At 68.9% G+C, this 56482-nt stretch carries 49 protein-coding genes (1 of these 49 cut by a window edge); 21 read left to right on the forward strand and 28 right to left on the reverse strand.

Annotated elements, in window-relative coordinates:
- Positions 1–179, reverse strand: the start of a protein-coding gene (locus CDO87_RS10880; protein ID WP_100928799.1) for a Gfo/Idh/MocA family protein. The gene continues 946 nt to the left of window position 1, outside the view; the window shows 179 of its 1125 coding nt (coding positions 1–179); its start codon is at positions 177–179; its stop codon lies off the left edge, out of view.
- A gap of 245 nt (positions 180–424) precedes the next feature.
- Between CDO87_RS10880 and CDO87_RS10885 the strand changes: the two genes are divergently transcribed.
- Positions 425–1189, forward strand: a complete 765-nt coding sequence (locus CDO87_RS10885; protein WP_100928800.1) for a WecB/TagA/CpsF family glycosyltransferase — start codon at positions 425–427, stop codon at positions 1187–1189.
- Between the two features lie 97 nt (positions 1190–1286).
- On the opposite strand, the gene CDO87_RS10890 is transcribed toward CDO87_RS10885, so the two are convergent.
- A complete protein-coding gene (locus CDO87_RS10890; RefSeq protein ID WP_100928801.1) occupies positions 1287–1790 on the reverse strand; it encodes a serine O-acetyltransferase in 504 nt (167 codons plus the stop codon).
- A gap of 177 nt (positions 1791–1967) precedes the next feature.
- On the opposite strand from CDO87_RS10890, the gene CDO87_RS10895 reads away from it, so the two are divergent.
- From CDO87_RS10895 to CDO87_RS10905, 3 genes are read left to right on the forward strand one after another with little or no spacing between them, the layout of a single operon-like run.
- Positions 1968–4019, forward strand: coding sequence for an acyltransferase family protein (locus CDO87_RS10895; protein ID WP_100928802.1), 2052 nt, complete (start codon positions 1968–1970; stop codon positions 4017–4019).
- A complete protein-coding gene (locus CDO87_RS10900) occupies positions 4016–5533 on the forward strand; it encodes a GMC oxidoreductase (RefSeq protein WP_100928803.1) in 1518 nt (505 codons plus the stop codon). Before CDO87_RS10895 ends, CDO87_RS10900 begins: the two co-directional genes overlap by 4 nt.
- Positions 5526–6278, forward strand: a complete 753-nt coding sequence (locus CDO87_RS10905; protein ID WP_100928804.1) for an SDR family oxidoreductase — start codon at positions 5526–5528, stop codon at positions 6276–6278. The genes CDO87_RS10900 and CDO87_RS10905 overlap by 8 nt, the downstream gene beginning before the upstream one ends.
- 3 nt (positions 6279–6281) lie before the next feature.
- Here CDO87_RS10905 and CDO87_RS10910 read toward each other — a convergent pair whose 3' ends face one another.
- The 3 genes from CDO87_RS10910 to CDO87_RS10920 all read right to left on the reverse strand — a co-directional run bounded on the left by CDO87_RS10910 (position 6282) and on the right by CDO87_RS10920 (position 10532).
- Positions 6282–7544, reverse strand: coding sequence for an MFS transporter (locus CDO87_RS10910; RefSeq protein ID WP_100928805.1), 1263 nt, complete (start codon positions 7542–7544; stop codon positions 6282–6284).
- 247 nt (positions 7545–7791) lie between these two features.
- Positions 7792–9078, reverse strand: coding sequence for a glycosyltransferase family 4 protein (locus tag CDO87_RS10915; protein WP_100928806.1), 1287 nt, complete (start codon positions 9076–9078; stop codon positions 7792–7794).
- The gene (locus CDO87_RS10920; protein WP_100928807.1) at positions 9075–10532 is read right to left on the reverse strand and encodes a hypothetical protein; all 1458 of its coding nucleotides are present in this window, start codon (positions 10530–10532) and stop codon (positions 9075–9077) included. Before CDO87_RS10920 ends, CDO87_RS10915 begins: the two co-directional genes overlap by 4 nt.
- 266 nt (positions 10533–10798) lie before the next feature.
- Here CDO87_RS10920 and CDO87_RS10925 point away from each other — a divergent pair, with 266 nt between their 5' ends.
- Together CDO87_RS10925 and CDO87_RS10930 are read left to right on the forward strand one after the other, a co-directional pair.
- Positions 10799–11974, forward strand: coding sequence for a glycosyltransferase family 4 protein (locus CDO87_RS10925; RefSeq protein ID WP_100928808.1), 1176 nt, complete (start codon positions 10799–10801; stop codon positions 11972–11974).
- Positions 11975–12053: 79 nt separating this feature from the next.
- Entirely contained in the window at positions 12054–13142 is a 1089-nt protein-coding gene (locus CDO87_RS10930) for an SHOCT domain-containing protein (protein ID WP_100928809.1), read from the forward strand.
- Between the two features lie 13 nt (positions 13143–13155).
- Here the strand turns inward: CDO87_RS10930 and CDO87_RS10935 are convergent, their stop codons facing one another.
- Positions 13156–14553, reverse strand: a complete 1398-nt coding sequence (locus tag CDO87_RS10935; protein WP_100928810.1) for a hypothetical protein — start codon at positions 14551–14553, stop codon at positions 13156–13158.
- 194 nt (positions 14554–14747) lie between these two features.
- On the opposite strand from CDO87_RS10935, the gene xsc reads away from it, so the two are divergent.
- Positions 14748–16532 carry a sulfoacetaldehyde acetyltransferase gene (gene xsc, locus CDO87_RS10940; RefSeq protein WP_100928811.1) on the forward strand — a complete coding sequence of 595 codons (1785 nt, stop codon included), beginning with the start codon at positions 14748–14750 and terminating at the stop codon, positions 16530–16532.
- A gap of 70 nt (positions 16533–16602) precedes the next feature.
- On the opposite strand, the gene CDO87_RS10945 is transcribed toward xsc, so the two are convergent.
- Positions 16603–17457 carry a phosphate acyltransferase gene (locus CDO87_RS10945; RefSeq protein WP_100928812.1) on the reverse strand — a complete coding sequence of 285 codons (855 nt, stop codon included), beginning with the start codon at positions 17455–17457 and terminating at the stop codon, positions 16603–16605.
- 249 nt (positions 17458–17706) lie between these two features.
- On the opposite strand from CDO87_RS10945, the gene CDO87_RS10950 reads away from it, so the two are divergent.
- From CDO87_RS10950 to CDO87_RS10965, 4 genes are all read left to right on the forward strand, one after another.
- On the forward strand, positions 17707–20523 hold the full coding sequence (locus CDO87_RS10950; RefSeq protein WP_100928813.1) for a molybdopterin oxidoreductase family protein: 2817 nt from the start codon (positions 17707–17709) through the stop codon (positions 20521–20523).
- A gap of 99 nt (positions 20524–20622) precedes the next feature.
- Positions 20623–21372, forward strand: a complete 750-nt coding sequence (locus tag CDO87_RS10955) for a 4Fe-4S dicluster domain-containing protein (RefSeq protein WP_100928814.1) — start codon at positions 20623–20625, stop codon at positions 21370–21372.
- Between the two features lie 60 nt (positions 21373–21432).
- Positions 21433–22311 (forward strand): DmsC/YnfH family molybdoenzyme membrane anchor subunit, encoded by an 879-nt coding sequence (locus CDO87_RS10960; RefSeq protein WP_100928815.1) that lies wholly within the window; start codon positions 21433–21435, stop codon positions 22309–22311.
- A gap of 17 nt (positions 22312–22328) precedes the next feature.
- Positions 22329–23312: an ester cyclase gene (locus CDO87_RS10965; protein WP_100928816.1), complete on the forward strand. Its 984-nt coding sequence runs from the start codon at positions 22329–22331 to the stop codon at positions 23310–23312.
- Positions 23313–23427: 115 nt separating this feature from the next.
- On the opposite strand, the gene CDO87_RS10970 is transcribed toward CDO87_RS10965, so the two are convergent.
- The 3 genes from CDO87_RS10970 to CDO87_RS10985 form a co-directional block, all read right to left on the reverse strand.
- The gene (locus CDO87_RS10970) at positions 23428–24042 is read right to left on the reverse strand and encodes a DUF1523 family protein (protein ID WP_100928817.1); all 615 of its coding nucleotides are present in this window, start codon (positions 24040–24042) and stop codon (positions 23428–23430) included.
- Between the two features lie 15 nt (positions 24043–24057).
- Positions 24058–24324 (reverse strand): hypothetical protein, encoded by a 267-nt coding sequence (locus tag CDO87_RS10975; protein WP_100928818.1) that lies wholly within the window; start codon positions 24322–24324, stop codon positions 24058–24060.
- Positions 24325–24715: 391 nt separating this feature from the next.
- Positions 24716–25042 (reverse strand): hypothetical protein, encoded by a 327-nt coding sequence (locus CDO87_RS10985; RefSeq protein ID WP_157814969.1) that lies wholly within the window; start codon positions 25040–25042, stop codon positions 24716–24718.
- A gap of 108 nt (positions 25043–25150) precedes the next feature.
- Between CDO87_RS10985 and CDO87_RS10990 the strand changes: the two genes are divergently transcribed.
- Positions 25151–25723 (forward strand): hypothetical protein, encoded by a 573-nt coding sequence (locus CDO87_RS10990; RefSeq protein WP_198521864.1) that lies wholly within the window; start codon positions 25151–25153, stop codon positions 25721–25723.
- A gap of 120 nt (positions 25724–25843) precedes the next feature.
- On the opposite strand, the gene CDO87_RS10995 is transcribed toward CDO87_RS10990, so the two are convergent.
- The 4 genes from CDO87_RS10995 to CDO87_RS11010 all read right to left on the reverse strand — a co-directional run bounded on the left by CDO87_RS10995 (position 25844) and on the right by CDO87_RS11010 (position 29990).
- Positions 25844–27076 carry an aminopeptidase P family protein gene (locus CDO87_RS10995; RefSeq protein ID WP_100928821.1) on the reverse strand — a complete coding sequence of 411 codons (1233 nt, stop codon included), beginning with the start codon at positions 27074–27076 and terminating at the stop codon, positions 25844–25846.
- A gap of 160 nt (positions 27077–27236) precedes the next feature.
- Positions 27237–28154 (reverse strand): hypothetical protein, encoded by a 918-nt coding sequence (locus tag CDO87_RS11000; RefSeq protein WP_100928822.1) that lies wholly within the window; start codon positions 28152–28154, stop codon positions 27237–27239.
- On the reverse strand, positions 28147–28530 hold the full coding sequence (locus tag CDO87_RS11005; RefSeq protein WP_100928823.1) for a hypothetical protein: 384 nt from the start codon (positions 28528–28530) through the stop codon (positions 28147–28149). The genes CDO87_RS11000 and CDO87_RS11005 overlap by 8 nt, the downstream gene beginning before the upstream one ends.
- The gene (locus tag CDO87_RS11010) at positions 28515–29990 is read right to left on the reverse strand and encodes an NAD-dependent succinate-semialdehyde dehydrogenase (RefSeq protein WP_100928824.1); all 1476 of its coding nucleotides are present in this window, start codon (positions 29988–29990) and stop codon (positions 28515–28517) included. The genes CDO87_RS11005 and CDO87_RS11010 overlap by 16 nt, the downstream gene beginning before the upstream one ends.
- Before the next feature lie 179 nt (positions 29991–30169).
- Between CDO87_RS11010 and CDO87_RS11015 the strand changes: the two genes are divergently transcribed.
- From CDO87_RS11015 to CDO87_RS11035, 5 genes are all read left to right on the forward strand, one after another.
- Positions 30170–30970 carry an alpha/beta hydrolase gene (locus CDO87_RS11015; protein WP_100928825.1) on the forward strand — a complete coding sequence of 267 codons (801 nt, stop codon included), beginning with the start codon at positions 30170–30172 and terminating at the stop codon, positions 30968–30970.
- Between the two features lie 126 nt (positions 30971–31096).
- The gene (locus CDO87_RS11020; RefSeq protein WP_198521865.1) at positions 31097–31642 is read left to right on the forward strand and encodes an RNA polymerase sigma factor; all 546 of its coding nucleotides are present in this window, start codon (positions 31097–31099) and stop codon (positions 31640–31642) included.
- The gene (locus CDO87_RS11025; RefSeq protein ID WP_100928827.1) at positions 31639–33759 is read left to right on the forward strand and encodes a VWA domain-containing protein; all 2121 of its coding nucleotides are present in this window, start codon (positions 31639–31641) and stop codon (positions 33757–33759) included. The genes CDO87_RS11020 and CDO87_RS11025 overlap by 4 nt, the downstream gene beginning before the upstream one ends.
- A 207-nt stretch (positions 33760–33966) precedes the next feature.
- Positions 33967–36150, forward strand: a complete 2184-nt coding sequence (locus CDO87_RS11030) for an esterase-like activity of phytase family protein (protein ID WP_100928828.1) — start codon at positions 33967–33969, stop codon at positions 36148–36150.
- A 345-nt stretch (positions 36151–36495) separates the two neighbouring features.
- Positions 36496–37044, forward strand: coding sequence for a hypothetical protein (locus CDO87_RS11035; protein ID WP_157814970.1), 549 nt, complete (start codon positions 36496–36498; stop codon positions 37042–37044).
- Here the strand turns inward: CDO87_RS11035 and CDO87_RS11040 are convergent.
- The 9 genes from CDO87_RS11040 to CDO87_RS11080 all read right to left on the reverse strand — a co-directional run bounded on the left by CDO87_RS11040 (position 37041) and on the right by CDO87_RS11080 (position 46595).
- The gene (locus tag CDO87_RS11040; protein ID WP_198521866.1) at positions 37041–37937 is read right to left on the reverse strand and encodes a LysR family transcriptional regulator; all 897 of its coding nucleotides are present in this window, start codon (positions 37935–37937) and stop codon (positions 37041–37043) included. The genes CDO87_RS11035 and CDO87_RS11040 overlap by 4 nt on opposite strands.
- An 88-nt stretch (positions 37938–38025) precedes the next feature.
- Positions 38026–38499 (reverse strand): Hsp20 family protein, encoded by a 474-nt coding sequence (locus CDO87_RS11045; RefSeq protein ID WP_100928830.1) that lies wholly within the window; start codon positions 38497–38499, stop codon positions 38026–38028.
- Positions 38500–38701: 202 nt separating this feature from the next.
- The gene (locus CDO87_RS11050; RefSeq protein WP_100928831.1) at positions 38702–40438 is read right to left on the reverse strand and encodes an autotransporter domain-containing protein; all 1737 of its coding nucleotides are present in this window, start codon (positions 40436–40438) and stop codon (positions 38702–38704) included.
- Between the two features lie 141 nt (positions 40439–40579).
- Entirely contained in the window at positions 40580–41317 is a 738-nt protein-coding gene (locus CDO87_RS11055) for a trypsin-like peptidase domain-containing protein (protein ID WP_157814971.1), read from the reverse strand.
- A gap of 56 nt (positions 41318–41373) precedes the next feature.
- Complete coding sequence (locus CDO87_RS11060; protein WP_100930930.1) at positions 41374–42096, reverse strand: serine protease; 723 nt, start codon at positions 42094–42096, stop codon at positions 41374–41376.
- A 165-nt stretch (positions 42097–42261) separates the two neighbouring features.
- Positions 42262–43620 (reverse strand): glycolate oxidase subunit GlcF, encoded by a 1359-nt coding sequence (gene glcF, locus CDO87_RS11065; RefSeq protein WP_100928832.1) that lies wholly within the window; start codon positions 43618–43620, stop codon positions 42262–42264.
- Positions 43621–43636: 16 nt separating this feature from the next.
- Positions 43637–43975: a hypothetical protein gene (locus CDO87_RS11070; RefSeq protein WP_100928833.1), complete on the reverse strand. Its 339-nt coding sequence runs from the start codon at positions 43973–43975 to the stop codon at positions 43637–43639.
- Complete coding sequence (locus tag CDO87_RS11075) at positions 43975–45087, reverse strand: FAD-binding protein (protein ID WP_100928834.1); 1113 nt, start codon at positions 45085–45087, stop codon at positions 43975–43977. The genes CDO87_RS11070 and CDO87_RS11075 overlap by 1 nt, the downstream gene beginning before the upstream one ends.
- 62 nt (positions 45088–45149) lie before the next feature.
- On the reverse strand, positions 45150–46595 hold the full coding sequence (locus tag CDO87_RS11080) for an FAD-linked oxidase C-terminal domain-containing protein (RefSeq protein WP_100928835.1): 1446 nt from the start codon (positions 46593–46595) through the stop codon (positions 45150–45152).
- 171 nt (positions 46596–46766) lie between these two features.
- Between CDO87_RS11080 and CDO87_RS11085 the strand changes: the two genes are divergently transcribed.
- Together CDO87_RS11085 and CDO87_RS11090 are read left to right on the forward strand one after the other, a co-directional pair.
- Positions 46767–47177 carry a CopD family protein gene (locus CDO87_RS11085; RefSeq protein WP_100928836.1) on the forward strand — a complete coding sequence of 137 codons (411 nt, stop codon included), beginning with the start codon at positions 46767–46769 and terminating at the stop codon, positions 47175–47177.
- A 1-nt stretch (position 47178) separates the two neighbouring features.
- Positions 47179–47889: a DUF599 domain-containing protein gene (locus CDO87_RS11090; RefSeq protein WP_100928837.1), complete on the forward strand. Its 711-nt coding sequence runs from the start codon at positions 47179–47181 to the stop codon at positions 47887–47889.
- A gap of 179 nt (positions 47890–48068) precedes the next feature.
- On the opposite strand, the gene CDO87_RS11095 is transcribed toward CDO87_RS11090, so the two are convergent.
- The 4 genes from CDO87_RS11095 to CDO87_RS11110 are packed head-to-tail and all read right to left on the reverse strand — an operon-like array spanning position 48069 to position 54764.
- On the reverse strand, positions 48069–50111 hold the full coding sequence (locus CDO87_RS11095; protein WP_100928838.1) for a glutamine amidotransferase: 2043 nt from the start codon (positions 50109–50111) through the stop codon (positions 48069–48071).
- Positions 50108–52888, reverse strand: a complete 2781-nt coding sequence (locus tag CDO87_RS11100; protein WP_100928839.1) for a DUF4159 domain-containing protein — start codon at positions 52886–52888, stop codon at positions 50108–50110. Before CDO87_RS11100 ends, CDO87_RS11095 begins: the two co-directional genes overlap by 4 nt.
- Entirely contained in the window at positions 52885–53760 is an 876-nt protein-coding gene (locus CDO87_RS11105) for a DUF58 domain-containing protein (RefSeq protein ID WP_100928840.1), read from the reverse strand. Before CDO87_RS11105 ends, CDO87_RS11100 begins: the two co-directional genes overlap by 4 nt.
- Entirely contained in the window at positions 53757–54764 is a 1008-nt protein-coding gene (locus tag CDO87_RS11110; protein WP_100928841.1) for a MoxR family ATPase, read from the reverse strand. Before CDO87_RS11110 ends, CDO87_RS11105 begins: the two co-directional genes overlap by 4 nt.
- Positions 54765–54833: 69 nt before the next feature.
- Between CDO87_RS11110 and CDO87_RS11115 the strand changes: the two genes are divergently transcribed.
- On the forward strand, positions 54834–55418 hold the full coding sequence (locus tag CDO87_RS11115; protein WP_100928842.1) for a DUF1285 domain-containing protein: 585 nt from the start codon (positions 54834–54836) through the stop codon (positions 55416–55418).
- An 8-nt stretch (positions 55419–55426) separates the two neighbouring features.
- Positions 55427–55651, forward strand: a complete 225-nt coding sequence (locus CDO87_RS11120; protein ID WP_100928843.1) for a DUF2798 domain-containing protein — start codon at positions 55427–55429, stop codon at positions 55649–55651.
- A gap of 11 nt (positions 55652–55662) precedes the next feature.
- Here CDO87_RS11120 and CDO87_RS11125 read toward each other — a convergent pair whose 3' ends face one another.
- Entirely contained in the window at positions 55663–56481 is an 819-nt protein-coding gene (locus tag CDO87_RS11125; protein ID WP_100928844.1) for a sulfotransferase family protein, read from the reverse strand.
- Position 56482 lies beyond the last annotated feature (1 nt).

Here is a 56482-nt window from a genome sequence, read left to right on the forward strand (position 1 = left end):
GCCAGCAGCGCCTCGAAGGACTCAGCGGCAGGCAGGGACCAGTGCGCGCAGAAAGCCCGCAGCCGGCCCGCGTCGATGTCGTAGACCCCGGCGACCTCGATCCCCGGGAACGTGGCGAGCGACCGCGCGTAAAGGTCGGCCACGAACCCGCAGCCGAGCAACAGAACCCTGTCCGTCATGCCGCCACCCTTGCGGCGCCACGCACCCCGATTGTCCAATGTTCCGCAACCACCAGCGGACCCCCTTAACCATTGACCCTTCGCTTGCAGCCAAACATGGCCATAAGACGGCATCCGCACGTCAAACCCGCTGCGCTGCGGCGGCGCAGCATCATTCGCACGTTTTTTGCGGCCCATGTTGCAGTTTCGGCACGGCATGTGCCGCCGATCCGGGCTATGGATCACGCGGGGACAAAGAGGCTGTCATGGAATTCCGGATCGAGGACCTTCCCATCCGCGTCAACGTGCCGACGTGGGCCGTGCTCGAAGCGCGGGTGCGGGAGAGATTCGCACAAAGACGCGGGTTCGCACTCGCCACGATCAACCTGGACCACCTGGTGAAGCTGCGCGCCTCGCCCGAATTCCGCGTGACCTATGCCGCGCAGGACTTCGTGGTGGCCGACGGCAATCCGATCGTCTGGATGTCGAAGCTGGCCGGACGCCCGGTTTCGCTGATCCCGGGGTCCGAGGCGATCCTGCCGCTGGCGCGGATCGCCGCGCAGCAGGGTGTGCAGGTGGCGCTTTTCGGCGCGACCGACGCGGTGCTGAAGGCCGCGAAGGAATACCTCGAACGCGAGGTGCGCGACCTCACCGTGGCCTGCTGCATCGCTCCGCGCATGGGCTTCGACCCAAAGGGCGAGCTGGCGGAGGCCTACCTGGCCGAGATCGCAGACTCCGGCGCGCGGCTGTGCTTCGTGGCGCTGGGCGCGCCGAAGCAGGAGACCTTCGCCGCCTTCGGACGCACCCGGGCGCCGGAGGTGGGCTTCGCCTCCATCGGCGCCGGGCTCGACTTCTTCGCAGGCACCCAGAACCGCGCCCCGGCGCTGGTGCGCCGGTTTTCGATGGAATGGCTCTGGCGGGCGGCTTCGAACCCGCGCCGCCTCGGCCCGCGCTACCTGAAGTGCCTGGCCATCCTGCCCGTCGAGGCGGCCAAGGCCCTGGCCATGCGGCTGCGCGCCCGCAACGGCTGACCCGCCTCCTTCATCTTGGCACAAATACCTTGGAGGGGGTCCGGGGGAGGCAAGGCCTCTCCCGGCGGGTCGGGCCGCCGCAGGCGGGCCGAAACCCCTATGCGTCCGTAGTGCCGCCGGAAATCACCCGCGCCGGGTTGCCGGCCACCGTCGCACCGGCGGGCACGTCGCGGGTCACCACCGCGTTGGCGCCGATCACCGCGTGGTCGCCCACGGTCAGGGGGCCCAGCAGCTTGGCACCGGCGCCCACGTCCACGTGACCGCCCAGAACCACCGGCCCGGCCAGGGTCACCTGGTGGAAGATCATGCAGTTCACGCCGATGCGCGCCCTCGGGTGCACGATGATGCCGGTGGGATGGGTCAGGCGCAGGCCGCCGCCGATCTCGGTCGTCAGGTGCAGTTCGGACTGGGTCATCAGCGACCAGAACCAGTGGTTCGCCACCCAGTATTTCGACACCAGCCGGCCAAAGGCACCGCGTCCGCGCCAGTGCTGATAGCGGCGCACCGCCCGGATCAGCTTCTTGCCCGGCTCCCAGAAGGTGTCGATCCGCTCGCGCGACCAGTCGGGCACGTCGGCTGAAATCCGTGTGTCCTGCTGCATTCCGTCCCGGGGCCTTCGATCTGCCACACTCCTGCCCTGAAATGGGTTATCCTGCTTTCAAACGCAACAGAGGACCGCAGAGGCCCGTCGCATTACAGTGTTTACCATTGTCCCGCAGCGCGGATTCCCGCAGGCGGAGGCAGGATGTTTCGAGCAACCGGAGAAACCGGCAGGACAATGACTTCGCAGACCCGCCATCCGCCCTACCGCGGTGACATCGACGGCTTGCGGGCCATCGCTGTCCTGTCCGTCGTGCTCTACCATTTCGGCGTGCCGCTTGCCGGGGGCTTCACCGGGGTCGACATCTTCTTCGTCATCTCGGGCTTCCTGATCGGCGGCATCCTCTGGCGCGAATACGACGCCACGGGCCGGGTCTGGCTGAGGCACTTCTACCTGCGCCGGTTCCGCCGTCTTGCGCCCGCCTTCTTCACCATGCTGGCGGTCACCGCCGCCGCCGCCTGGGTGCTGATGCTGCCCTTCGAGTTCCGGGAGTTCGGCAAGACCGCCATCGCTTCCACCGTCTACCTGTCGAACGTGCTGTTCTTCCGGCAGACCGGCTATTTCGATGTGGCGGCCCACGACAAGCCCTTGCTGCACACATGGTCGCTGGCGGTGGAGGAGCAGTTCTACATCTTCCTGCCGCTGCTGATCCTCGTGCTGGCGCGCTGGCGCTGGGGCCTTCTGGGCGCGCTGGTGGCGATCTGGGCGGTCTCGCTGGCGGCCTGCGTCCTGCTGACCCCGGCCTATCCGACGGCGACCTTCTTCCTCTTCCCGTTCCGCGCGTGGGAGCTGCTGAGCGGCGTGCTGCTGGCGATCTGGGGCCACCGCAGGCAGTCCGGCTGGCAGGGCTGGACGCCCTTCGCGTGGATCGGCCTGTTGCTGGTGCTGGTCTCGGTGATTTTCATCCCCGCAGGTCCGCTGTTCCCGGGGCTGCTGGCGATCCTGCCGGTTGCGGGCACCCTGATGCTGCTGTCGACGGGCAACGGGACACATGGCGTCAGCGCCATGCTGCGCCTGCCGGTGCTGCGCTTCTTCGGCCTGATCTCCTATTCGCTCTACCTCTGGCACTGGCCGGTCTTCGTGCTGTCGAGCTACCTGCGCGACGGCTATGCACACCCCGCCGAGGCGGTGGTCTGGATGGCCCTGTCGGTGGCGCTGGCCTGGCTGTCGTGGCGGTTCGTCGAACAGCCCGTGCGCCGGGCCGACCGCCTGCCCGGCTGGGCGGTGCTGTTCGGCACGCTGGGCGCCTCTGCAGCCGCGCTGGCGTTCGGCGCCTACGTCTACCTCAGGGACGGGCTGCCGCAGCGCTTCGGGCCAGAGGCGGCGGTGCATATCGCGGCCTCGGGGGACTTCCTGCAGGATTTCAGCCGGTGCTACGTGGCCGACCAGCTGCCGCTCGACGGGCTGGAAGTCTGCCCGATCGGCCCGGACGGCCCGCCGAAGGTGCTGGTCTGGGGCGACAGCCACCTGCGCGCCTTCAAGGAGGGGCTGGACATGGCGGCGCACGAGGCCGGGGTGCCGGGGATCATCCTGTGGCGGGCTGGCTGTCCGCCGCTGATCGACATCCGCAAGGTCGAGACCGCCGCGACCCCGGCGCAGAACACCGCCTGCACGCAGGCCAACACCCAGATCAAGCAGAGCTTCGCGCGGCTGGGCAGCGTCGAGGCGGTGCTGCTGGTCGGGCGCTGGGGGTACTACGCCGAGGGCACGGGCAGCGGGCTGGACGCCGGGAACCGCATCGCCATCTACCCGACCACCGGCCCGGAAGAGGTGGGGGAGGCGCAGGCTTCGGTCGTGTCGCGCGCCGCCGAGGCCACGGTCGCGCATCTGGAGCGTTACTTCGACCGCATCCTTGTCCTGCGGCAGCCGCCGGAGATCCCGCTTTACGACAGCCGCCGCGCAGCGCGGGAGGCGGCCCATGCCGGGCTGCCCTTCGCCGCCCCGCCGAGGACCGAGCCCGAGGTCGACCGTACCGCATTGGCGGATCGCGCGGCGCAGGCGGACCTGCCGTGGCAGGCGCTGGCGGCAGAGGGCCGGGTCGCGCTGATCGACCCCTGGCCGCGGTTTTGCGACGGCACGCGCTGTTCGGCGGTGGTGGACGGCGTGGGCCAGTTCTTCGACAACAACCATGTGACCAACGCGGCCGCGCTGCGGGTGCGCGATCTTTTCGCCCCGCTGTTCGAGGGCCTCGCGACGGAGGCGGCGCAGACCGGCGCCACCGAAGGATGACCCACTGGGAGGCTGAGTGGGACGCCGTGGTGATCGGCGCCGGCATCGGCGGCGGCACCATCGGCCGCGCGCTGGCGGAGGCCGGGCAGAAGGTGCTGTTCCTCGAAAAGGGGTTGGCCGACGTGCGCAGCGCCGAAAACGGCCTGTCGGAGATCTTCGTGCCGGAGGCGCGCGCCACCCGTGGCCTCTGGCCGGAGCCTCTGTCGGTCACGGTGGACGGCGTCGCGCAGGCGTTCTACGCGCCGCGGGGTGCGGGGCCGGGCGGGTCGTCGGTCTTTTACGCGGCGACGCTGGAACGGCCCGAACGCCATGACCTCGAGGACGTGCCGGGACGTCCGCATCCCACCGGCGGCTGGCCGCTGGGTTTCGACGCGCTGGCGCCGTTCTACGCGAAGGCGGCCCAGATGTACCGCGTCTACGGCACGCCCGATCCGCTGTCGTCCGAGGCCCCCCTGCCGCTGCGCGCGGCGCCGGACCTCACGGGGGTGGAGGCGGCGATGATGGCGCGGTTCCGCAAGGCGGGGCTGCATCCCTACCACGCGCACACCGGGGTGGAGCGGCTGGAGGGCTGCGCCATGTGCCTTGGCCGCAAATGCCCGCGCGCCTGCAAGATGGACGGACGCTCTGCCGGGGTGGAACCGGCCCTGGCCGCCGGGGCGCAGCTTCTGACCGGGGCGGAGGTCACGCGGCTGGTGATGGACGGCGCCCGGGTTGCGGGGGTGGAGGCACGGGTGGACGGCGAAACACGGCGCTTCACCGCGCGGCGCTACGTGCTGGCGGCGGGGGCGCTCGGGTCGCCGGCTGTGCTGCTGCGCTCGGCCTGCGAGGGCTGGGCGGAGGGGGTCGCCAACCGCTCCGGCCTTGTGGGGCGCAACCTGATGTTCCACCTCAACGAGATGTTCGCGCTGTGGCCCGGGGTGGAAGGTGCTGCGACGAAGGCGATTTCGCTCCGCGATCTCTATCACCTCGAAGGGCAGCGGCTGGGCACGGTGCAGGCCATGGGCATCCGCGCGTCCTATGGCGAGACGGTGTTCTACCTGAACCGCATGCTGGCGGCGCGGGGCCTGTCCCGGCTGGCGCCGCTGTCCCGCCTGCCCGCTGCGGTGGCGCAGAAGCTGATGGGTTCGGCGCAGATCTTCGTCGGGCTGATGGAGGACCTGCCCTACCGGGAGAACCGGGTCGGCGCGGACGGGGCGGTGCATTACACCCTGCACGACGAGCTGAAGGCGCGGCGGCAGGCGTTCCGCAAGGCGATCCGGCATGCCTTCCGCGGGCAGAGGCGGATGTTCCTCGGCTTTGCACCGGACCTGAACTGGGGGCATCCCTGCGGGACCTTGCGGTTCGGGACCGATCCGGCATCCTCCGTCCTGCGGCCCGACGGGCGGGCGCACGATGTCGACAACCTTTGGGTGGCGGATGCGTCCTTCATGCCGACGTCGATGGGGGTGAACCCCAGCCTGACAATCGCGGCCTTCGCGCTGCACGTGGCCGGGGGGATGGGTGCGGATGACTGACTTCACGCCAAAGGACGGATGCGTCGTGGTGACCGGCGCGGGCTCCGGCCTTGGCCGGGCGATGGCGGCAGCCTTCGCGGGCCGGGGCTTCCGCGTAGCCGGCACCGGGCGGCGGGCGGAGGCGCTGGAAGAGACGGCGGGCCTGTGCGGCCCGGAGTTCACCGCCCTGCCGATGGACGTGGCCGACTGGGGCGCCGTGCAGGCGGGATTTGCCACGCTCGGGCCGGTGGCGGTGCTGGTCAACAACGCCGCCGTCTATCCGCACCGGGACATCCTTGCCGAAAGCGGCGAGAGCTTTGCCGCGACCATGGGCGTGAACCTCGGCGGGGTGGTGAACTGCACCCGCGCGGTGCTGGAGGACATGGCGCCGCGCGGGCGGGGCCGCATCCTGAACGTGGCGACCTTTGCCGACCTGAATCCGTTGCCCGCGTCCTCTGCCTATTCGGTGTCGAAGGGCGCGGCGCGGATCTTCACCCGCGCTTTGCTGGCCGATCTGGGCGACCGGCTGCCGGGGATCGTGGTGTCGGACTGGATGCCGGGGATGCTGGCGACGACCATGGGCATACCGGATGGCGTGGCGCCCGAGGTTTCGGCCGAGTGGGGCGTGCGGCTGGCGCTGAAGGGGGATGTCTCCTACAGCGGATCGGTGTTCGAGATGGACCGGGAGATCCTGCCGTCCCGCGGGATGAAGGCGAAGGTCCGCGACATGATCCTGATGCGGCGGCGGAGGCCCCGGGTGCTCTGACGCCTACTGCTGCGAAGGCAGCGGCGTTCCGGCGGGAACGCGCGGCGGGGCCTCTTCCGGGAAGCGGATGCGGTGTTCGCCCAGCCTCGGGTGCAGGTGGCCCGCGATGCGCCACGCGATGAGACTTGCGGCGCCGGCGGCGGCGAAGACGGCGGGCACCGGCGCGGCCAGCAGGATGACCCATGCGACGCCCGGCGTCAGGATGCCCGACACGTCGCGGAAGGACGAATAGATCGCCGACATTTCCGTGCGTTCGGAGGGCTTGACCGCCATGAGGAAGGGCAGGCCGCCGCAGATGTCGAGCAGGATCAGGAAGATGCTGGCCGAGAACAGCGCGGCGATGGCGATCCACGGCAGCGCGCCCGACAGGCCCGCGGCGAGGAACAGCAGCGTGCAGGCCATGAAGCCGGTGCGCACCGCGCCCCGGACCGACCGGGCCTGCACCCAGCGCAGCATCAGCGGCGAGGCGAAGAGCGCCATGTTGGTGGTGGAGGCGAGAACGCCGCCCAGCCGGTCGCCCAGCCCGTTCTCCACCGCGAAGATCGGCAGGTAGACGATGTAGACCCACCAGCCGCAGGAGCGGATCACCGCGAAGAGCCAGCCGGAGATCAGGCGCGGCTGCTGCAGGAACCGCCCGAGGTAGGCCAGCGGGTTCGGCGTGGCACGGCGGGCGCGGGTGATGAGCTTGCCGTTGCCGAGCCGCATGTAGAGGAAGACCGCCAGCATCGCCGCCGCCGCCAGCGCCGCGATGAGGAAGGGGGCGGGCCGCCAGACGGTCCAGAGGGTGACGCCGGTCACCGGCCCGATGGTCCAGCCGAGGGCGGAGTAGAAGAGGCGCAGCGTCTCGCACCGGCCGAGCTCGACCCGGGCGATGTAGTCCAGCACGTAGGCGTTGAAGCAGACGAAGCAGACCACCGTCGCGGAAGAGACGAGCACGAGCCCGGCGATCAGCGCCGCGGCGCCGCCGGTGGCCGCCAGCCCTGCGCCGGTGACGAAGGACAGCGCGCCCATGGCATAGACGACGCGGCGCGGGATGAAGCGGTTGACGAAGGGCACGAGCAGCCCGACCAGAAGCGAGACGAGGCCGATGGCGAAGTAGATCGCGCTGACCTCGCCCGCGTCCTGCAGCGCGTCGTAGAGGGCCACGGGAAAGACGGAGATCAGCATCCCCCGCGCCACCGCCTCGCACCCGGCGAGCGTGGCGAACCCCCTAACGGACGGGGCGGGGGCGTGGCGGAGCCATTCGGGGATGCGGCGTTCGAACATGGGGGCACTCGTCGTCTGGGCCTGCGGCGGGGCAGGGTCCTGTGCCGCGCACCATGGCGCAGCGGCGGGCGGCGCTCTGCCCCGGGCGCGACCTCATGGTCTGAACGCGACACGAGGCGGGGTTTTCGGTGTTCGGGGTGGACGGCGGGCCGCCATGTGGGTGCGGAGGGAGCGGGCCTGCGTGTCCGCCCTTTGTCGCGTGGGCTGAGGGAGATGTACGTCCCGGGGGGCGGCGACGGCGGCGCCTTCAGTCTCCGAACAGGTCGGGTTTCGGCGCGGGGCTTCCGGCGCGCACCCAGTCGTAGACCCGCGCCACCTGCCGCGCCTTGGCGGACCAGAGGAAATCGCGCTGCACGCGGGCGCGCGCTGCGGCGGCCATGGGGGCAAGCTGTTCCGGCGCCTCGGCCAGGCTGGCCAGTACGCGGGCGAACCCGTCGACGATCTGCTCGCGCGCGCCGCAGGGCACCTTGAGGCCGGTCGCGTCGTCCACCAGCTCTCCCGGCCCGGCGTAGTCGACGATCAGCGGCACGACGCCCAGCGCCATCGCCTCCAGCACCACGCCGCCGCCGAATTCGCGGATCGAGGGGAAGGAGAGCAGGTGGCACGTGGCAAGGATGTCCTGCACCTGTTCGTGCGCCTGCCAGCCGTGGAAGGTGAGCGCCGCGCCGATGCCCAGCCGGTCGGCCTGTGCGCGCAGGTCGGGCATCATCGGGCCGTCGCCGATGATGTCGAGCGTCATGCGGTCGTCGCGCAGCAGCGGGGCCGCGGCCTCCAGCAGCATGTCCGGGCCCTTGTAGGGGACGAGCCGTCCGACGAAGGCGGCGCGCAGCTTGCCGGGTTGCGGCGCCGCGATGCGCGAGAAGCGCGTGGGGTCGATGCCGTTCTCCGGCAGCCAGATCACACGGTCCTGCAGGTGGTCGGGGACCTCCGAGGCGGTGTGGCGCGACCCGGCGAGAATGGCGCTGGCGTTGGTCAGCGTGGCGCGGCGGCCCGGCAGCAGCTTGTAGGCGCCGCGCACGTAGGAGAGCCATTCCTTCTCGGCCCGGCGTTCGGCGTCGAACGCCTTTGGCCAGGGCACGCCGCCGTTGAGCGGGCCGAGGACAAAGGGCACGCCCGCGTGGGCACATTTGGCCGCCAGCGGCGAGGGCGAGGTCGGCGAAAGCGGTGTGATGCGGTGCACGATGTCATAGGCGCCGCGCCGGATGTCGTCGCCGAAGCGCCTCCAGATCAGCCGTTCGAAGTAGGGATAGGACAGCGCGTTGACCGCTTGCAGCGTGGTCCAGCCCTTGCCGCTGTCGAGGCGCAGCTTTTCCGCCAGCTTCCACATGGGGCGGGCGATGGCCTCGGAGTCGATGGCGGTGAAATCGGTGCCCTCGCGCATCCCGGCACGCAGGAAGGCGTCGCGGTTGCGGGTCTGGGTGACAATGTGGACATCGGCGACGTCGCGCAGGGCAGAGGCGAGCGACCAGCCGACAAGCGGTACGCTGACCCATTCGGGGTTGGCCGCTTCGGCCACGGCTAGAACGCGGGTCATCGGCTTTCCTTCGGCGCGCCGATGACCGGGCGCCAGCCGGGGGCGGGCGCGCCGGTCTGTTCGGGGTCGGCGGTTGAGGTGTTCCGGCTGTCGACGGATGCGGGTCTGAGGCGCTCGGCCCGCAGGCTTTCGGCATAGCCGGTAAGCGCCCCGACGATCAGCCATGTAAGCGGCGTCAGCGTGGCGTTGGGGATCATGTCGGCCAGGTTCGCCGCCAGCATCAGCGACAGCGGCCCGACAAGCGGAGATACCTGCGACCGGGCCAGCCGCACCTCGCGCCCGATCAGCAGGAGCGGCAGCAGGATCAGGCCGAACTCGGCGGCGAAGCCCACCCAGCCGTAGACGCCGATGGTGATGATCCAGCGCCCGTCTGTGACGGTCAGGATGAAGCCGGTCACCGGGTCGAGGATGTGGTTTCGCCCCCAGCTTCCCCAGCCGAACAGCGGTTTCAGGTAGGCGCGGTCGAGCAACGTGTTCTCGTTCGTGAAGCGGAACCGGAGGGAGGCGGCACGGTCCGGGTCGATGGCGGCGGCGCGCGCCAGCAGCGTTTCCTCCGGGATCAGCGCCGCGCCCTTGAGCAGCGGGTAGGCCAGCGCCAGAACGCCGATCAGGATCGCGATGCGGACCTGCAGGCGCGCGGGCGCGAGGACGACCAGCGGCGCCAGCGCGATGAGGAAGATCATCGCGCCGAGGGACTTGGCAAGGACCAGCACCGTGGTCAGCCAGAGCGCGGCCAGCAGGAGCTTCGCCCCGTTCCGGCCCGCTGAAAATCGCCACAGCCCCCAGGCGGCGATCACCGCCATGAAGGTGTAAAACGCGACCCACAGCCCGTGGTACAGGAAGACCACGGGGCGGTATCCGCCGAAGCGCACGCTTTGCCCGAACTGGTGCTGGTAGAAGCCGTAGACCCAGAGGTTGAGCTGCGGCGAAAGCCGGATCTCGATCAGCATCAGGAACGAATAGACCAGCCCGCCGATCATCAGCGCCTTCAGAAGCTCGCGCTGGGCGCCGCCGCTGGCAAGGAACTGGCGCGCCATGAGGAAGGGCAGCAGGAACAGGAACTGCTGGATGGTCAGCGCCAGGATGTCCTTGAGGCCCAGCCCCGGCAGGCCGACCTGCCCCCAGAAGACCGGCTCGCCGTTCGTGAGGACGGTCACGGCGGGCGACAGGATGAAGATCAGCACCAGCGCCTTGCCCAGCAGGGAGTGCGGCAGCAGCGATCCCTGCGGCCCGTGGCGCCACATGGCGAGGGCAAAGGCCATCAGCGCCGGGATGTTGTGTTTCGACAGCGGGGGCGCGGCGGGAAAGTCGAAGACGGCGGGCGGTTCGGGCAGGAAGAGATAGCCGGCGAGGATCGACCAGATCAGCGCCCGGTCCGCGGGCAGCCGCCCGTAGAGCGCCGCAACCACCAGCGGAAAGCAGGCGAGGGCAAGGAAGGCGATCGGATTGGGCATCGGGGCGCTGCGGGCCTTCGTGCTGCGGAACGGGTGCGCGGGCGGGCCGGTGCCCGCCTGATGGACCCCGGTGCCCGCCTGATAGCAGCGGCGTCGGGCAAAGTCGCGTCGGCAATGCGCCGATTGTAAGGAAAGCGGGTCGGGTTGTGCGGAACCGGTCACGCCGTTGCACGGTTGGAAACATGGTCCGCGGGGTGCCATACTATCGCCGGATTGCCCGTGCAGGGCGGTTTCCTATCCCTTTTGGCATTTCCGGGAACAACACGTTGCGCATTGCCTACCTGACAGACATGCCGCCCGAGGACCGGAACATCTATTCCGGCGGCAACCGGCGAATCTTCGAGACGCTGGAACGCCATGTCGGCGAGGTTTCGGTCGTGCCGCAGGACTGGGGCCCTGCCGAGCCCGTGCGGCAGGCGATCCTGTCGACCTCGACCGGGATGAACATGCGGCTGCGCTGGCGCGCGCATTACGCGCTGCGCGGTGTCGTGGGACGGCGGGTGACGCGCTACCTCGAGGAGACCTCTCCCGACGTGGTCTTCGGTGCCTATGCGCTGCATGCGTTGTCGGGTGTGCGGGTGCCGGGGCAGGTGGTCAGCGCCTTTACCTCCGACGCGGTGCAGACGGTGTTCCGCTGTTCGGAGATCGGCGCGGCGCACGACCGGACGATGCCGCTGGCTAAGGTCATGGACGGCTGGGTCGAGCGGCGCGAAGCCGATGTGCTGAGGCAGCTGGACCTCGGGCTCTGGCCGTCGGAGTGGCTGCGGACGGCGGTGGACGAACGCTATGGCCTGGCGCCGGGCGTGGGCAAATGCGTCGAATGGGGCGCGGGGATCGAGGCGCCGGAGTGGTCGGGGCCGAAGGTGCTGGACACCAAGGGGACCGTGCGGCTGCTGGTGCTGGGCCGGGACTGGTTCACCAAGGGCGGGCCGCTGACCTTCGACACGCTGAACGTGCTGCGGGCGCAGGGCGTCGACGCGCATCTGACCGTGGTGGGCTGCGTCCCGCCCGACATGCACATCAACGAACACGTCACCGTGCGCGCCCACCTCGACAAGGCGGTGCCTTCGGAGCTTGCTCTGTTCGAAGCCGCGCTGCGGGAGGCGCACTTCATGGTGATGCCCTCCCACGAAAGCTATGGCTTTGCCTTCTGCGAGGCCTCGGCCTGGGGGATGCCCTCGCTCTGCCTGCGGGTCGGGGGCGTGCCGGTCCGGGACGGCGAGAATGGCTATGGCCTGCCGCCCGGTTCGGGGGCGGAGGATTTCGCCCGGCTCATCCGCGAACACCTTGCCGCGCCGGAGCGGTACACGGCGCTCAGCCGCACATCCCGCACGATCTACGAGACCCGGCTGAACTGGGACGCCTGGGGCAAACGCGTGAAAATTCTGCTGGAAGAGGCCGTCGCGATGAAACGCAGGGACCCTCAGCGGCGTTCGGCCTGACACGACGGGCAACGCGGTGGAGACTCGGGTCGATCCGTGGTAGCGCCGGATTAACCCGATACACGCAAGGGATTCGTTCATGAGTGGCCTCACCGAAGCAGGCGCGCAACTGCGCGAAGACCTGAGCACGCAACACGGTGTTTCCCGCGAGGCGGTGCAGACGCTGATGGAGGCGGTCCTGCGCGGCGGCGGCACACAGGCGCAATTCGACATTCCCGAGCTGGGCGGCATGGGCCAGTGGTCCTGGGGCGGCATGACCATGGTCGGCGACATGTTCAACAACGGTCTGAAGGCGCAGGTCGATGCGCTGTGCACGGAGATCGCGCAGGTCGCGTCGCGCACCCCGCTGTTCGAGCGCAGCGCGCCGAAGGGCGGCACACAGACCGGCGGCCAGTTCCAGTCGCAGGGGCTGGGCCGGTCCGGCGGCATGAGCATGGGCCTTGGCGGGGCGTCGGGCTGGTGGCCGGAAGGCTTGGGTCAGCCCGCAAGCCAAGGGTCGCAGAACGACCTGAGCTACGCGATCTTCCCCGACAAGCACCGGCTGGCGATCAACCTTGCCGGGCGGGTGACGGTCTATGACACCGGCAACCACGAGATCGGCGGCATCAGCCAGCAGCAGGGCAGTTCCGCAAGCTGGACCTTCACCAGCCAGTACGGCACCGTCGACCTGCGCAGCCTGAAGGAGGTCCGCGAGGATCCGGAGGATGTGCCCGCTCCCGACGAGGACACCACGGAAACGGCGGACCGGGACGCACCGGAGGCCGCGGCCGACCTCGACGACGGTTCTTCGGGCGACAGCACATGGGGGCCGGTGGCGCTGGACGACCACGAGCCGTCCCTCGTGGCCGAATCCTCGCAGGTTCCGCAACTGCCGGAGGCCTCCCGCCCGCCGGAGTTCGCACCGCCCAGGCCGTCCCCGACAGCCGAGGAGCCGCAGGTGCGCGAACCGGCATGGTCGGCACCGGCTGCGCCCGAGCCGGAGAACGATCCCTTCGCGCAGTCCCGGCCGGAGCCGGAGGCGCCCTCGATCTACTCCGGGGCGCGGGTGCTGAATTCTGCCGACGAGATCTTTGCCGCGCTGGAAAAGCTGGGTGCCCTCCGGGACATCCACATCCTGTCCGACGAGGAATTCGAGGCGAAGAAGGCGGAGCTTCTGTCGCGGCTCTGACGCCGTCCCGCCTTCAGTCGAAGATCGCCCCTTCGCGTTCGGTGTCGAGCGCGCAGAACCTGTTGCCCGACGACGGGTTCAGCCAGCAGCGCCATGAATTGCCCTCGATCCCCTGCGCCGCCGCCACCCGCTCCATCGCATCGCGCGAGGCCCTGGTGGAGAACTTGGCGATGAACAGGCTTTCGGTGTTCGTCTCCGCGCCGTTCAGCTTTGGCCCGCTGCCGGTTTCTTCGACCACGGTGCGGGCGCCGGAAGGCCAGGTGAAGGTGAAGACCTCGGCGAGGCCCTGCTGGGTGCGGGTCAGCGTGCAGGGGTCCTGATCGCGCAGATCGCCGTCCCGCAGCACAAGGCAGAGCGCGCGGGCGGTGCTGCTGGCCGGTGCGCCGCCGCCGGTGTCCTCCGGCGTCCAGTCGTCGCGCCGGGCGAGGGCGGGCAGGGGCGTTTCCGGCGCGGCGAACCACGCGTAGGGCATGTTCATGAAGATATCGAGCGTCCCGTCCATGATCCGGGTGGGATGGTCGTCCACCGACAGCGGCTGCCATCCGAAGGAACAGGGCACCTCGCCGGGATAGCGGTAGGTGGCATCGACGCTCACATAGACGTAGGGCACGTCGGGGTCGGCCTTGTAGAGCTCGATATCGTCCGGCTTCAGCTCCGGCTCGACGGGGGCGGCGGCGCCGGCGGCCTTCGGCGCGGCGCGGTTCATGTTGTTGCACATGGTGGCGACGTGGTCGCGCGTCAGCTCGTCCGGCGCCTTCACCGGCGCGACCTGTATGTGCCAGGCGGCCGACTGGCCGACCGTTTCGAGGTAGGTCATGCTGTCGGGCGGCGTGGTCAGGATGATGCTCATCAGCGCGTCGGTGATGTAGATCTTCTCCTTGAGCTGCTGCAACTGGCCGATCCCGGCCAGCGCGACGCCGTAGGCGCGGCTGACCGTCTCGGCGGTGTAGTTGCCGTCCTCCACCGTCAGTGACGGCGAGTGGAAGCCGAGCCGCGCGGTCGGATGCAGGATGCGCATGGTCTGCCGGTCGGTGCCCGCGTCGGCGTAGTAGGTGTTCACCGCGCCGCCGAGGAAGGCCACCGCGCAGGCGCTTTCGCAGCGGGTGTCGCGCGGGACGGCGGTGATCGTCTTGCTGTCGGTAAAGAAATGCGCCAGCCGGATGCCCTCTGCCAGCGAGCCGCCGGGACTGTCGAGGCACATGGTCAGGGAATAGGACTCCTCTGGTTCGCCGTCCTCTGCGGCCAAGTCGCTGACCCGTGCGCGGATGACGGCGGAGGCCTCGTCGGTGTCGCCCGGCGCGATGATCCCCCGGAGGGTCACGTCGCAGCCCATCACCGGGTCGCCCCCGTCGATGATGTCGGCGGCAAGGGCGGGGGTGCCCAGAAGCATGAGGGCCAAGACAAGGCGCATTCGGACGTCCTTTCAACGAGATAGGTAGAACCTTACCTGCGCGGTCGGGAACGTCAACTTGATCCGCGTGCGCTTTTCTGGCCTTAATCCGGTGCGCCAACTGGCCCTATCGCGGGCCGGGGTCGCTGGCTAGATTGGCGCGCAAAGCCCGGGCGGACCAGCCGCCGGGAACCGCATGTCCGGGGAGACACTCCATGAAAATGACCACCGAAGAAGCCTTCGTGAAGGTACTGCAGCGCCACGGGATCGAGCATGCCTTCGGCATCATCGGCTCGGCCTTCATGCCGATTTCCGACCTCTTCCCGCAGGCGGGCATCATGTTCTGGGACTGCGCGCACGAAGGGTCGGGCGGGATGATGGCCGACGGCTACACCCGCGCCTCGGGAAAGATGTCGATGATGATCGCGCAGAACGGCCCCGGCATCACCAACTTCGTCACCGCGGTGAAGACCGCCTACTGGAACCACACGCCGCTGCTGCTGGTGACGCCGCAGGCCGCCAACAAGACCATCGGGCAGGGCGGTTTTCAGGAGGTGGAGCAGATGGCGCTGTTCCGGGACATGGTCGCCTACCAGGAAGAGGTGCGCGATCCTTCGCGCGTGGCAGAGGTGCTGACGCGCGTGATCTCGAAGGCGAAGCAGGCGAGCGCACCGGCGCAGATCAACATGCCGCGCGATTTCTGGACCCAGATCGTCGACATCGAGATCCCGGAACCGGTCGAGTTTGAACGCTCCTCGGGCGGGGAGACCTCTGTCGCGGCGGCGGCGGAGCTTCTGTCGAACGCCAAGGCGCCGGTGATCCTAAACGGCGCGGGCGTGGTGCTGTCGAAGGGTGGCATCGAGGCGTCGATGGCGCTGGCGGAGCGGCTCGATGCGCCGGTCTGCGTGGGCTACCAGCACAACGACGCCTTCCCCGGATCGCACCCGCTGTTTGCCGGGCCGCTGGGGTACAACGGGTCGAAGGCCGGGATGGAGCTGATCCGCGACGCCGACGTGGTGCTGTGCCTCGGCACGCGGTTGAACCCGTTCTCGACCCTGCCGGGTTATGGCATGGACTACTGGCCCAAGGACGCGAAGATCATCCAGGTGGACATCAACCCCGACCGCATCGGCCTGACCAAGAAGGTGTCGGTCGGCATCGTCGGGGATGCGGCCAAGGTGGCCACCGGCATCCTGCGGCAACTGGCGCCGGACGCCGGGGACGAGGGCCGCGATGCCCGCAAGGCGAAGATCGCCGAGACGAAATCCAAGTGGGCGCAGCAGTTGTCTTCGATGGATCACGAGGACGACGACCCGGGCACCACGTGGAACGAGCGCGCCCGCGCGGACAAGCCCGACTGGATGAGCCCCCGCATGGCGTGGCGCGCGATCCAGTCCGCGCTGCCCAAGGATGCGATCATTTCCAGCGACATCGGCAACAACTGCGCCATCGGCAACGCCTATCCGTCCTTCGACGAGGGGCGGAAGTACCTCGCGCCCGGCCTGTTCGGCCCCTGCGGCTACGGCCTGCCCGCGATCATCGGCGCCAAGATCGGCTGCCCGGACGTGCCGGTGGTGGGCTTTGCCGGGGACGGCGCCTTCGGCATCTCGGTCACGGAACTGACCGCCATCGGCCGCAAGGAATGGCCCGCCATCACGCATATCGTCTTCCGCAACTACCAGTGGGGCGCGGAAAAGCGGAATTCGACGCTCTGGTACGACGACAACTTCGTCGGCACCGAACTGGACGAGAAGGTGAGCTATGCCGGGATCGCGCAGGCCTGCGGGCTGAAGGGTGTCGTGGCACGCAGCATGGACGAGCTGCGCGAGGCGCTGACCGAGGCCTGCCGCGCCCAGATGGAAGACGGCGTGACCACGCTGATCGAGGCGATGATCAACCAGGAGCTGGGCGAACCCTTCCGCCGTGATGCGATGAAGAAGCCCAATGTCGTGGCGGGCATCGACCCGGCAGACATGCGGCCCCAGCCGGGCCATGGCTGAACCGTCGGGAAGGGCGGCGTGCCGTGGCGTGCCGCCCGGTGTCGAAGGGCGTAAGGGCGCTGGCCTTCCGTTAGCCCATCGCGATGCAGAGCGCGGTGGCGGCGACGATGTCCTCCACCCGGGCGCCGCGGCTCAGGTCGCAGACCGGCCTGCGGAAGCCCTGAAGCATCGGCCCGATGGCCTGCGCCCCGGCCAGTTCCTGCGCCAGCTTGTAGGCGATGTTGCCCGCGTCGAGCGAGGGGAAGACCAGCGTGTTGGCATCGCCCGCGCCCATCCCCTTCTGCGCGGCGATGACCGGGTTCAGCGCGGCGTCGGCCTGGATCGGCCCGTCGAAGCCCGTCCGCTCGGCGGCGGCGCGCACCGCGTCGACGGACGGCCCGGCCCCGCTGGTCCCGGTGGAGAACGACAGAAGCGCCACCCGCGCTTCCCCCAGCAACGCCGTTGCGGAGCGGGCCGAGGCCTGCGCGATGGCGGCCAGCCCCTCGGCGTCGGGGGCCACGTTCACGGCGCAATCGGCAAAGATCACCTCCCGCCCGTCGGGAAAGACCATCAGGAAGAAACTGGACGGGATCGCCACGCCGTCGGCCAGCCCGATGGCGATGGAGGCCGCCTCGATCACCCGGCGGGTCGGGTTGGCGACACCGGCGACCATGGCCTCGGCCTCGCCCGCGGCGACCATGGCGGCGGCGCGGAACAGCGGGCGCGCCAGCATCCTGCGCGCGATGGGCTCCGTCACCCCGCGCGTGCCGGTCAGGGCGGCCACCTGCGCCTCTGTCGGCGTGTCGGGCAGGGGCACCGGCACCGCCAGCCCTTCGGCCTGAAGGCGGGCGCAGGCCGCGTCGATGCGCGGCTCTCCCGCCTCGGGAAAGACCACGCGGGCCTGCCGGGCGCGGGCCGTGTCAAATGCCTGTTCCAGAACCGCCATGCCACCCCCGCCATCGCTGCGCGGCAGACTTTGACCGCGCGGCGGGCGAAGATCAACCGGCCCGTGCCTGCCGCTGTCGCCCGCGAACGGCGTTCCGGAACCGGCGCGCAACTCGTCGCCTCTGTCCCCTCTTGGCCGAGTTTAGCGGAACCGCGGACCGAAAGCTTGCGGTCCGGCGGAATTGATCTACCAATGATGCAGACGTGCCCCCGGGTCCTCCGAGAAGCGGCACGGTGACAGGGAGGCCGGATGGGAGAGCCACGGGTCGATACAGCGCCACGGATCTCGGACGAGGTCCGCAAGACGACGTGCTACATGTGCGCCTGCCGCTGCGGGATCAACGTGCACATGAAGTCCGGCAAGGTGGCCTATATCGAGGGCAACCGCGACCATCCCATAAACAAGGGCGTCCTCTGCGCGAAGGGCAGCGCCGGGATCATGCAGCACAATTCGCCTGCCCGGCTCAGGGCGCCCCTGCGGCGCACGGGCCCGCGCGGTTCGGGCGAATTCGAGGAGATCACCTGGGAAGAGGCGCTCGAAACGGCGGTCTCCTGGCTGAAACCCCTCCGCGAGACGACGCCCGAAAAGCTCGCCTTCTTCACCGGGCGCGACCAGTCGCAAAGCTTCACCGGCTGGTGGGCGCAGCAATACGGCACCCCGAACTTCGCGGCGCACGGCGGCTTCTGCTCCGTCAACATGGCGGCGGCCGGCATCTACACCATGGGCGGCGCCTTCTGGGAATTCGGCACCCCCGACTGGGAGCACGCGAAGCTCTTCGTCCTGTTCGGCGTGGCCGAGGACCACGACAGCAACCCGATCAAGATGGGGATCGGCAGGCTGAAGGCGCGGGGCGCGAAGATCATCGGCGTGAACCCGGTGCGCTCCGGCTACAACGCGGTGGCGGACGACTGGGTGGGGATCACCCCGGGGACCGACGGCCTCCTGATCCTCAGCCTCGTGCACTGCCTGCTGAAGGCCGGGCGCATCGACCTCGACTACCTGTCGCGCTTCACCGATGCGCCGGTCCTGCTGGACGGCGATCCGAAGTCCGACACCCACGGGCTGTTCCTGCGCGACGAGGACGGCAAGCCGCTGGTCGTCGACCGGCGGACCGGCAGGCCCGCTGCCTTCGACACGCCCGGCATCCGGCCCGACCTGGCCGGCCACATCCGCCGCGCCGGCGTCACCCATGTCACGGTGATGTCCGGGCTGGCGGAGACCTACCTGTCGGACGCCTACGCGCCGGAGGCCGTGGCCGACCGCTGCGGCCTGACACCTGCCCGCATCCGCGCCCTGGCGGCAGAGATCGCCCGCGCCGCCTTCGACGATCCTGTGGTGCTGGACCGCCCCTGGACCGATTTCCGCGGCGAGCGGCACGCGCAGATGGTGGGCCGCCCGGTGGCCTTCCACGCCATGCGCGGCATCTCTGCCCATTCCAACGGCTTCCAGACCTGCCGCGCCCTGCACCTGCTGCAGATCCTGATCGGCGCGGTGGAAACCCCCGGCGGCATGCGGTTCAAGCCGCCCTATCCGAAGCCGGCCACCGCCCACCCGAAACCGCACGCCGAGGCGGTGCCGGGCCAGCCGCTGAAGGGGGCGCACCTCGGCTATCCGCAGGGGCCCGCGGACCTCGCGCTGGGGCCTGACGGCACGGCGCTCCGGATCGACAAGGCGTTCACCTGGGAGAACCCGCTGTCCGCCCACGGGCTGATGCACATGGTCATCTCCAACGCGGTCGCGGGCGATCCCTACCGCATCGACACGCTGTTCCTCTACATGGCGAACATGGCGTGGAACTCCTCCATGAACACGAAGGGCGTCATGGAGATGCTGACCCGCACCGACGACAGCGGTGACTACGTCATCCCGCGCATCATCTACTCCGACGCCTATTCGTCCGAGATGGTGGCCTACGCCGACCTGGTCCTGCCCGACACCACCTACCTCGAACGGCACGACTGCATCTCGCTGCTCGACCGCCCGATTTCGGAACCCGGCGCCGCCGCCGACGCGATCCGCTGGCCGGTGGTGGAGCCCGACCGCGACGTGCGCGGCTTCCAGTCGGTGCTGCTGGACCTCGGCGCGCGGCTGGGCCTGCCGGGCATGGTGGACGGCGACGGCGCGCCGCTCTACGCCGATTACGCCGACTACATGATCAACCACGAACGCAAGCCCGGCATCGGCCCGCTCTCCGGCTGGCGGCTGGGCAAACACGGGCTGCAGCACGGGCGCGGCGACCCGAACGGCGGGCAGATCGAAAGCTACATCGCCAACGGCGGCTTTCACGCCATGCACATCCCCGCGGACGCGCAGTATTTCAAGCCGTGGAACATGGTCTATCAGGACTGGGCGGTGGAACACGGTCTGATGGACGCGCCCACGCCCTACCTCTTCACCCTCTACGCCGAACCGCTGCGCCGCTTTCAGATGGCGGCCGAGGGGAAGGGCAACCACCAGCCGCCCGACCACCTGCGCGACCGGATCAGGGACTGCCTGACGCCGCTCCCCGTCTGGTACCCGCCCTCCGACGGCGCGACCGATGCGGACTTCCCGATCCACGCGCTGACCCAAAGACCCATGGCGATGTACCACTCATGGGGCAGCCAGAACGCATGGCTGCGCCAGATCCACGGCCACAACCCGCTCTACGTCCCGACCGCCCTCATGCAGGCGCACGACCTGCGCGACGGCGACTGGGTGCGCGTCACCTCCCCGCACGGAGAGATCACCGTCCCGGTGCTGGAGATGGCCGCGCTCAACCCGCATACCGTCTGGACGTGGAACGCCATCGGCAAGCGCAAGGGCGCCTGGGCGCTCGACCCGGACGCGCCCGAGGCGACAAGGGGCTACCTGCTCAACCACCTGATCCACGAACTGCTGCCCCCCAAAGGCGACGGCCTCCGCTGGTCGAACTCCGACCCGGTCACCGGTCAGGCTGCATGGTTCGACCTGCGCGTCCGCATCGCAAAGGCCACCCCCCCGCAGGAGGCCCGCCCGCAGACCGGCCGGCAGGCCAGCCCCGTTCCGCAGCCCCCGGACAGCCTCCGCTGGCAGGTAAGGGACTGACCGCATGTTTCTCTGCTTCCCAAATACTCGCGGCACGGACCCCGTCACCCGGCCGCAACGCCCGGCGAGCGCCGCCGCGAACCAGCGGGGGGCCACCACATGACACAGCTGCCCGGACAGACCGACAGGACCCTCGGCCTCGTCATCGACCTCGACACCTGCGTCGGCTGTCACGCCTGCGTGGTGGCCTGCAAGGGCTGGAACACCCAAAGCCAGCCCTCGCCGCTCTCGGACAGCGATCCCTACGGCGCCGACCCCTCGGGCACCTTCCTCAACCGCGTGCACAGCTACGAGGTCACGCCGGAACAGGGCACCGCCCAGCTGGTGCACTTCCCGAAAAGCTGCCTGCACTGCGAGGACGCGCCCTGCGTCACCGTCTGCCCCACCGGCGCCAGCTACAAGCGGACCGAGGACGGCATCGTGCTGGTGAACGAAAGCGACTGCATCGGCTGCGGTCTCTGCGCATGGGCCTGCCCCTATGGCGCACGCGAACTGGATGCGGCCGAGGGCGTGATGAAGAAATGCACCCTCTGCGTCGACCGGATCTACAACGACAATCTGCCCGAGGAAGACCGCGTGCCCGCCTGCGTCCGCACCTGCCCGGCGGGCGCGCGGCATTTCGGCGATCTCTCCGACCCCGACAGTCCCGTCAGCCTGCTGGTGGTCGAGCGCGGCGGGATCGACCTGATGCCCGAGCAGGGCACGAAACCCGTGAACAAGTACCTCCCGCCCCGCCCCCGGGACACATGGGAGGCGGAAACCGATGTCCTGGCCCCGTGGCTCGCGCCGGTGGCGGAGGAGCCGCGCGGCTTCCTCGGCTGGCTCGACAAGGCCCTCGACAAGCTCTGACCGCACCGCGCAACACCCTGTAGGGCGGGGCTTCGCGCCGCCCTCCCTCGAAGGACAAGAATGCATCCGGCCCCGTCTCTCATCGCCTTCACCACGCTGTCCGGCCTGGGCTTCGGCCTGCTGTTCTGGCTGGGGATCGACCCGACGCCGCCCACCGGCTGGGTGGCCTTCGTCTTCTTCGCCCTGGCCTTCGTGCTGGCCCTTTGCGGGCTGGGCGCCAGCGCAAAGCACCTCGGACGGCCCGAGCGGGCGCTCAAGGCCTTCACCCAGTGGCGGTCGAGCTGGCTGTCGCGCGAGGCCTGGGCCTCTGCTGCCGCACTGACGCTTTGCGGGCTATACGCGGCCGCGCTGGTGTTCTTCGCGACGCCGGTCCTGCCGCTGGGATGGCTGGGCGCGCTCCTGGCGCTTGTCACCGTGGGGTCGACCGCGATGATCTACACCCAGCTCCGGACCGTGCCGCGCTGGCACGATCCGTCGACGCCCGCGGTCTTCCTGCTCTATGCGCTGGCCGGGGGCGCGCTGCTGTCGGGGCGGATCGTGGCCGCGATCCTCCTGCTGATCGCCTGCGGCGCGGCGCAAGGCTGGGCGTGGTGGGACGGCGACAGGCGCATGGCGCGCTCCGGCACGACGCTGGCCACCGCCACGGGCCTGACCGGCGGCACCCCGCGCGCCTTCGAGCCGCCGCACACCGGGTCCAATTACCTGACGCGCGAGATGGTCTTTGTCGTGGGGCGCAAGCACGCGGCGAAACTGCGTGTGATCGCCGCCGCGCTCGCCTTTGTCCTGCCCGTCCTGCTTCTGCTCCTGCCGTTCCACCATCTCTTTGCGCTTGTTGCAGCGGTGTCCCATGTGGCAGGGGTGGTGGTGGCCCGCTGGTTGTTCTTTGCCGAAGCCGAACACGTCGTGGGCCTCTATTACGGACGCGCGCCGTCCGGTTGAACGGGAGCGTCCGATCCATGCCATTCCTGCCGGGTTTCGACGAACGGTGGCGCGACGCGCCGGATTTCATCGACTGCACCCTGCGCGAGATCTGGACCGACCGGCGCCTCGACCGCATCGCCAAGGTCTACGCCGGGGACGCCGTCGTGCACGCCGGGCCGGGCCTCTTGCGGGGACGGGACGCGATCCGGGCGGAGGCGCAGTCCCGCCTGTCCGCCATGCCCGACATCGCCTTCTTTCCCGAGGAAACGATATGGGCGCAGTCGGGCTACAAGTCGGTGCTGGCCGCCCGGCGGCTCTGGTGCCGGGCCACGCATGACGGGCCGGGCCTTTACGGTGCGCCTACGGGCCGCGACATCAGCCACCGCGTGATGACCGACCTCTGGTGCCGCGGCAACGAGATCGCCGAGGAATGGCGCGTGGCCGACACGCTCGCCATCCTGAACGCGCTGGGGGAGCCGCCCGACGACTGGGCGCGCAGGTCCGTGGCCGCGCAGGGCGGGCCGGAGCGCTGTGCGCCGCCACTCTCACCCGAAACGGAGGTGCCGCCGCGGTTCGACGGCAAGGGCAACACCTCGCCCTGGGGTCAGACGCTGTCGGATATTATCACGCGCGTGATGGCGGGCGAGATCGCGGTCCTTGCCCGCCAGTACGACCCGGCGGCGGAAGTGACCTATCCCGGCGGTCAGCCCGACAGCGGCCCGGCGGCGGCGGAACGGTTCTGGGGCGCGCTGCGCGCCTCGCTCCCCTCCGCCCGGTTCGCGGTGCAGAGCGCCATGGGCGAGGAAGACGCTCCCGCCAGCCCGCGCGCCACGCTGCGCTGGACCCTCACGGGACGGCACGACGGCTGGGGCCTGTTCGGCGCGCCGAGCGGCGCGGAGCTGCTGGTGATGGGGATGACGCAGGCGGAGTTCGGGCCGGACGGCTTGCGCCGCGAGTGGACGCTGGTGGACGTGCCGGCGGTCTGGATGCAGATCGTCCTGGCCCGCGGAGACGGCTGAGGGGGAAGGCGGAGAATCTCCGCCCTACGCCCTGTCGCGCCCGTGACATCCGCCACGGCCACGTCCGCAACGTCCGGACAGGGCGCCCGCCCCGGACGCCCCGCAACGGCCCGCCCTATTTCGAGCTGAACATGCCCTTCATCCGGTGGCTGCCCTGGTCGAGCCGGTCGCCGGCCTCTTCCAGCATCGGGTCGACGCGGCTGCGCCAGAACCGCTTCCACCGCACGCGGATCGCCCAGTAGACCGCTGCCAGGATCACGAGGATGACGATGGCGGTCCACGGGATGATCCTGACGTCCGGCCCCGCCACCTGCTTCAGGCCCACGGCGTTCGGGAAGATGGTCAGGAATTCGTTCCGCCATCCGTAGTGCCGCACCGCCACCCAGCGCGGGTTGTCGGCGGTGGACTTCATGTCGGCCGCCTCGGCTTGCAGGTTCGACGTGTCGAACTTGAAGTACGGCGGCCAGCCCCAGCCGGTGTCCTCGTTGCGGTAGACGATGATCTCGCCGTTGTCGCGCCGGGTCTGGATGAAGAACACGTCGCGGTTCGGCAGGGTGCCATCGGTGCCGGTGTCCGCCTGCGCCCAGAACAGGCTGTTCTCGCCCGGATCGACGCGCTTTTCATAGGTGTCCGTGATCCGCACCACGTCGTGCTGCGGCAGCGTGTAATGCAGGAAGGCCGCGACCAGCAGCCAGAACAGCACGATGAACGTCCATTTCACAAATTTCATGGCGGAGCGGACCTTTCAGTGGAAATTCGTAAGGTAGATGATCGCGGTGACCGTGCACATGGGCAGGATATAGACCACAACGATCAGAGTTCGATGGCGGATGCGGTCCCAGCGCGACGTCTCGGCGTCGAGGTAGGCGTGAAGGGACATCTCCTCCGGGTTGGCCTTCCATTCCTCGAGGATCATGCGGCGGCGGCGCGCGCGCAGGCTGAGCCACAGCACGACGTAGGCGGCCGAGCAGATCACGAACGCGAGGATGAAGAAGCGCCCGAAGGCCAGCATCGCAGTCTCCCTTTGTTCATGACCTGATACGGCCTGCGTGGAAAATCAACGACAAACCGCGTCGCAGGGGAGGTCCGGCGCAGGTGTCACGTAATGGGTTCAGCCTTGGCCTGTCCTTTCCGCGGCCTGAACCGGTCCGAAGCGGGCAGCGGTTCTGCTTGGTAGGCCGGGCGCGTCCGTCTTGCGCATGTGCAGGTTTCGAAGGGGAGGACGTGCGCCTTGGAGGCCGTTTCCGACGTTTCGGTGCGTCTGCTCGCTCGTATGTTCGCGGCGCCGGGGCGCGCCGAACGGGTCATGCTGACCGGCTTGGCCACCTTCGTGGTTGTCGTGCCGGCGGCGGTCCTGATCCCCTTGGCGCAGCCCCTTGAGGACCCGCTGGCCGTGGCCTGTCCTACCAAACGTTGGTGCGCCAGCGGCGTGGGGCAGTGACCGACACAAGGAGCACGATCGGTCCCCAGACCAGTCCCGCCTGAACGCCCAGCAGCAGGAAATGCAGAACGCCGCCGCGCTGGCCGATCAGGCGCGCGGCCGAGGGGGTTTCCAGCAGGTAGAGCACCGCGAAGAGGCAGGCGGACAGCCCGACCAGCGCCAGCGCCGACAGCAGCGCCGCGGCGGCGATGCCGGGGATGGTCTCCGGCATCAGCCGTTCCACCCCGCGGGTGACGAAGACGGCGAGGGCGATGAGGATCGCCGTGGGGATCAGGAGGCCGAGGATCATGGCACAGAAGATGGCGTCGCGGCACCCCGAAGGCAACGGGCCGGGGGTTGCGGCAACGCCCTTGCAGAGTCACAGTGGCGGCATTGTTTTGCACCCGAGGAGATTTCCATGTTTCGTTTGACTACAGGCACCTTGCTTGCCCCCACCCTTGTTGCCCTGTCCCTGGCAGCCCTGCCCGCGCAGGCCGACGAGGTCACCGACCTTCTCGATTCGGCGCGCGAGGCCTATGACGCAGGCGATATCCAGTTCGCGCTCGACGACCTCGAAATGGCCCGGCAGCGGCTGGTGGAGATGAAGACCGCCTCGCTTGGCGCCTTCCTGCCCGACGCGCCCGACGGCTGGACGCGCGAGGTGAACACCGAGATGAACACCGGCCTTGCCATGATGGGCGGCGGCGTCGGGGCAGAGGCGCGCTACATGTCGCAGGACGGGGAAGAGCTGAAGCTGACCCTGATGGCCGACAACCCGATGGTCGCCAGCATGTCGGCGATGATCAACAACGCCGGCGCCATGGGGATGAAGACCGAACGCATCGGCCGCCAGCGCTTTGCCGTGCAGGACGGGCAGATGATGGCGCTGATCGGCAACCGCGTGCTGGTGCAGGCCGAGGGCGATGTGGAGACCGCGCGCGGCCTGCTCGACAAGATGGATTTCGAGGGCATGGCCGTCTTCGGCCAGTGATACTTCGGTTCGGGGGCGGGCAGCCTTCGCCGCTGCCCGTCTTGCTGCGCGGCCCTTGTGTCACCGGGTGTCACCGGGCCGCGCAGATCGTAGGGTGCAGATTCTGCACCCTTTCTGACGTCAGCCGACCACGTTGAAGCCGGGGCCGTAGGGGTAGCCGGTGATATTCTCGTTGCCGTCCCCGGTGATGACGAGGATGTCGTGCTCGCGGTAGCCGCCCGCGCCGGGCTGGCCTTCGGGGATGGTCAGCATCGGCTCCATCGAGATCACCATGCCGGGTTCCAGCACCGTGTCGATGTCCTCGCGCAGTTCCAGCCCGGCCTCGCGCCCGTAGTAGTGCGACAGCACCCCGAAGGAGTGGCCGTAGCCGAATGTGCGGTATTGCAGCATGTCGCGCTCGGCGAAGAAGTCGTTGATCTTCAGCGTGATTTCCGCGCAGGAGGCGCCGGGCTTCAGAAGGGACATGCCGTATTCATGTGCGGCGACGTTGGCCTCCCAGATCTTCAGAGACGCCGGATCGGCCTCGCCCACGAACATCGTGCGTTCCAGCGCGGTGTAGTAGCCCGAGATCATCGGGAAGCAGTTCAGCGACAGGATGTCCCCGTGCTGCAACTGGCGCGCCGTCACCGGGTTGTGCGCGCCGTCGGTGTTGATGCCCGACTGGAACCAGACCCAGGTGTCGCGGTATTCCGCATCCGGGAAGCGGGCGGCGATCTCCAGTTCCATCGCGTCGCGGCCGGCCATGGCCACGTCGATTTCGCGGATGCCGGGACGGATCGCGTCGTGGATGGCGTAGCCGCCCACATCCGCCACTGCGGCCCCGGCGCGGATCAGCTCGATCTCGGCGGCGGATTTCATCATCCGCTGGCGCATGGTCGCGGGCGCGATGTCGGCGGAGGAGGCGGGTTTCAGGAAACTGTCCATCAGCCCCTTGGAGGCCAGCGTCATGTGGTCGGCCTCGTAGCCGATGGCCTTGCCCGCGCCGGTCACCGACAGGATCGCGCGCCAGTAGTTGTTCCGCTCCCAGTCGGTGTAGGTGATGTTGTCGCCGTGGCACCGCCGCCAGGGCTGGCCCGCGTCGATGCCCGCGCTGATCGTCACGCTTTCGGTCTGGGTCACGACAAGCCCGTAGGGCCGGCCGAACGAACAGTAGAGGAAGCCCGAGTAATACGCGATGTTGTGCATCGAGGTCAGCACGGCGGCGTCGAGCCCGGCGTCCCGCAGGATCGCGCGCAGCCCGGCAAGGCGGGCGTCGTATTCGGCGGGCGCGAAGGGCAGGACGCGGTCGCCCTGGTGGAAGCGATAGCTTTTCGGGCGGCTTTGGGCGGGCTTTTCGAGGGTCGTTGTGGTCATTCCGTGTCTCCTGTCGCGCGGCGGGCCTTCCCCTGCCGCGCTGGCAAACGAAGGTCCCGGCGTACAGGACGGAATCGGGGATGTGTTCGGCGACGCCATCGCCTCCCCTGACGATGTTCTGCGCCAACCGGGCACCGTCTGGCAAGAGGCGTGTTGCGGGTTAGTCGCCGACCGGCCAGCCGCCGCGCGTCAGCGCCTGCAGGATGCGCGTTCCAGCATCGGGGCGGCTGTCGTCGATGGCGTGGTCGCGGAAGAACCACCAGAGATAGGCGGCGAAGTCCGGGGCCATGCCGGGCGCCTGCCGGATCGCCTCTTCCGGCCCGAGGTCATGCACCTTCGCCGCGATGTGGTGAAAGTCGATCCTGCCGAACAGCACGGCGGGCTTCCCGAGGAAATAGCCCGACACGACGACAGAGGAATTCTGTGTGGCCACGTAATCGCATGCGGGCAGCATGGCGCCCGTGCCGCCCAAGGTGACGGTCAGCCGGAGGAAGCGGCGCTGCAAGGCGTCCAGCGCATCGGTCTCTGCCGCTTCATAGTGCTCCTTGGGATGCAGGGTGGCGTGCACGCGGCGGGTGGTGTCGTGCTCCAGCACCGCCTCCAGCATGGCCAGCGGCGACATGCTCTGGAAGGAGCGTCGCTCCAGCAGGCGGCCCTGCAGCGGCACCAGCACCATGCCCTCCCGCGTCGTCTGCGCCCCGGCGAAGTGCCGGGCGCGCATGTTGGACAGGAAGCGCGCGGCCTTCTGCGGGTTCACCGTGGCGGGGTCGAACTCCGCCAGAGCCACCGGCCAGGTCCAGCGTTCGGCGCTGCGTTCGATATGCCAGAAGGGGGCGAAGTAGGTGCGCCGGAAGGTCAGGCCGCGCGCGTTCGGCGGCTCGATCATCCGCACCAGCGCGTATCCGGGGCGGTCCCGGGCGGCGGCCAGTTCCTCCGGGCTGTCGTCGTGCAGGTGCACCTCCCACCCGCGGGCCTGAAGGACGTCACGCACGGTGGACAGGAACGGCAGGCGCCCGGCCAGCAGTCGCGCGCGCAGGGCCGGGTAGAGGTAGAACCGCGCCAGTTCCGGTTCAGGCACCGCCCGGTTCCAGCCAGAGCTTGTAGAGCAGGGTGACACCATCCAGCCGGGCCTTCTTCAGCTTGGCCAGAAAGACGCGGTAGGCCAGCTTCGGATCGCGGTGGTCGGTCCAGTTGTAGCCGTCGCGGTCGTTGCCGAGGATCTCCCAGCCGATGTCGCTGGGCGGTTCGCGGAACATGCGGGCGGCGGCTTCCATCAGCGCGACACCTTCGCCGCGCTTCAGCCCGTAGCGGGCCAGTTCGTCGGCCTGCGCGGCAGGCAGCCATGGCGCGCCGTCGCCGGTGTGGGCGGCGGCGAACCATGCGGGCAGGTCGACGACGAGGTCGTCATCGTCGACCAGCAGGTCGAAGCGCTCCGGGCTTATACGCTGAGGCAAACGTATTTCATCTCCAGGTAGTCCTCGATCCCGTGGTGGGAGCCTTCGCGGCCAAGGCCGGACTGCTTGACGCCACCGAAGGGCGCGACCTCGGTCGAGATGATGCCGGTGTTCACGCCGACGATGCCGTATTCCAGCGCCTCGGCCACCTTGTAGACGCGGCTCAGGTCCTTGGCGTAGAAGTAGGACGCAAGGCCGAAGATGGTGTCGTTCGCCATCTCGATCACGTCGTCCACGTCGTCGAACTTGAACAGCGGTGCCAGCGGGCCGAAGGTCTCGTCCGTGGCGACCTGCATGTCCTGCGTGACGCCGGTCAGGATGGTCGGCGGCAGGAAGTGGCCTTCGCCGCTCAGCGGCTTGCCGTCGCCGTAGACCACCTTCGCGCCCTTGGAGGTTGCGTCGCTGATGTGCTCCTGCACCTTGTCGATGGCGTCGGAGTTGATCAGCGGGCCAAGGTCCGTGCCGTCCTCGAGCCCGTCGCCGACCTTCAGCTTGGCGGTGGCTTCCTTCAGCTTCTCGGCGAAGGCGTCATAGACACCCGACTGCACGTAGATCCGGTTGGCGCAGACGCAGGTCTGGCCGTTGTTGCGGAACTTGCACATGATCGCGCCCTGCACGGCCGCGTCGAGGTCGGCGTCGTCGAACACGATGAACGGCGCGTTGCCGCCCAGCTCCATCGAGCACTTCATCACCTGGTCGGCGGCCTGCCGCAGAAGGATGCGGCCCACCTCGGTCGAGCCGGTGAAGGTCAGCTTGCGGACCTTCGGGTTCTCGCAGAACTCCTTGCCGATCTCCGAGGAGGAGGAGGAGGTCACGACGTTGAACACGCCCGCGGGCACGCCGGCACGCTCTGCCAGAACGGCGAGGGCGATGGCCGACAGCGGGGTTTCCTTGGCCGGGCGCGCGACGAAGGCACAGCCGGCGGCCAGCGCAGGACCCGCCTTGCGGGTGATCATCGCCGAGGGGAAGTTCCACGGCGTGATGGAGGCGGCGACGCCGATCGGCTGTTTCATCACCATGATGCGCTTGTCGCGCTGGTGGCCGGGGATGGTTTCGCCGTAGATGCGCTTGGCCTCTTCGCCGAAGAACTCGATGAAACCTGCGGCATAGGCGATCTCGCCCTTGGCCTCGGCCAGCGGCTTGCCCTGCTCGGCGGTCATGATGATGCCGAGGTCGTTCTGGTTCTCCATCATCAGGTCGAACCACTTGCGCAGGACGGCGGCGCGTTCCTTGCCGGTCCACGTGGCCCATTCCTTCTGCGCGGTGTAGGCGGCGTCGATGGCCTTCGCCACCTGTTCGCGGCTCAGGTCGCAGACCTCGGCGATCACGTCGCCGCGGGCCGGGTTGGTGACGGAAAACGTCTTGTCGCCGGTGATCCACGCGCCGTCGACGTAGGCGCGACTCTCCAGCAGGGTCGGATCCTTCAGCAGGTTTTTGAGGTCGGTCGTCTGGTCGAGCATGGTTTCCTCTCCGCTTTTATGCGTTAGGCTCCACATCTAGTGCGTGCCGCACGCAAGTGTAATCGGGCTGCCGGTCCATCGAACGCGACAGGGCTGGCCCCTCTCTACTCCTTTCGCCCGCCGGGTTGAAACGGCATTTGCAGCGGCACGGCAAGGAACGGCAGGAACACAGGACCAAGATGGATCAGAAAACAGACCTCTCCGACGCTTACGAGAACGGCGCCTACATTCCGGACGGGGCCAGCTATCCGCCCCGCTGGGCCGCCGAGGCGCAGGCCTACCGCAAGCGTCTTTCCCCGGCACAGAAGGCAGTGCTGGGGCTTCCCTATGGCGAGGGGGCGCGTCACCGGATGGACCTGTTCCTGCCCGACCGCACGCCCGAGGGGCTGGTCGTCTTCGTGCACGGCGGCTACTGGCAGCGCTTCGACCGGTCCGACTGGTCGCACCTCGCCGAAGGCGCGCGGGCGCGGGGCTGGGCGGTGGCGATGCCGTCCTACGACCTGTGTCCCTCGGTGCGCATCCGCGACATCACCGCCCAGGTGGTGCAGGCCGTGACCATCGCCGCCGAAGAGGTGCAGGGCCCGATCCGTCTGACCGGCCATTCCGCCGGCGGGCACCTCGCGGCACGCATGGGAACGGGCGTGCTGCCCGAGGATGTGGCGGCGCGGGTGCAGGCGATCCTGCCGATCTCGCCCCTGTCGGACCTGCGCCCGCTGATGGAAACCGCGATGAACGCCAACCTGAAGCTCGATTCGGAGGAGGCGCGGGCCGAAAGCCCGATCTTCCACTCCGCGCCGCGCGCCAAGGTCACGGTCTGGGTGGGCGGCGCCGAACGCCCGGCCTTCCTCGAACAGGCGGAATGGCTGGAGGAGGCCTGGGGCTGTTCCCGTGTCGTCGACGAAGGCAAGCACCACTTCGACGTGATCGACAGCCTCGCCGACCCGTCCGGCGCCCTGACCGAGCGGCTCCTGTCGATGTGATCCTTCCGGGCCGCGCGTGACGGCAGGTAGGGCGGGGCTTTGCGCCGCCTTCCGCGCGTGCGTGAAAAATCTGCTACCCTGCGCCAAGGAATGGCGCGCGGCGCGCGTCTCAGTCACAAGATGCGCATGGATGTCAGTGACGAAGCCTTGGCCCGCGCGGCCGCAGACGGGGACCGGGAGGCGTTCGCCCTGCTGGTTGGCCGTGTCTACGACCGCGTCTACGCCTATGCCATCCGCCTGACCGGCAATCGGGCGGATGCAGAGGACCTGGCGCAGGATCTCTGCGCGGCGCTGCCCGCCAAGCTGCAGTCCTTCCGGGGCGAGGCGCGCCTGACCACCTGGCTCTACCGTATCACCGTGAACGCCGCGCGGGACCGCTTTCGCCGCCGGGCCACCTACATGAAGGCGACCGAGGGCTGGGGCGACTGGGAACAGGCGCGGCAGGCCGAGATCGCCGAACAGGCGGAGCGGCGCGACTGGCTGACACGGGCGATGGGCGCCCTGTCGGTCGACCTGCGCGAGACGCTGGCGCTGGTGCTCGACGGCATAAGCCAGGCCGAGACGGCAGAGATCCTCGGCATCCCCGAGGGCACCGTCGCATGGCGCGTCTCGGACGCGAAGAAACGCCTTCGGGCCTTGAAAGAGGCCGAAGCGCGGGAGGTGACGAAATGAACGACGACGCCGACGATCTGAACGACCTGAAGGATCTCTTCGACACCGAGCTGCCGAAGCCCGACCCGGCGCGCCGGGCCGATGCCATCGCGCTGGCGATGAAAAATTACGACCGGACCCAAGAAACCGCGGATGCGGCGCGTCGGACCTCTGAATCACAGCCCAAGGGCATATTCAGAGGAGCCATTCACATGCTGTTTCAGATGAACACCCGCGCCGTTTTGACGGCCACGACCGCGCTCGCCGCCGTGGCGCTTGTCGCGGTCATCCCGGTCGTCACCCGGATGCCCGACCGTCTGACCGGAGGCGGCACCGCCGGCCGGACCGAGGTGGCCGCGCCGGACCCCGCGCCGCAGCCGGAGGTCTTCTCGGCCGATGACGTTCAGGCGCTGGCCCCGGGCGAGGCGGATGCGGGCGACCTTTCAATCGCCGCCGAGGAGGAGATGGCAGAAGCGCCCCTGCCGCCGGTCGCCGTCACCGAAGCGCTGGAGGAATTTTCCGCCGATGCTCCCATGCCGCGGATATCCGGCCGCCCGGCCGGGGACGCCGTTCCGCAGGGGGCGCCCGCGCGGCAGTCCACGACCTCCCGGACGATGGCGCCTGCCGGTGCCGCGCCGCAGCCGGGCGGCACCTTCGGCAATATCGTGTCGGGCCGGGTGAATGGCGGCATCGCCCCCGCCCCTGTCCCGCAGTTCGAGCCGGTCCCGGCCCCGATGCCGGACACGGAGGCGTTCCCCGAGGCCGAGCAGAACCCGATCAAGGTGACGGCAGAGGACCCGGTGTCGACCTTCTCCATCGACGTGGACACCGCGTCGTGGTCGATCATCCGCAATTCGCTGACCCGGGGCATGTTGCCGCCGGAGGACGCGGTGCGGATCGAGGAGATGGTGAACTACTTCTCCTACGACTACCCGGCGCCGGAGGGGGACGCGCCCTTTGCCACCCACATCGGCGTGTCGGACAGCCCGTGGCGCGAGGGCACGCAGCTTGTGCAGATCGGTCTGCAGGGGATGCTGCCGGACGCCCGCCCGCCGATGAACCTCGTGTTCCTGATCGACACCTCCGGGTCGATGCAGGACGCCAACAAGCTGCCGCTCCTGAAGCAGAGCTTCCGCCTGATGCTGGGCCAGCTGGGCGAGGACGACATGGTCTCCATCGTGACCTACGCCGGGTCCGCGGGCCGGGTGCTCGACCCCACGAAGGCCAGCGAACGACAGACCATCCTCGACGCGCTGGACAGGCTGGAGGCCGGGGGCAGCACTGCCGGGCAGGCGGGTCTGCAACAGGCCTATGCCACCGCCACCGGGATGGCCCGCGAGGGCGCGGTCAGCCGGGTGATCCTCGCCACGGACGGTGACTTCAACGTCGGCATCAGCGATCCCGACGCGCTGAAGGACTACATCGAGACGCAGCGCGGGACGGGCACTTACCTGTCGGTGCTGGGCTTCGGGCGCGGCAACCTCGACGACGCGACGATGCAGGCACTGGCGCAGCACGGCAACGGCATGGCCGCCTACATCGACACGCTGTCGGAGGCGCAGAAGGTGCTGGTGGACCAGCTGACCGGCGCACTGGTGCCCATCGCCGACGACGTGAAGATCCAGGTCGAATGGAACCCCGCGCAGGTCGCGGAGTACCGCCTGATCGGCTACGAGACCCGCGCCCTGCGCCGCCAGGACTTCAACAACGACAAGGTCGACGCAGGCGAGATCGGCGCAGGGCATCAGGTCACCGCGCTGTACGAGATCACGCCGGTGGGCTCGGGCGCGCGGATGACCGACCCGCTGCGCTATGCGCCGGAGCAGGTGGCGTCGGATCAGGCGGACACGGAGAGTGCCGAGCTGGGCTTCCTCCGCCTGCGCTACAAGGCGCCGGGCGAAAGCGAGAGCAGGCTGATCGAGACGCCGGTGCGGTCGGACGCCGGGGCGCTGCCGCAGGCCGACTGGGCCGCCGCCATCGCGGGCTTCGGCCAGATCCTGAAAGGCTCCGACCTGATCGGCGACTGGTCGATGGGCGACGCCATCGCGCTGGCCACCGGCGCACGGGGCGCGGATCCCTTCGGCTACCGGCAGGAGGCGATCAACCTGATGCGCCTGGCCGAAAGCCTGCAGCGCTGACCCGCGCACACGTCTGACGGGGACGCCGGGACGGACGCTCGCGCATAGCGCATCGCCCCGCCCGCCGTCCCGCCTGCCGAACTGCAAGAACCCTGCCCCCGGACACCCCCGGAGGCAGGGTTTCACCGCGCCTTAACAAAACCGTCACGGCGCTGTTACGTCCCGGGACCAATGCGGCACCTACGTCATTCTGACAGGAGCCATCACATGACCATCCGTTCGATCTGCCTGACCAGCGCACTGGCGCTGACGGCCGGCGCGGCCTTTGCCGACAGCCACGGCCAGATGAATTTCAACCGCATTGCCGCCTTTGCCACCCCGCTGAACATGGCCGAGGGCGAGGACACGCAACGCGAGACCTCCGCCGAGATCATCGCCGCCTCCGACGACGGCATGACGCTGGTCTACACCGACAGCCCGCTGGGCGTGGTGGGCCGCATCGACATCACCGATCCCAGGGCGCCGAAGCCCATGGGCAACACCGAAGTGGGCGGGGAACCGACCTCCGTCACGGTGATCGGCAACACCGCCTACATCGGCGTGAACACCTCCGAATCCTACACGCAGCCGGGCGGCAAGCTGGTGTCGATGGACCTCGCCACCGGCGAGCTGACCGGCGAATGCGACCTGGGCGGCCAGCCCGATTCCACCGCGCATGACGATGCGGGCACCTTCGTCGTCGCCGCGATCGAGAACGAGCGCGACGAGGATGCAGGCGACGGCCGCGTGCCGCAGATGCCGGCAGGCTGGGTCTCGAAGGTGATGATCGAGAACGGCGCGATGAACTGCGACGTGGTCAGGATCGACGTGACCGGCCTGGCCGGGATCGCGGGCGAGGACCCGGAGCCGGAATTCGTCGACGTGAACGGGCTGGGCGAGATCGTCGTCACCCTGCAGGAAAACAACCACATCGTGGTGATCGGCGCGGACAACGCGGTGATGGCGCACTTCCCCGCCGGTGCCGTGGACCTGACCCGCATCGACACGGAGGACGACCGCGCCTCGCTGGTGTTCGACAGCGAGCAGCCGGGCCGCCTGCGCGAGCCCGACGGCGTGCAATGGCTGGACGACACTCACTTCATGCTGGCGAACGAGGGTGACATGGACGGCGGCTCCCGCTCCATTACCGTCTTCGCCAAGGACGGCACAGAGGTCTTCGAGAGCGGCTCCGACTTCGAGACGCCGATCATCCAGGCCGGGCACTACCCCGACAAGCGGTCCGACGCGAAGGGCGTGGAACCGGAAGGCATGGAATTCGCCACCTTCGGCGGCACGCCCTACGCCTTCGTGCTGGGCGAGCGGTCCTCCACCGTCTCCGTTTACGACACCACCGACCCGGCGAACCCGGTGTTCAGGCAGCTCCTGCCCTCCGGCATCGCGCCCGAAGGCGCCATAGCCATCCCGGAGCGCAACCTCTTCGTCACCGCCAACGAGGCGGACCTGATCGAGGACGGCGGCGTGCGGGCGCACGTGATGATCTACGAATACCAGGATGCCCCGGCCGCCTATCCGCAGATCACCTCCGAAGGAGCGGACGAGCTGATCGGCTGGGGGGCGAACTCCGGCATGGTGGCAGGCGAGGACGGCATGATCTACGCCGTCAACGACAGCTTCTACGGCTACCAGCCGACGATCTTCACCATCGACCCGTCGCAGACCCCGGCGCGCATCACCCGTGCCCTGCCGGTCACCCGCAACGGCATGCCGGCGCAGAAGCTCGACATGGAAGGCATCACGCTGGACGGCGAGGGCGGCTTCTGGGTGGCTTCCGAGGGCCGCACCGACCGAGTCATCCCGCACGCGATCTACCACGTGAACGCCGAGGGCGAGATCGAGGACGAGATCGGCCTGCCCGCGGAGCTCTTGAACAACGAGGTCCGCTTCGGCTTCGAAGGGATCACGAAGATCGGCGACACCCTCTGGATGGCCGTCCAGCGGGAGTGGAAGGACGATCCGGAGAACACCGTGAAGCTGGTGGCCTACAACCTCGAGACCGAGGAATGGGGCGCCGTGCGTTACGAGAAGGCCGCGCCGGAAAAGGGCTGGGTCGGCCTGTCCGAGATCGTGGCCCATGGCGACTGGGTCTACGTCATCGAGCGTGACAACCAGATCGGCGCGGAGGCGGTGACCAAGAAGATCTACCGCATCCCCGCAGCCGAGATGGTCGCAGCGCCGCTGGGCGGCGATCTGCCGGTCGTCTCGAAGGAAGAGGTCGTCGACCTGATCCCGATGCTGCAGGCGCAGGGCGGCTACGTGGTCGACAAGATCGAGGGCCTTGCGATCACCGCCGACGGCACGATCTGGGCTTCCACCGACAACGACGGCGTGGACGACAGCTCGGGCGAGACGTTCTTCTGGAAGGCGGGCACGGCCAACACCGCCGCCAACTGAGCCGCATTTTGCGACAAACCCAAGGCGCCCCGCAGATCCCTGCGGGGCGCTTTCCGTTTGCGCGTCCGTTCCGGGCACGGCCTCTGGCCGGCGATCTACGGTCCGCCTCCCATCGTCATGCGAGTGGTCGCCTGATGGGAGCGAATGGGTGCCTTCGAAGGCCCCGCGCCCGGTGCGACTGGCCTATGGCCCGCAACTGGTTGGACATGGGCAACGCGATCTTCTCTGGTCTCCCGTCATGGTTGACCTACGTCTTTCACAGGTGCGTTTTTTCGCGCCGTCTGAAGACAACCGGGCCTTAAACCTTGTGTGCCAGACTTCGGCAGCATCCACGGGGAGGGTTCGATGCCGGAGGATCCTGAATTGTCTTTCGTTCTGTGCATTGTGGCGGGCGCGCTGGCCGTGGCGGCAGGGGCGTTCGGTGCCCTCAGCCTCGCTCCGTCGGCAAGCGCGCTGCTGGCGGTGTTCGCCACGCTGCGGATCTGCTGGCTGGACGACAACATCGCCAACGACCTGCTCGACCGGGATCAGCTTCCCCCCAGCTACATCAACGCGCAACGCCGCCAGCGGTGGCTGGAGGCGCTTCTGCTGGGCCGCTCCAGGGCAGAGGAAACACCTACCCCCGCGCAGGTCGCCACCCGGATGCGGGCAGAGGTGCAGGTCTGGTCCGCCATCGTCGTCGCGGGCGTGGCGGCGATGCTGGCGCGGACCACGCCCTTCGGGATGCTGGTGTCCTTCGGGCTGGCGCTCTGGGCGTTCCTCTGGGCCTTCCGCTTTGCCGACCGGCTGTCGGCGACGCTGTGGCTGGTGGAAACCGGCCGCGTGCTGCCGAGGGAGGACCTGCTGCGCCGTGTCAGCTGGGCTTACTCCGGCCGGAACGACCGCGACCGCTAACCCTTCATCAGGCGCGGCAGCATCTCTGCCAGCAGGTCCCAGACGATGCGCACCCGCGGGCTTGTCTTAAGCTCCCGGTGCGCCACCAGCCACACGGGGTAGTCGAAGGTGATCTCCGGCAGGACCCGCACCAGCAACGGGTCGCCGCTGCCCAGCGTGACCGGCCCGACGCCGATCCCCAGCCCCTGCCGCGCGGCTTCCCAATGCACCGCGTGAGAGGTGGTGCGCAGGCCAAAGCTCGCCTCCGTCACAGTCACGCCGCGCTGCGTCAGCGCCGCGATGAAGGGGGCGTTTTCCTCGAAACCGATGAACCGCGCCGAGCTCAGGTCCTCCGGTCCGCGCACCGGGCCAAGGCTTGCGGCGTAATCCGCGCTGGCGAAGAACCCGGCGGTGTCGTCCGTCAGGCGCTTGCCGATCAGGTCGGGCTGGTCCGGCGCGGCGTTGCGCACGGCAATGTCCGCCTCGCGCCGCTTCAGGTCGCTCATGCGGTTGGAGGACACGACCTCCACCCGGATGCCGGGGGCGATCTCCGCCAGCCGCTTCAGGACCGGCGGCAGCAGCCACATGGAGTAGAGCTCCGGTGCGGCGATGGCGACCGGGCCGGACACGTCCGTCGCCTGTCCGGTGGCGGCCAGCGACACGGCCACCGCCGCCTCGCCCATGGCGCGCACATGTTCGACCAGCCGCGTGCCCGAGTCCGTCAGCACCAGACCGCGCCCGACCCGTTCGAACAGCACGACGCCCAGCTCTTCCTCCAGCGCCGTGACCTGCCGCCCCAGCGTCGGCTGGGTCATGCCCAATGCCCGCGCCGCCGCCGAAAGTGATCCTTCCTCGGCGGTGACGAGGAACGCCCGCGCGCGGTTCCAGTCGAAAGTGACAGAGCGCCAGTCCATGCAATCCTGTATGGATGACACCCCCAAGGGCGTCAAAAGCAAAAGAGGGGGCACAAGGCCCCCTCCCGGTCGTCGTATCGGTCAGATGTCAGTTGACGGTTTCGGCGTCCACGACATCCTTCTCGACCGCCTTGACCTCCGGCTTCGCGATCTCGATCCGGCGCGGCTTCAGCGCCTCAGGGATCTCGCGCTTCAGGTCGATGTGCAGCATGCCGTTCTCATGGGTGGCGCCGGTGACGCGGACATGGTCGGCAAGGTGGAAGCGGCGCTCGAAGGCGCGGGTTGCGATGCCGCGGTGCAGGTAGGTGCGGCCCTCGTCCTCGTCCGCCTTGCGGGCCGAGACGACCAGCGCGTTTTCCTTCACCTCGACGCCGAGGTCGCTGTCGGCAAAGCCGGCCACCGCGATGGAGATGCGGTAGGCGTCGTCGGCGGTCTTCTCGATGTTGTACGGGGGATAGCCCGGCTGCGGCGCGTCGTTGGACAGGACGCGGTCCATCATCTCGGCCAGCTGGTCAAAGCCGACGGATGCACGGTAGAGCGGAGCAAAATCGAAATGTCGCATGGAATCCTCCAGTTGAGCGATACCTGTGTCCGGCCTTCCCATCGGGGACAGGCCGTATTTCCAGTTCCCGGAACCCTGTCAGAGGCGTTCCGGTACAGGAAAATTGGGAATGTCGCGCGCGCGTTTCAAGAGCCGTCCGCACACGAAAAAGCGCCCCGGAGACGGTTCTCCGGGGCGCTCTCGCGAGGTTGTGATCGTTGGATCAGAACTTCATTTCGTAGCCGAGGCCGACGGTGCCCATGCGGACGTTCTCGCTCTTGGAGCCGGCGAGGGTCATGATGACGCGGCCGCCCGCCTTGGTGTCGATACCGAAGTTCAGGGCGAGGTCGAAGCGGTCGTCGTCGGTGCTGCCCGGCGTCGCCGTGACGGTGCCGCCGCTGTTGACGTCGATGTCCTCGTTCATCACGCGGTTCCACGAGAAGTCGACATCGGTGTGCAGGGCGCCGAAGCTGACCGGCGTCGTCTTTTCCCAGCGCACGCCCAGCTTGCCGAAGGTCGTGGTCTGGTCGTAACCCGGGACGATGGCGCCGTTGCTTGCGGTGAAGCTGTCGACTTCCAGCATTTCGCGCGACACGCCGACATAGGGCATCAGGATGTTCGCGGCGTTGCCGCCGAGGGCAAAGCGCTGACCCAGCTCCAGAGAAGCGGCGCGGTAGTCGCTCTCGGTGGAGCCGGACGCGGTGCCGGTCGGGAACAGCATGGTGTAATCGTGGTCGGTGCGGCCGGCGGTGATGTCACCATACAGCTGCAGGCCGCTCGCCGCCTGGTACAGGCCGTAGATGTTCGCCGTCTTGGTGTCGCTGTCGGAGTCGAAGCCGCTGGCGTCGCTGGACGAGTTCAGGCCGCTGAACGCGATACCGGTGCGGAACAGGTACTGCTGCGTCTGGAAGGTGTAGTCGGCGCCGATGGTCAGGCCCTTGCCGCTGAGGTCGGTGCCGCCGGAGGCGGAGCCGGACGATGCGGTGGCAAAAGCGTAGCCGCGCAGGCCTTCGATCCCCAGCATGTCGTTGACGATGGCATTGCCCTGGGTCGAGTAGAAGCCGCCGGTGCCGATGTAGCTTTTCACCAGCGCCAGGATGCGGATCTGCGCGCGGATGTTCTGCGCGACGGTCATCGAGGAGTTGCGGAAGATGTCGGTGGTCAGGATGAACTTGATCCCGCCATCTGTGGCCGCGTTGATGACGCAGGTCTGGAAGGCCAGCGCGAAGGCCGCGGCGGCGTCGCCGCCAAGCCGCAGCTGGTTGAGGTCGGCGACACAGCCGCCGTTGGTGGCCAGCGCGAGGTCGGCGTAGTCCGCTTCGGTCGTGCCGAAGCCGCCGGTGAAGCTGCCGTGTGCGGTCGAGGTAAAGGTGGTGCCGGTCTGCACCAGCGTGGTGGTGCCGTCGGTGGAGATCGCGGTGTCGTTGTTGGCGTCGAGGATACCGATGTCGACCATCGCGACGAGGTTCGCACCGGCGGTCTGGATCGCGCTCAGCACGTCTGCGAACAGGAGGCTGCCGCCGGTGGTGTCGTCACGGTCTTCGTCGGTGATAAGCACCAGCGTCGTGTTGCCGGCGGGGATCGTGTAGTTCTTGAGCACGTAGTCGATGGCGGCATAGCCGTCTTCGGTGCCGCCCGGCGTGGTCAGGTTGGTCGTCGCCGCCGAAAGGTCCGTGGCGTTGCCAAGCTGGCTGCCGCCGATGCTGAACTCGCGGATCAGGCCCGGATTGGTGGAACCCGCGGCAAAGCCCATCAGGCCGTAGTTGCGGCTGCCGAAGCCACCGACAGCCAGCGCGGCGTCGAGGTCGAGCACGAACTGAGTCAGGAAGTCCTGCTCGCCGGACATGGAGCCCGACTCATCCATCATGAAGATGATGTTGGAGGTTGCGCTTTGCGCGTGCGCGGGCCCGGCCAGGGCGAGCGTCATCGCCGTGGAGGCTGCGAGAAAAGTCTTGAACATTATGTCCCCTCACCGAAAAAAAAGCTGGTGTCTGCTGCGGCCAAGTTGCCAAAACCCTACCCGTCCGCATAGGGGGCAAATTTACGATGCGTTAACCTTGTTGCGCGGCGGAAACAGGTGTCCCCAAGCGGTTCGGAATGCTCAATCTTTTGGTGCAGCCTTACCCGGTGCACGCACGAAACGTGCGCCTCCGGACCCCTTTGCGCCGCCTGACAGGACATTTGTCCGCGTCCGGGCGGGCGGGGCCGCGTGGCGTGTCAGCCGGTCCTTCAGGATGACCACATGGGTCGTCAGCTCCATCCCGAAGACACGCGCCGCGCCGTCCTCGTCGGTGCCGGTGGCGGAGACCAGCGACAGGATGCGCAGCCCGCCGCCCTGTTCCGCCAGGATCGGCGCGCCCGAAGCGCCGTAGCCCGCCTTGCAGTCGAACAGGAGGATGCCGCCCGCGTAGCGCGCCAGCAGCCCGCAGGACCGCGGCACCGACGCGCCACGGTGCAGTGCGTCGCCGTAGGGCGCGAGGTAGACGGTCTTTTCCGGTGCCTGTGCCGGGTGCAGCGCGATGGGGCGGGCGTCCTCGGGCGGGATGGCCTCGGACAAACGCAGCAGGGCGACGTCGTTGGCGATCATCGCCTCGTCCAGCTCGATCCCGCCGATGTCGCTGTACCCGGGCGATATCACCCAGTCGGTCACGCCCCGACGCACCGCAGGGGCGCCGGAGCCGAAGCCGACCTCGAACCACACCCCTTGCGGCACAACCGGCCGCCCGTCGTCGTCATGCAGGCAATGGGCGGCGGTCAGGACGATGTCGGCCTCGATCAGCGTACCGGTGCAATACCCCTCGCCGCTGCGCAGCCGGCCCACCGCCTCCCATCCCGTCAATGCAGCCGCGCCGGTGGCCAGCCCCAGCCCGCCCAGGAGGCCGAGCGCGGCGTATCTCAGGGCTTCACGAATTTCGCACCTGTCTCGCGCCGGGCGCCCGCGGCCATCGGTTCCAGACCGTTGCCGGGGTCCTGCGCCACCGCCAGCGCCGCGCGCAGCTCCTTCAGCGGCTTCAGCAGGTCGACGGCCAGCGACACCGCCTTCCCGTCCGCCTCGGCCTTGGCCGAGATGACCGACACGATCCGTGCCTCGCCATTCGTGTCGAAGGCAAAGACCGGCGACCCGGAGGCGCCGAAATCGACGCTGCAGGACAGGACCAGCATGTCGAACTGATGCGCGATCACCGTGCAGAGATCCTGCATCGAGGGCGCCTCCGACCTGTTGTGGGCGTAGGAGACGACGCCCACCTCCGCGCCGGGACCGGGCAGGTCGCTGGTGCCGAAGGGCAGGACGGTCGTGTTGCGGATCGGATGCTGCAGCTCGATCAGGGCGATGTCGTGCCCCACCCGCGCCACGCTGTCGGACGAGGTGAAGTCGTACTCCGGATGCGGCATCGCCTTGCGGGTGCGCCGGTAGGCCGCCGCCCGCCCGTTGCGCCACCCGGCAAGGAACTGGATGTCATCGATCGGCACCCGCGCCCCGGTCGCCGGATCGAACAGGCAATGCGCCGCCGTCAGCACAAGGCTCGGCGAAATGAGCGCGCCGGTGCAGAAGGCCTCTCCGGCGATCTCCAGCCGCCCGACCGCTTCCCACCGCCGCGCGCCCTCCGTGCTCTCCATCGAGAAAAGCCCCTGTGCAGGGGCATTGGTCGACAGCAGGATCAGGCAGATGGCGAAAATCGCGCGCACGTGGTCTTTCCTCTTTGCGCGCGGTTTACCCGTTTTTCAGGGCGAAAATGCGGCGCATCAAAGCTAGATCGCACGACTGACGAACGGTCAACAAGATCAAACCTGCAGCGCCGGGGGCTTCGGTCCGCCGGTCGCCCAGTCCAGCAGTTCGACGGTGTGCACCACCGGCACCCCCGTGCCCGAGCCGATCTGCATCATGCAGCCGATGTTGCCCGCCGCGATCACGTCCGGCGCCTTCGCCTCCAGCGTCTGGACCTTCCGCGCCTTGAGCTGTTTCGAGATCTCCGGCTGCATCAGGTTGTAGGTCCCTGCCGAGCCACAGCACAGGTGGCTGTCGGCGGGTTCCACCACCTCGAAGCCCGCGCGTTTCAGCAGCGCCTTGGGCGTGCCCTTGATCTTCTGCCCGTGCTGGAGCGAACAGGCCGCGTGATAGGCAACCCGCAACGGCCCCGTCCCGCCGGGCGCGTCCGCGGTGTCCGGCCGGTCGATCCCGGCAATCCCCATGCGCGCCGGGCCGAGGTCTGCCTCTGCCGTTTCCGGCATCAGCTCGGCCAGCACCTCCGTCACGTCCCGCGCGATGGCCGCCACCCGCGCGGCGTCCGCGGCCAGCGGCGTCTCGCGGAACATGTGGCCATAGTCCTTCACCGTCGTGCCGCAGCCCGAGGTGTTGATCACCACCGCATCCAGCCCCGCGCCGTCCATCTCGCGCGCCCAGGCCCGGATGTTCTTGCCCGCGGTGCCATGCGCCTCTTCGGACTTGCCCATGTGGTGCGTCAGCGACCCGCAGCAGCCCGCGCCCTCGGCCACCACGACCTCGCACCCGAGCCGCGTCAGCAGCCGGATCGTCGCATCGTTGATGTCGGTGTTCAGCGCCCGCTGCGCGCAGCCGGTCATCAGCGCCACGCGCATCCGCTTGGGCGCCTCGGGCGCAAAGCTCTGCGGATCGTCGTTGCGCGACACCGGCGGCACCTGCTTCGGCGCCATCTCCATCATCGCGCGCAGCCGCGCATCGGGGATCAGCCGGGCGAAGGGACGCCCGATCTTCGCCCCCAGCAGCGCCAGCCGGAACCGGCCCGGATAGGGCAGGATGCGCGCCAGGAGCCAGCGCAGCGCACGCTCGGACCGGGGGCGCTCATAACGCTCCTCGATATAGGCGCGGGCATGGTCGACGAGATGCATGTAGTGCACGCCGGAGGGGCAGGTGGTCATGCAGGCGAGGCAGGACAGGCAGCGGTCGATGTGTTTGACCGTATCCGCGTCCGGCACCCGCTCGTTCTCCAGCATGTCCTTGATCAGGTAGATGCGGCCCCGCGGGCTGTCCAGCTCGTCGCCCAGCACCTGGTAGGTGGGGCAGGTGGCGGTGCAGAACCCGCAATGCACGCAGGCCCGCAGGATTTCGTTGGCGCGCGCGGTGCCCGCATCGGCAAGCTGCTCTTTGGTGAAATTGGTCTGCATGTGTCTCTCTGGGTCTTCAGGCCATCAGCCGGGCGGTGGCCAGTCCGAACCACGGCAGGGTTGTGGCCAGTATGGCAATTACGGTGATCCAGCGGCGGGCGCGGCGGCCCTCCAGCCGGCGGTAAAGCGCGTGGCCCACCATCGCCACAGCCGTGACCCACCCGGCCCACAGCAGCAAAAGCGACGGCAGCGGCGCGCGCGGCTCGAGCCAGAGCGCGGCGCCCATGCCCGCCACCACCGCCATGGCCAGCCCGGCCAGAACGCGCAGGGTGGAGGGCAGGCGCAGCAGCCCGGCGCACAGCAGCGGGCCGGCCACGAAGGTCACGAGGAAGGCTCCGACGACCGGCCAGGTCATCAGTGCAACGTACCGGGGTCGAAGATGCCGCGCGGATCGAACCGCGCCCGGATCGCCCGCGACAGGGCCGCCACGGGCGCCGGCTCCGGCGGGAAGACCGGCGTGGGGCCGCGGCCCCGCACACGCGTCGCATGGCCGTCGAAGGCCCCGAGTCTGGCCCGCGCATCCGTGCCGGTGGGCGTCAAAGCCCAGATCAGGCCGCCGCCCCAGTCATACAGCACCGCGCGCGGCTCCAGCCGGGCGACCAGCCCCGGCGCATCCGAGGGCTTGCAGTGGATGCGCCAGACGTCGCCCTCCCGGCCGTGCATCGGCGCCACGTCGCGCACGTCGGCCCAGGCCTCCGCCACCACCTCCGGATCGCTCTCGACCCGCACCGCCTGTCCGCCGAACAGCGCCGCCAGCTGGCCCGCGCGATACGCGACCGACCCGGCAAAGCCTTCGATCCGCAGCAGGGTCAGCGGATCGCCGTCCGGCCCCACCGGCAGATGCGCCGCCCCGGTCAGGTCGTAGGGCGACCCCAGTGCGCGGGCCATAGCCGCAACCGCCGCCGCGTCGCCCAGCCCGTCGATCAGGACCGAGGCCGCGGCCTCGGGCTTCGGCAGCACCTTCAGGCTGACCTCAGTCAACACCCCCAGCGTGCCGCGCGACCCCGCCATCAGTTTCACGAGGTCGTAGCCCGTGACGTTCTTCATCACCCGCCCGCCGTTCTTCACCACCGTACCGGTGCCGTCGACGAAACGCACACCCAGCAGGAAATCCCGGCAGGCCCCGGCCTGCACACGTCGCGGGCCCGACACATTCGCCGCCACCACCCCGCCGATGGTCGAAACCCCCTCGGTGCCCAGCAGCCCGCGATGGTCCATCGGCTCGAACGCCAGACGCTGGCCCTCCGCATCCAGCACCGCCTCGATCTCCGACAGAGGCGTGCCCGCCGCTGCCACCAGCGTCAAGGCGCCCGGCTCGTAGAGCGACACGCCCGTGACGCCGCCGGTTTCCAGCACCGCCGCCGCGCCGCCGCCGCCGATGGCCCGCGTGCCGCCGCCGCACACCCGCAGGGGCGCCTGCGCCCCGCGCACCGCCTCGGCCAGTTCCGCCTCGCTCCCTGGTCTCATCTCGCCTGCCCTTCGTGCTTCTTTGCTTTCCAAATACTCCGGGGTCCGGGGTGGAACCCCGGCTACTCCGCCGCAAGGGCCACCACGCGCCGTCCCTCGGAGGACGCCAGCGGGAACACCTTCGCCGGGTTCAGCAGCCACTTCGGGTCGAAGACGTCCTTCACCGCCATCTGCGCCTCGAGGTCTTCGGGCGCGTACTGGTGGGTCATCAGGTCGCGCTTCTCGATGCCCACGCCGTGCTCGCCGGTCAGGCAGCCGCCGACCTCGACACAGAGCTTCAGGATCTCTGCCCCGAACCGCTCGCAGAGCTCCAGCTGCCCGGGCTCGTTGGCGTTGAACAGGATCAGCGGGTGCATGTTGCCGTCGCCAGCGTGAAAGACGTTGGCGACCTCCAGCCCGAATTCCGCCGACATCTCGCCGATGCGCTTCAGCACGAAGGGCAGCTCCGTCACCGGGATCGTCCCGTCGAGGCACATGTAGTCATTGATGTTGCCCATGGCGCCGAAGGCCGACTTGCGGCCCAGCCAGATGCGGGCGGCCTCGTCGGCGGACTTCGCCTCGCGCAGCTCCACCGGGTCGTGGCGCTGGGCGATCTCCTTGATCTTGGCAAGCTGCTCGGCGATCTCCGTTTCCGAGCCCTCGACCTCCACGATCAGCAGCGCCTCGCAGTCGGGGTAGCCCGCCTTGGCGAAATCCTCCGTCGCGCGGATGCAGGGCGCGTCCATGAACTCGATCGCCACCGGCAGCACGCCCGCCTTGATGATGTCGCTGACGCAGGCGCCCGCCACCTCGTTCGAGGCATAGCCGATCAGCACCGGGCGCGCGCCCTCCGGCTTGCGCAGGATGCGCAGGGTCGCCTCCGTCACCACGCCGAGCTGCCCTTCGGACCCGCAGACCACGCCCAGCAGGTCGAGCCCGCCGGCATCCAGATACGCGCCCCCCAGCTCCACCACCGTGCCGTCCATCAGCACCATGGTCACGCCCATCAGGTTGTTGGTGGTCACGCCGTACTTCAGGCAATGCGCCCCGCCGGAGTTCATCGCGATGTTCCCGGCAATCGCGCAGGCCAGTTGCGAGGACGGGTCGGGCGCGTAGAAGAAATCCTCCTCCTCCACCGCGCCGGTGACGCTCAGGTTGGTGCGCCCGGTCTGCACCCGGATGAAGCGGTTCTCGTAATCGGTCTCAAGCACCGCGTTCATCCGCGACACCCCGAGGATCACCGAATCCGCGGTGGGCAGCGCCCCGCCCGCCAGCGAGGTGCCGGAGCCGCGCGGCACCACAGGCACGCCTTCCTCGTGGCAGACCTTCAGCACGGCCGCGACCTCCTCGGTCGAGGACGGCAGCACCACCGCCAGCGGCGGGCAGCGGTACGCGGTCAGCGCGTCGCACTCGTAGGCGCGCACCTCGGAAGGTTCGGAGATCACGCCGCGCGGCGACACCGCGGCAAGCCGCTCCACGATGCGCGACTTGCGGGCAAGGATCGCGCCGTCCGGTTCCGGCATCTGCATGGGTGGCACCTCCCTCGGGTCTGCAGCCTGTCCCGGCGCGCAGGTGGCGACCAAGAACGCGGCAATTGGTCAAGTCATATAACCAAAAACCCCTGCAGGCGAGTCAAATTCGCGCGCCCGGCTTGCACTTTCCGGGCCATCGGAGTCAGGTGCCGAAAACGGAGCATGCCGATGGCCTGGGTCAAGATCATACACATCCTGTGCGTCATGGGCTGGATGACGTCCATCTTCGCGGTGCCGCGCGCGCTGATCTACTGGAAGCGCGAACACGCCTGGCTGGGAGAGAACGGCCCGCTGGGCGACCTGACCTTCCGGCTCTACCGCTTTTCCTTCGGGCTGGGGGTGATCGCCATCGTCACCGGCGTCTGGTACGGCACCTGGCTCGGCTGGCCCGCATGGCTGCACCTGAAGGCCACGCTGGTGGCGCTGCTGGCGGTGCATTACCTGTGGACCGGCAGGCTGGTGCGCCGCGCGCAGAAGGGCGAGTTCCGCGAAAGCGACATGTTCCTGCGCATCTTCAACGAGGTCTCCGTCATCGGCACCATCGCGATCCTCTGGGTCGTGGTCGTGCAGCCGTTCTGAGATGGACTGGCAGGCGGTCATCGCCGGCTTCGCCATGATCGACGTGGTGGCGGTCGGCTTCCTGCTGGCGGCATGGGTCGCGGCGACCCTGGTGATCGAGCATCCGCCGGCGTGGCGCCCCTCCGTCTCGGCCCTGATGGCGCGTTACCGGCGGGAATGGATGGAGGCCTTCGTCACCCGCAACCCGCGCATCTTCGACAGCCAGATCGTCGCGAGCCTGAGGCAGGGCACCTCGTTCTTCGCCTCCGCCTCGATGATCGCCATAGGCGGCGGCTTTGCCCTGCTGGGCAATGCCGAGCGGCTGCAGGGCGTGGCGCAGGATCTGACCCCCTCCACCGACCCGGTGGTGGTGCTGGAGATCAAGCTGATCCTGATGCTGCTCTTCGCCTCCAACGCCTTCCTGAAGTTCGTCTGGTCGCACCGCCTGTTCGGCTACACCTCTGTCCTGATGGCGGCGGTGCCGAACGATCCCGAAGACCCGGCGACGCTGCCCCGCGCCCGCAAGGCGGCGGAGATCAACATCGCGGGCGCCCGCAGCTACAACCGCGGCCTGCGCTCCGTCTATTTCGGGATCGGCGCCTCGGCCTGGCTGATCGGCGCATGGGCACTGATCGCGGCGACCCTCGTGACCACTGCCGTGATCCTGCGGCGGGAGTTCTGGTCGCATTCCCGCGCGGTGCTTCTGGACCCGTCGGACATCACAGGGCGCTGAGGCGCGGGTTCTGGCTGCGGGGGGGCGGAGGAGACCTCCGCCCTACGTCCTGTTGCGCTTCTGGCCGGTTGCCCGCGTCGTCCCGGCGGCGGAGGGGGCGCTGCCCCCGCCCTTCGGGCCTCCCGAGGTATTTGTTGCCAAGATGAAGAGGGGCCGGTTGAAGCCTTGAGGCGCGGTTGTCAGCTGCGGCCTTCGCGCAGCCAGGCGCCGACGATCATCGCGGCGGCGAGGATCAGCACCAGCCAGGGCGGCATCAGCGGGGTCTGGCGGATGTCCAGCGTCTCGAACGCGTCGCGCGGGGTCAGGCCGATCCAGCCGCGCCCGGCGGCGGGGCGGCCCTGCCGCACGTTGCGCACGGAGGGCACGCCCTCCTCGAGCCGGAGGATACCGCCGCGCAGCGAGTCGATGGCCGGTTCCAGCGCGGCGCCGCTGGCGATGGTCTGGATGAATTCGCGCGGGGCGGCGGGGCCGAGGCCCACGACCGCTTCCAGATCGTCCTCCTTGAGGCGGTAGAGGCCGATTTCCGGGCCGTCGTAGATGCCTTCGAAGCGGCCGGGGCTGACCTCTTCGAGCGGGACGGTCACGGTTTCGCCGTCCGGACCGGTGACTTCCACGTCGCCCACGTCGTCGGTCAGCGAGCGGCGGATGATGCGCATGGTCTGGCCTGTGGGTTCGGCCCAGAGCGCCTCTTCCTCCAGCTCTGGTTCCTTCATCATCCAGTGGGCCAGCCTGCGCAGGAGTTCGAGCTGCGGGCCGCCGCCCTCGTAGCCGCGGTTCCAGAGCCAGGCGTGATCGGAGGCAAGCAGCGCCACGCGGCCTTCGCCGACGCGATCGAGCACGAGGAGCGGGCGGTCGTCGACGCCCTGCATCACCACCTCGCCGGAGACGGGTTCGACCTCCACCTGCCGCAGCCAGCGGCCCCAGGTGTCCGCCCCGGTCAGGCCCGCCGTGACGGGGTGGCGCTGGCCCAGTTCGGTCACCGCCGGGCGGTAGCCCTGTTCGATGACCCGCGCCGTGGGTTCGGCGGGCAGGATGTCGGCCAGGGGCGAGCGGTAGATCGAATCCGCCGAGGCGAAGTCCGGCCCGGCGGCGATCAGCACCGCGCCGCCCTTCTCGACGTAGTTGCGCACGTTGTCGAGGTAGATGGCGGGCAGGATGCCGCGCCGCTTGTAGCGGTCGAAGATGATGAGATCGAAGTCGTCGATCTTCTCGAGGAACAGCTCGCGCGTCGGGAAGGCGATCAGCGAAAGCTCCGACACCGGCACGCCGTCCTGCTTTTCCGGCGGCCGCAGGATGGTGAAGTGCACCAGGTCGACGGAGCTGTCGGATTTCAGCAGGTTGCGCCAGGTCCGGCCCCCGGCGTGGGGTTCGCCCGACACCAGCAGCACGCGCAGACGGTCGCGGACGCCGTTGATCTGCACCAGCGCGCGGTTGTTGCGGTCGGTCAGCTCGCCCTCTGCCTCGGGCACGATGAACTCGATCACGTTCAGGCCGCCGTGAGGCAGGGTGATCGGCAGGGCGTGGTCCTCGCCGATGGCGACGCGGAAGGTCTGCGGTTCCGACCCGTCGATGGAGATCTGCAGGTCGGTCATGGCCTCGTCAGGGGCCGCGCCCTCGTCCTCGATCCGGAGCGTCAGCTCGACCTCCTCGCCGAGGATGGCGAAGGCCGGGGCGTTCTTCACGATCAGGCGGCGGTCCCAGTCGTCCTCCTGCCCGGTCAGCAGCAGGTGCATCGGCGCGGGCAGGTCGGGCAGGCGTTCGAGGTCGTGCAGCCGCCCGTCGGACAGCAGCACCACACCGGCGACGCGGCCGCGCGGTTCTTCTGCCAGGGCCTGCGACAGCGCGGTCATCAGCTGGCTGCCCGCGTCGCCCTCGCCATCGGGGACGGGGATGCGCCGGACCTCGGTGTTGGGGCGGGCGAGAAGCTGCGCCTCCATCGTGTCGGCGGCGTCGGAGGTCACGCCTGCACGCTCCGCCAGCCGTTGCGAGGCGGTCTCGTCCACCAGCATCAGCACGATGTCCGACAGCGGCGCGCGGTCCTCCATCTGCCACGAGGGCTGCGCCAGCGCGGCCACCAGCACCAGCCCGGCGAGGAAGCGCAGCGGCCAGCCCTTCAGCCCGCGCCAGAGTGCCAGCACCACGCCCGCAAAGGCCAGTGCCGCCAGCGCGTAGATCACCACCCACGGCAGGAGCGGGTCGAAGACGATTTGTCCCGCGTTCATTGGCCCAGCCTGTCCAGCAACGCAGGCACGTGGACCTGGTCGCTTTTGTAATTGCCTGTCAGCACATGCATCACGAGGTTCACTCCGAACCGGTAGGCGATCTCGCGCTGGCGTTCGCCGGTAAAGCCGCGGCCGATGGGCACCAGCGGCATGCCGGTCTCATCCATCGCCCAGGCCGATGCCCAGTCGTTGCCGCCGATCACCACCGGGGTCACGTTGTCGTTGAGGTCGCGGAACGGCATCCCCTCGATCAGCGCCGCGTCGGGCGGGGCCGCCTCGACCCAGATGCCGCGGCCCTGGTATCGGCCGGGAAAGTCGTTCAGCAGGTAGAAGGTGCGGGTCAGCACGTGGTCCTGCGGGATCGGCTCAAGCGGCGGCACATCGAGCGGCGCCGCCAGTTCCTGCAGCTTGCGCCCCTCCGGCGTGCCTGCGCCGAAGCCCGCCACATCGGCGTCGCGCGTGTCGAACAGGATCATCCCGCCGGACCGCAGGTAGGTGTTGAGCTTGGCGTAGGCCTCGGCCGAGGGGGTCGGCTGACCGGGGGTGATCGGCCAGTAGAGCAGCGGGTAAAACGCCAGCTCGTCGGTTTCGAGGTTCACGCCGATGGGCTCCGCCGGTTCCACCGACGTGCGGAAATACAGGGTGTCCGACAGCCCGCGCAGCCCCGCATGGGCCACCTCGTCCAGCCGGTCGTCTCCGGTCAGGACATGGGCCAGCACCACTTCGGACGTGGCGGCGATGGCTTGTGCGTCATCCTCCGACTCGGCCTGTTCCACCACCTCCTGCGCGTGGCCGGGCAGGGGCATTCCGCCCATCATCGCCAGAACGAGACCCGCCGCCACGGCACCGCGCAGCCGCCCGGACAGCGCGAGCGAGGCGACCACGTCCACCAGCAGCATCAGGATCGAGGCGGCCAGCAGCCAGCCCGCCAGCGGCGTTTCCTGCGGGCGGTTCAGCCCCTCGACGGTGACGCCGTCCGGCCATGCGACCGGCAGCAGCTCCGTCTCGGCGGTGACGACGTTCCGGGCCAGGGCGCGGTCCTCCCCTTCGTACAGGCCCGGGCGCAGGTCCGGCCCGAGGGCCGCGGTCAGCAGCGCCGGTCCGTCCACGCCGGGCAGGGTGCCTGCCTCCTGCGGGACGCCGAACGCATCGAGCACAAGCGCAGGTTGCCAGATCGTGCCTTCCAGATCGTTAACATCCGGTTGCACCATGGCGGAGGACACTGCCAGCCGTTCCAGCATCTGCACGAAGAGGCCCGACAGCGGCAGCGTCGACCACTCGGCGTTGGCCGTGACGTGGAACAGGATCACCTGTCCCTGGCCGATGGACTGCCGCGTCACCAGCGGCGTGCCGTCCGCAAGCTGGGCGATCACGCGGTCGGCCAGCGTCGGGTCCGGCTGCGCCATCACCTGGCTCTCGATGGTCACGTCGTCGGGAATCTCCAGCCCGAAGAACGGGCTGTCCTCGGTGAAGGGGGCCAGCGTCTTGGGCTCCCCCCAGCTCATGGCGCCGCCGACGCTGCGGCCCCCGGCGCGCAGCCGCACCGGCATCAGCGGGTCCTCGGTGTCGCGCGACACGTCCGACGCCGCCATGCGCGGCCCGCCAAAGCGCAACAGCGTGCCGCCGCTGTCGACCCAGTCCAGCACGTCCGCCGCCTCCTTGCCCGTCAGCCGGGCAATATCGGCCAGGACGATCACGTCCGGGTTCGCGGGCAGCACGGTGCCGAGGTCGGTCTCAAGCAGGTCCGCTGTCGGTTCCAGCGCCTTGCGCAGGTAGTGCAGCGGGTCGAGCAGTTGCAGCCCCTCGCGGTCCTCGCGAGCGGAAATCAGCGCCACCTCGCGCCGCCGCAGGCTGTCGTCGGGCAGCGTGACGGCCCCGGCGCTGTCGGCGCCCGCCACCTCGAACCGTTCGATCCGGGCGCGCAGTTCCGAAGGCAGGGACAGCTCCGTCTCTGCCGCCAGCGCGCCGCTTTCGAAGGTGACGGGCTGGCGCATCAGCACCGCGGGGTTGCCCGCCGGGTCCTTGCCGTGGCCTTCCAGCACGACCTCCACCTCCGGTCCCTCGCGCAGGCGGCGGAGGGTGAAGGCGAGGTTGCCGTCCTCCAGCGTCGCCGGTTCCAGAGCCAACAGGTTGCGCGGCGCCTCGAAGACGGTCAGCGCGCCGTGGGTTTCCAGCGCGTCGGCCAGCGTCTCGCGGCCCTCCCGCTCCAGCCCGTCGGACATCCAGTAGGTGTCAAAGGCGCCGTCCGGCAGCATCTCTGCCGCCTCGGCCATGCGCGCGGCGTCGGGTTCCCACGGTTCCGGCAGGATGCCCGACAGGCGGCTGCGCAGCACGTCCGCCGACAGGAACTGCGGCGCTTCGGGCGCGGTCAGGCGCATCACGGCGACGGTGCGCCCGTCGCGCCCCGCCTCGGCCAGCAGGCCCTCCAGCGCGATCGTCCGCGACCGCCAGTCGGAGGCCGAGGCCCAGCTTGCGTCCATCACCACCAGAAGCGGACCGTTGCCCGCCGCCTCTGTCTCGTCGCGCGGGTTCAGGACCGGCCCGGCCAGGCCCACGATCACCGCGGCGACCGCGAGCATCCTGAGCAGAAGCAGCCACCACGGCGTCCGGTCGGTGACCTGCTCTTCGTCCTTCAGGCCCAGCAGCAGGACCACGGCAGGAAACATCCGCCGGATCGGCGCGGGCGGGACGGCGCGCAGGATGACCCAGAGGATCGGCAGCGCGAGCAGCCCGAGCAACAGCCAGGGCGCGGTAAAGCCCAGTCCGAACAATGTCATCCCTGGCTCCCGTCCAGCGCACGATAGACCCACAGGAGGGCCGATTGCGCCGTGTTGTTGGTGTGATGGGTGAAATGCTGCCAGCCGGTCAGGCGGCATAGATGATCCAGCCGCGCCTTGCGCTCGGCCAGCCGTTCGAGGTAACGCTCCTTCAGCTCGCCGGCCTTCAGCGTCTCGTAGCGCAGCGTCCGGTTCACCGATTCGAAGATCGTCCGGCCGTTGAACGGGAACGCCTCTTCCGACGGGTCGAGCACCTGCAGAAGCACGCCGCGCACACCGCGGTCAGCCGCCTTGGTCAGCGCGGCCTCCACCGGCGCCACGTCGCCGAGGAAATCCGAAACGAACAGCGCCTTGGCGTTCGGCAGCATCCCGCGCGATTCGGGTTCGGCATAGTCGTCCTCCCCCTCGTCGCTGAAATACTCGGCCAGCCGCAGCGTTTGCGCGTCGCCCCGGCGCGGCGGCAAGTCCCAGCCGGTCAGGCCGACACGCTCCCCACCCCGGATCAGCAGAACGGCGGCGGCCAGCGCCACCAGCCGCGCGCGGTCCGCCTTGGTAGGCAGGTCCTTGTGCGAGGAGAACCGCAGCGACGCGCCGGGATCGACCCACATCTGCACCGACTGGGCGATCTGCCACTCGCGCTCCCGCACGAACTGCTCGTCGCCGCGGGCGGAGCGCCGCCAGTCGATCTGCCGGAACGAATCCCCCGCGCGCAGCGGACGGTACTGCCAGAAGTCGTCGCCCAGCCCCGCACGCCGCCGGCCGTGATCGCCCAGAAGGACGGTCCCGGCCAGATGCTCCGCGCGGGCAAGAAGGGCCGGAAACCGGCTCGCCTCGATCTGTGCGCGGGTGCGAAGGTGGGCGACCGAACTCACGCGGCGGCCTCACGCGGGGTCATCGCCCCGGCCACCTCGTCGATCAGCCTGCCAAGATCCTCGCCGCGCGCCCGGGCCGAGAAGGTCAGCGCCATGCGGTGCACCAGCACGGGTTTCGCCATGTCCAGCACGTCCTCCGGCGACGGCGCAAGGCGGCCCTGCAACAGCGCGCGGGCGCGCACCGTCAGCATCAGCGCCTGCGCGGCGCGCGGGCCGGGACCCCATGCCACGATCTCCTTCACCCGCTCCGGGGCGGACTCGTCGTCGGGGCGGAAGGCGCGCACGAGGTCGAGGATCATCTCGACCACCGCGTCGCCCACCGGCATCCGGCGCAGAAGGTGCTGCGCGGTGATCAGCTCCTCGGCGCTGAACACCTGGTGCGACTGCGCCTCCTCGGTGCCGGTGGTCGCCAATAGGATGTCCTTCTCCGTCTTGCGGTCGGGGTAGGCCACGTCGATCTGCACGAGGAAACGGTCAAGCTGCGCCTCGGGCAGCGGATAGGTCCCTTCCTGTTCGATCGGGTTCTGCGTGGCGAGCACGTGGAACGGAGCCTCCAGCCCGCGCGTTTCCCCCGCAACGGTCACCTGCTTTTCCTGCATCGCCTGCAGCAGGGCCGACTGGGTACGGGGAGAAGCGCGGTTGATCTCGTCCGCCATCAGAAGCTGGCAGAAGATCGGGCCTTCGATGAACTTGAAGGTGCGGGTGCCGTCGGCACCGGTCTCCAGCACCTCCGAACCCAGAATGTCGGCGGGCATCAGGTCCGGCGTGAACTGCACGCGGTTGCCCTTCAGGCCCATGACGGTCGACAGCGTCTCCACCAGGCGCGTCTTGCCGAGGCCGGGAAGGCCGATCAGCAGCGCGTGTCCGCCGCAAAGCATCGCCGACAGGGTGAGGTCGACGACCCGCTCCTGCCCGATGAACCGTGCGGTGATGGATCTCTTGGCCTCGGCCAGTTTCTCTTCCAGCGCCTCAATGTCGGCAACCAGATCTTCGGCCTCTGCCATGGCGTCTCTCCGTTCAGGGACTATACTCTTGGTCAGAATGTATCCTCTGGCAGCTTAATGGCAAAAGCAATGAGCACACAAAATCTCGTGACTCCCTCCGCCGATGGCATCGCCGCCTCCGCCCGTGCCGCAAAAAAGGGCAAGGGTCTGCCGCCGGTCCACAAGTGGAATCCGCCGTTCTGCGGCGATCTCGACATGCGCATCGCGCGGGACGGGACGTGGTTCTACCTGGGCACGCCCATCGGCCGCTTCGAACTTGTAAGGCTTTTCTCGTCGATCCTGCGCAAGGACGGCGACGACTACTTCCTTGTCACGCCTGTCGAAAAGGTCGGCATCACGGTGGACGACGCGCCCTTCGTGGCGGTCGATTTCACCGCCGAGGGCAGCGGCGAAGCGCAGGTCCTCACGTTCCATACACATGTCGGTGACACCGCCGTGGCGGGGCCGGACCACCCGATCCGCGTGACCCGCGACCCGGAAACCGGCGAACCTTCGCCGTATGTCCTCGTGCGTGCGAATCTCGAAGCGCTGATCGACCGGAAAAGTTTCTACCGCCTTGTCGAGATCGGCGCGCATCACGACGGGTGGTTCGGCCTCTGGTCTTCCGGCGAATTCTTCCGGATCATCCCCTCGGACGAACTCCCCGAAGGCTGATACTGCAGATGATCCACCCCAGACTGGCGCCCGTGATCTTCGGGTTCATGCTTTCCGGCCTGATGTCGCTGATCGTGTCGGGCGTGGCGACGCTGCGGGCCGTGGGCCTGCCCGCCGACTTCTTCTTCCTGTGGATGAGCGCCTGGGCCTCGTCCTGGATGATCGCCTTTCCCGCGGTCCTTCTGATCGCGCCGCGCGTGCGCCGCTTCGTGGACCGCAACACCCGGCGCTGATGGCGCGCGCGTCAGTCGCCCAGCTTGGCGTGCACCTCGTCGAGGTCGATCTCGCCCACCGGCATCTTGTTGCCGGGGTTCTCGAAATCGTATTTGAACAGGTCGAAGTCGCGCTTGTAGATCTCGTAGACCAGATGCATCGACAGGTCGTCGAAGTAGTCCTCGACCGGATGCGCCCGCTTCGGCCCGTGTCCCTCGCTCTCGTTGAAGCGGGGGATGTTGTTCAGGTCGATGGTATGCGGGGTGTCGATGTGGTTCAGCACCTCCTGCATTCCGTCGTTGAACGCCTCGGTCCAGAAGATCTTGTTGTAGCGCCCGCCGTTGACGATGAAGGTCGAGACATGGCCCGACACGGCCGACCAGTGGATGTCCGGCTCCATCGGGCGGCGCCAGCGGATGGTGTCGCGGGCGAACAGCAGGAACCGGCGAAAGCTGCGGATCTGGTCGAAGTCGTCCTTGCCGTCATCGCCGCCGACCTCGATCCCGTACTTCTGGATCAACAGCGGCACGAGGTTGCCGCGGTAGCGTTTCCCGTTGCGCTGGATGCCGCAGATCTTGTCGAAGAACGACGACAGGATGCGGGTGTAGGGGTTGCGCACGCAGGTAAAGGCATAGGACGTGCGCGTCTTCACGTTCGCCTTGATCTTCGGCTGGCTCTCCTCGATGGCCCACTTGTGCATGCCCGATGTGGCATCGTGGATGTCGCCGTCGAAGAATTCGCCGTGATCGGAATAATACATGATCTGGCCGATGGTCGAACAGGCGCACTTCGGCACCACGCGGTACACCACGCTCTCGCTCTCGGTCATCCAGGTGCCTGGAAAGCCCATG

This window comes from Sagittula sp. P11, assembly GCF_002814095.1.
Taxonomy (GTDB): Bacteria; Pseudomonadota; Alphaproteobacteria; order Rhodobacterales; family Rhodobacteraceae; genus Sagittula.

Bases quoted from the DNA above. Each gene is read 5' to 3' on its own strand.
- CDO87_RS10950 (WP_100928813.1), top strand. From the start codon at position 17,707: ATGGGAGAGCCACGGGTCGATACAGCGCCACGGATCTCGGACGAGGTC.
- CDO87_RS11030 (WP_100928828.1), top strand. From the start codon at position 33,967: ATGACCATCCGTTCGATCTGCCTGACCAGCGCACTGGCGCTGACGGCC.
- CDO87_RS11020 (WP_198521865.1), top strand. From the start codon at position 31,097: ATGGATGTCAGTGACGAAGCCTTGGCCCGCGCGGCCGCAGACGGGGAC.
- CDO87_RS10945 (WP_100928812.1), bottom strand. From the start codon at position 17,457: ATGGCGGTTCTGGAACAGGCATTTGACACGGCCCGCGCCCGGCAGGCC.
- CDO87_RS10935 (WP_100928810.1), bottom strand. From the start codon at position 14,553: ATGCGCCTTGTCTTGGCCCTCATGCTTCTGGGCACCCCCGCCCTTGCC.
- CDO87_RS10955 (WP_100928814.1), top strand. From the start codon at position 20,623: ATGACACAGCTGCCCGGACAGACCGACAGGACCCTCGGCCTCGTCATC.
- CDO87_RS11050 (WP_100928831.1), bottom strand. From the start codon at position 40,438: ATGTTCAAGACTTTTCTCGCAGCCTCCACGGCGATGACGCTCGCCCTG.
- CDO87_RS11060 (WP_100930930.1), bottom strand. From the start codon at position 42,096: ATGGAGAGCACGGAGGGCGCGCGGCGGTGGGAAGCGGTCGGGCGGCTG.
- CDO87_RS11125 (WP_100928844.1), bottom strand. From the start codon at position 56,481: ATGGGCTTTCCAGGCACCTGGATGACCGAGAGCGAGAGCGTGGTGTAC.
- CDO87_RS11075 (WP_100928834.1), bottom strand. From the start codon at position 45,087: ATGAGACCAGGGAGCGAGGCGGAACTGGCCGAGGCGGTGCGCGGGGCG.
- CDO87_RS11025 (WP_100928827.1), top strand. From the start codon at position 31,639: ATGAACGACGACGCCGACGATCTGAACGACCTGAAGGATCTCTTCGAC.
- xsc (WP_100928811.1), top strand. From the start codon at position 14,748: ATGAAAATGACCACCGAAGAAGCCTTCGTGAAGGTACTGCAGCGCCAC.
- CDO87_RS11015 (WP_100928825.1), top strand. From the start codon at position 30,170: ATGGATCAGAAAACAGACCTCTCCGACGCTTACGAGAACGGCGCCTAC.
- CDO87_RS11095 (WP_100928838.1), bottom strand. From the start codon at position 50,111: ATGAACGCGGGACAAATCGTCTTCGACCCGCTCCTGCCGTGGGTGGTG.
- CDO87_RS11040 (WP_198521866.1), bottom strand. From the start codon at position 37,937: ATGGACTGGCGCTCTGTCACTTTCGACTGGAACCGCGCGCGGGCGTTC.
- CDO87_RS11090 (WP_100928837.1), top strand. From the start codon at position 47,179: ATGGACTGGCAGGCGGTCATCGCCGGCTTCGCCATGATCGACGTGGTG.
- CDO87_RS10885 (WP_100928800.1), top strand. From the start codon at position 425: ATGGAATTCCGGATCGAGGACCTTCCCATCCGCGTCAACGTGCCGACG.
- CDO87_RS10890 (WP_100928801.1), bottom strand. From the start codon at position 1,790: ATGCAGCAGGACACACGGATTTCAGCCGACGTGCCCGACTGGTCGCGC.
- CDO87_RS10990 (WP_198521864.1), top strand. From the start codon at position 25,151: ATGTTTCGTTTGACTACAGGCACCTTGCTTGCCCCCACCCTTGTTGCC.
- CDO87_RS11120 (WP_100928843.1), top strand. From the start codon at position 55,427: ATGATCCACCCCAGACTGGCGCCCGTGATCTTCGGGTTCATGCTTTCC.
- CDO87_RS11035 (WP_157814970.1), top strand. From the start codon at position 36,496: ATGCCGGAGGATCCTGAATTGTCTTTCGTTCTGTGCATTGTGGCGGGC.
- CDO87_RS10960 (WP_100928815.1), top strand. From the start codon at position 21,433: ATGCATCCGGCCCCGTCTCTCATCGCCTTCACCACGCTGTCCGGCCTG.
- CDO87_RS10930 (WP_100928809.1), top strand. From the start codon at position 12,054: ATGAGTGGCCTCACCGAAGCAGGCGCGCAACTGCGCGAAGACCTGAGC.
- CDO87_RS10905 (WP_100928804.1), top strand. From the start codon at position 5,526: ATGACTGACTTCACGCCAAAGGACGGATGCGTCGTGGTGACCGGCGCG.
- CDO87_RS11115 (WP_100928842.1), top strand. From the start codon at position 54,834: ATGAGCACACAAAATCTCGTGACTCCCTCCGCCGATGGCATCGCCGCC.
- CDO87_RS10900 (WP_100928803.1), top strand. From the start codon at position 4,016: ATGACCCACTGGGAGGCTGAGTGGGACGCCGTGGTGATCGGCGCCGGC.
- CDO87_RS10970 (WP_100928817.1), bottom strand. From the start codon at position 24,042: ATGAAATTTGTGAAATGGACGTTCATCGTGCTGTTCTGGCTGCTGGTC.
- CDO87_RS10965 (WP_100928816.1), top strand. From the start codon at position 22,329: ATGCCATTCCTGCCGGGTTTCGACGAACGGTGGCGCGACGCGCCGGAT.
- CDO87_RS11070 (WP_100928833.1), bottom strand. From the start codon at position 43,975: ATGACCTGGCCGGTCGTCGGAGCCTTCCTCGTGACCTTCGTGGCCGGC.
- CDO87_RS11010 (WP_100928824.1), bottom strand. From the start codon at position 29,990: ATGCTCGACCAGACGACCGACCTCAAAAACCTGCTGAAGGATCCGACC.
- CDO87_RS11085 (WP_100928836.1), top strand. From the start codon at position 46,767: ATGGCCTGGGTCAAGATCATACACATCCTGTGCGTCATGGGCTGGATG.
- CDO87_RS11080 (WP_100928835.1), bottom strand. From the start codon at position 46,595: ATGCAGATGCCGGAACCGGACGGCGCGATCCTTGCCCGCAAGTCGCGC.
- glcF (WP_100928832.1), bottom strand. From the start codon at position 43,620: ATGCAGACCAATTTCACCAAAGAGCAGCTTGCCGATGCGGGCACCGCG.
- CDO87_RS10920 (WP_100928807.1), bottom strand. From the start codon at position 10,532: ATGCCCAATCCGATCGCCTTCCTTGCCCTCGCCTGCTTTCCGCTGGTG.
- CDO87_RS10895 (WP_100928802.1), top strand. From the start codon at position 1,968: ATGACTTCGCAGACCCGCCATCCGCCCTACCGCGGTGACATCGACGGC.
- CDO87_RS11100 (WP_100928839.1), bottom strand. From the start codon at position 52,888: ATGACATTGTTCGGACTGGGCTTTACCGCGCCCTGGCTGTTGCTCGGG.
- CDO87_RS10910 (WP_100928805.1), bottom strand. From the start codon at position 7,544: ATGTTCGAACGCCGCATCCCCGAATGGCTCCGCCACGCCCCCGCCCCG.
- CDO87_RS10915 (WP_100928806.1), bottom strand. From the start codon at position 9,078: ATGACCCGCGTTCTAGCCGTGGCCGAAGCGGCCAACCCCGAATGGGTC.
- CDO87_RS11045 (WP_100928830.1), bottom strand. From the start codon at position 38,499: ATGCGACATTTCGATTTTGCTCCGCTCTACCGTGCATCCGTCGGCTTT.
- CDO87_RS10985 (WP_157814969.1), bottom strand. From the start codon at position 25,042: ATGATCCTCGGCCTCCTGATCCCCACGGCGATCCTCATCGCCCTCGCC.
- CDO87_RS10995 (WP_100928821.1), bottom strand. From the start codon at position 27,076: ATGACCACAACGACCCTCGAAAAGCCCGCCCAAAGCCGCCCGAAAAGC.
- CDO87_RS10975 (WP_100928818.1), bottom strand. From the start codon at position 24,324: ATGCTGGCCTTCGGGCGCTTCTTCATCCTCGCGTTCGTGATCTGCTCG.
- CDO87_RS11110 (WP_100928841.1), bottom strand. From the start codon at position 54,764: ATGGCAGAGGCCGAAGATCTGGTTGCCGACATTGAGGCGCTGGAAGAG.